Raw genomic sequence first — 57671 nt, forward strand, 5'->3', positions numbered from 1 at the left:
GAGAGCTAATGCCCTCAAAACTAAACAAAGTTTCTCAGTGTGCTTCCGTACCTTGCGGATTCTCTTAGTATCTCTACTCTCCTCCGCTTTGGCTTCCTTAGAAAGGAGGTGATCCAGCCGCAGGTTCTCCTACGGCTACCTTGTTACGACTTCACCCCAGTCATCTGCCCTGCCTTAGACGGCTCCCTCCTTACGGTTAGGCCACCGGCTTTGGGCGTTGCAGACTCCCATGGTGTGACGGGCGGTGTGTACAAGGCCCGGGAACGTATTCACCGCGGCGTGCTGATCCGCGATTACTAGCGATTCCAGCTTCGTGCAGTCGAGTTGCAGACTGCAGTCCGAACTGAGAACAGCTTTCAGAGATTTGCTTGCCTTCGCAGGCTCGCTGCTCGTTGTACTGCCCATTGTAGCACGTGTGTAGCCCAGGTCATAAGGGGCATGATGACTTGACGTCGTCCCCACCTTCCTCCGGTTTGTCACCGGCAGTCTCATTAGAGTGCCCAACTCAATGCTGGCAACTAATGACAAGGGTTGCGCTCGTTGCGGGACTTAACCCAACATCTCACGACACGAGCTGACGACAGCCATGCACCACCTGTCTTAGCGTCCCCGAAGGGAACTCCCAATCTCTTGGGATTGCGCTAGATGTCAAGACCTGGTAAGGTTCTTCGCGTTGCTTCGAATTAAACCACATGCTCCACCGCTTGTGCGGGCCCCCGTCAATTCCTTTGAGTTTCAACCTTGCGGTCGTACTCCCCAGGCGGAGTGCTTAATGCGTTAGCTGCAGCACTGAGAGGCGGAAACCTCCCAACACTTAGCACTCATCGTTTACGGCATGGACTACCAGGGTATCTAATCCTGTTCGCTACCCATGCTTTCGAGCCTCAGCGTCAGTTGCAGACCAGAGAGCCGCTTTCGCCACTGGTGTTCTTCCATATATCTACGCATTCCACCGCTACACATGGAGTTCCACTCTCCTCTTCTGCACTCAAGAAAGACAGTTTCCGATGCAGTTCCTCGGTTGAGCCGAGGGCTTTCACATCAGACTTATCTTTCCGCCTGCGCTCGCTTTACGCCCAATAAATCCGGACAACGCTTGCCACCTACGTATTACCGCGGCTGCTGGCACGTAGTTAGCCGTGACTTTCTGGTTGATTACCGTCAAATAAAGATCAGTTACTCTCTCTATCTTTCTTCACCAACAACAGAGCTTTACGATCCGAAAACCTTCTTCACTCACGCGGCGTTGCTCCATCAGACTTTCGTCCATTGTGGAAGATTCCCTACTGCTGCCTCCCGTAGGAGTTTGGGCCGTGTCTCAGTCCCAATGTGGCCGATCAGTCTCTCAACTCGGCTATGCATCAATGCCTTGGTAGGCCTTTACCCTACCAACTAGCTAATGCACCGCGGGTCCATCCTTTAGCGACAGCTTGCGCCGCCTTTCAAGCTCTAGCCATGCAGCTAGAGTTGTTATCCGGTATTAGCACCTGTTTCCAAATGGTATCCCAGACTTAAGGGCAGGTTACCCACGTGTTACTCACCCATCCGCCGCTAGCTTGTATCTATGTCCGTTCCGAAGAACTTCTATAGGCAAGCTCGCTCGACTTGCATGTATTAGGCACGCCGCCAGCGTTCGTCCTGAGCCAGGATCAAACTCTCATTTTTTATAAAATAATAGTTCTTTAAGATCTTTGTCTCAAAATTTATTGCTTGCGAATTGACTTCGCTTATTTTTTGTTTGGGTTGTTACACCCGCACACTTTTAGCGAAACTTTGTTCAGTTTTCAAAGTACTAGCTCGTCTGCTTTGTAGCAGACCGCTTTTTTATTTTAGCAGATGTCTTCTTGTCTGTCAAGAAGTTTTTTCATCCCGCCGATCGAGCTCTTTGTCTTGCGCCCGACGACAGTTAAATATATTACACACCTTTTCTAAATAAGTCAACACTGCGTCTTTATTCGTGTTTTATTCGATATTTACTTTATATCTTATTTTTAGTTCATTAATTTTTGTAAATTATTGTATTAAAGATGCATTATTTGTATAAATATACGGTTTTAGCGTATTTTTACCCTGAAAACACGCAAAAATTTTTTAAAAAAATTTGCAAATAAATTCTACTCTTTCCATCAAAGCTTGGTCTCATGCGGTTTTGGACAAAAAAATACGAAGCAACTTTTTACGTTTGCTTCGCATATTTACTTTTATTAGATTAAACCTTCTTGTTTTTCGATCTTAGTCATTCCGTGCATGTATGGAACTAATGCTTCTGGAACAGTTACAGAACCATCTTCATTTTGGTAGTTTTCCAAAATAGCAGCTACAGTTCTACCTACAGCAAGACCTGAACCATTCAAAGTGTGAGCTAAGTGCAACTTGCCGTTTTCATCGCGGTAACGAATTTGTGCACGACGAGCTTGGAAGTCAGTACAGTTAGAACAACTTGAAATTTCACGATACTTGTCTTGTGCTGGCATCCAAACTTCCAAGTCATAAGTCTTAGCACTAGTAAAGCTGGCATCCCCAGTTGAAAGTGCAACAACGCGGTATGGTAAGCCAAGTTTTTGCAATAAGTGTTCTGCATTGTGGGTCAATTTTTCTAATTCATCCCAAGATTCTTCTGGCTTACAAATCTTTACCATTTCAACTTTTCTAAATTCGTGCATTCTAATCAAACCACGAGTATCTCTACCAGCTGAACCAGCTTCACTTCTAAAGGCTGGTGACATTGCTGTTACGTTGATTGGCAACTTTTCGCCGTGGATAATTTCATTTCTGAAGTAGTTAACCAAAGGAACTTCAGCAGTTGGAATCAAAGTCAAGTCCAATGGCTTGTCTGGGTCATCGTTATCTACAATAGTGTAGACATCTTCACGGAACTTAGGGAATTGACCAGTTCCTTGCATTGAGTCGTCATTTACCAAGTATGGTGGAATAACTTCAGTGTAGCCTTCCTTAGCATTTTCATCTAAGAAGAAGTTGAAGACTGCACGTTCAAGCAAAGCACCAGCACCAGTGTAGTAAACAAATCTAGCTGCTGAAACCTTTGAAGCACGGTCCCAATCCAAAATTTCCAAATCAGTACCTAAATCCCAGTGAGCCTTTGGTTCAAAGTCGAACTTAGTTGGTTCTTCCCATCTACGAACTTCTTCGTTGTAGCTTTCATCTGGGCCAATTGGATCAGAATCCGCTGGGAAGTTAGGCAAGCGAAGCAAGATGTATTGTTGCTTGTCAGTCAATTCAGCAATCCTGCTATCCAAATCCTTGATTTCAGCACCTACTTCACGCATTCTAGCAATTGCATCTGCAGCATCTTGCTTGTTGCGCTTAGCTTCGGCGATCTTTTTAGATACGTCATTACGTTCAGCCTTAAGTTGTTCACTTTGAACCATAGCCTTACGTCTTTGAGCATCAATTTCAACCAATTCATCAAGTTGCTTTGCTTCAATCCCACGAGTAGCAAGTTTTTCCTTTGCCCAGTCAAGATTTTCACGAATAACTTTGATATCTAACATAAAAACCTCCATATCGAAAAAAAGAGCCGACTCATCCCTAATCTGGGACGAATCGGCTCTATCTGGCTTCGCGGTACCACCCATCTTCAGCGAAAAAACGCTGCACTCATTAATCAGCGATAACGGTGCCAAGCCGTGCAACTATTAATTGCCCACGTGAAAGAAATCTGGAAACGACGTCCGTTTGCTCGCACCACCCGCAAACTCTCTGAAGCTGTCTTAGGATTTCGTGTTTGAATTTATTTTAAGCCATTCTTGACATTTGAGCAAATAATATTTTTCGCTAAAAGAAAATAAATCGCTAACTTGAGCATAGTCAGTCGTATACATGTACTTAAAGCCTAATTTTGTCAGCAATTTTTGCGCAGGCAAATTTTTGACTAAGGTGCCCGCCCAAATCTCTTCTTGCCCTTGATCAACGAATTGATTTTGCAAAATTAACGAGATCGCCTCATACATATAACCATGATGTTCATAATCTTGGTCGAGCAAAAAGCCAATTTCTTTGGTTTTATTAAGCCCGCTTCGGCTATCTACTCCGCGCTCATAAAGCTCAACCAGGCCAATCAAGCGGTCATTTTCTTTCAAGCAGAGGGCATAGCTATTTTTTCTTTTCATGTACTGGCGAATAGCAACTTTGGCTTCCTCGATATTGTTTAATTTTTGTAAGCCCGCTAGCTTATGCAGCCTTTGAGACCGGCCCCATTTAAGCATAGTATCAGCATCTTGATAATTAAAACGGCGCAAATAAACTCTTGCACCTGACAGTATCATTTTCCTAGTAAAGATAATATCCATTTCGATCCATACAACAATGTAAAGCTATAGGCGGCAATCGTCCATGGCTTACATAAAATAATAATCCAAAAATACGTCCAAAATTTCATTTCGGTTAATCCAGCCAGCAAACACAAAACGTCATCTGGCGCCGCTGGAGCCAAAATACACATGGCAAACAGCCAATTGAAGCGTTTTTGATTTTTGGTCCAATCAATATACTTATTCAGCGTTTCTTCAGAAATAATATGATAAATAAAACTCTTGCCATAGTAGCGCGCCAAGAAGAAATTAATCATCGAACCAATACAGATTCCGATGTAATTGTAGATAAATCCATTTATCGGTCCAAAAAATACTACTCCACCTAACAGCGACACACCACCTGGAATAATTGGAATAACAACTTGAACAATTTGAATAAATACAAAAATTACCGGACCAATGATTTGTTTATTGGCCAAATACGCCTTCATTTTTTCTTGATCGGTAAAAATCCCCAAGTTGTACCAGTAAATAACTAGTACAACGATGATGATTCCACAGACAATCGTAGCATAATTCAACAGTTTGCGACTTGTTTTTTCAGAAAGATGCATCCCTATCCCCCTCCGCTATTAGTCATTTGCAACATTTGCTTTTTCGCAGATTTCTATTAAAACAATTTTATCAAAATTCTACTACTGCTACATAATTTGGATTGCTTCTTTAACAAAATTATGTATTCCCAAACTAAGATAGAATTTCAGAAATATGTTTTTTAGAAAAATTTTTACTATAATTGATGGTGAAACGAAAGGTCGTGTTAGTTATGACAATTATCAAAAACAACATCATTTATGATCAACAAAAACAACTTGCAACCGATATTTATTTTCCCAACAATACTGATTCCAATACCAAAATTCTAATTTTCTGGCATGGAGGCGGCTGGTTTAGAGGAAGCAAAGATGCACTAAAATCTATCGGCGTTAGCCTAGCTAATGCTGGCTTTATGACTTTTATTCCAGATTATAGTCTTGCGCCTAAGAACATTTTCCCAGTAGCACATAAGGATGCCGAAAACTTCGTCAATTGGCTTTTAGCATCTGATTATACTGATCCAGATGATCACAAAAATATTGTACAAATCGGTGCTAGCGTTGGTGGAACCTTGGCAATCTATTTAGCAGGTAAGTTTGCCTTTCCAACTGTAACTTGGTCGGCTCCGGTCGAATTTTCTAGCTGGATGGAAAAGCATTATCATGTTAAGCCATCGCCAATTGCCCAAGAAGAATTTGGCCTAACTGATCGCCACGATATCAACGATTCCTTCTATAAGTACTTCACTTTAACTTATACCGGTACGGCAGATCATGAAGTTTTGACCAAATTAGATGCACGCTCTTATGATTTAGATCAGCTGTCTAGCCTGTTGATGATCAATTCAGCTGACGAATTGACTCCGCTTAATTCCGTACTAGATTTCATTGATCATCTAGCAAAAATGGATAAAGAAAGCCAACTCATGGTGATTAAGGGACACCGTCATGCAATGGATTATGGCAAAGAATACCTTGATGAATCGATCGATTTTCTTCACCAAATTATCAAAAGGCAAAAATAAAAAATAAGGATCGGAAAACGCAAATAGTTTTCCGATCCTTTTTAGATGATACGATAGCCCATTACCGGCTTGGCTGGAGTTGAATTGAAGTCGTAGCTAGCAAGCTTTTCGAATTCGGTATTGCCTTCGATAATTGTAGTTACGCCTTGTGCAAGCATCAAATTCATTTCTTTGACTTTATCTGGATCGTTAGTAAAAGGTACTAACACTACTGGCTTATGCAAAGCTCGCATAAAGCCGATTTCAAAGGCTGATCCATCATCAATGTTGTCCATATCGTACAAAAATACGCCACAACTAGCATTGATAATTCCACTGAGGTCATTTTGGTAAGTGCCAACTCGCCAAGTCATTGAACGAATTCCCCCAATTTCTGGGTTAACTTCTTCTGGATCAACGAAATTTTGATCAAATGGAAAATGAACTCTAGCGATAGTTGGGTTTTGTGCAAGCAATTTTTTAGCCTGTACCACTCTGGCTCTTTGATCGTCATTGTAAAAAGGTGAGCCTAAATAAATTGTTGCAGTTGGGATTGATTCAGTCATAGCTTTTTAGTCCTTTCTAGAATTACAACCCTAATTTTATCATGTTTTTCAGACAAAATACTTGCCTAACTTTTTGTAAGCGTTTTATAATTGTAACTGTAATTATAAACAGTTAGATGGAAATCGAGGTTTAAATATGTCAAAATACCAATCTGTTAATCCATATACCAATGAGGTTTTTGCCAGTTACGAAAACTCAACTGACCAACAAATCGATGAGGCCATCAATCTAGCCTATACCCTTTATAAGAAAATGCGCCATGAAAAAATCAGCGATCGTGCTGCTATTTTGCAAAAATTGGCTGATATCTTGCGTGAGCATAAAGAAGAATTTGCTCAATTAATGACCAAAGAAATGGGTAAAGTTATCGGCGAAAGTCGCGGCGAAGTTGACATCTGTATCAACATTTGCGAATACTACGCAAAAAATGGAGAAAAGTTGCTTGAACCAACTCCACTAGAAACTCCTTTAGGATCAGCTTACTACTTAAAACAAGCAACAGGTGTAGTAATGGCTTGCGAACCATGGAACTTCCCACTATACCAAGTAATCAGAGTTTTTGCGCCAAACTTCGTAGTCGGCAACCCAATTTTGCTTAAGCATGCCCACAACGTACCAGGATCAGCTGAATTAATTGCTAAATTAGTCAAACAAGCTGGTGCTCCTGAAGGCAGCTTGATCAACCTCTTCCCAAGCTACGATCAACTAGCAAATATCATTGCTGATCCTCGCATTCAAGGCGTGGCTTTGACTGGATCTGAACGCGGTGGCTCTAGCGTGGCTGAAGAAGCTGGCAAGAACTTGAAGAAGTCAACGATGGAACTAGGCGGCAACGATGCCTTTATTGTTTTAAGCGATGCAGACAAGACTGTACTAAAGAATGTTTTAGCAACTGCTAGAACCTACAACGATGGCCAAGTATGTACTTCTTCTAAGCGAATGATCGTTTTGAAAGACCGCTATGAAGAAGTCTTGGAAGAATTAAAGGCTCACTTTGCTTCATTGAAGGCTGGCAATCCATTAGATGAAACTACTACTTTGCCACCACTTAATTCTGAGCAAGCTAAAGAAAAATTGCAAAAGCAAGTCGATGCTGCCATTGCTGCAGGGGCAAAAGTTTACTACCAATATCCTGAAATTGACCATGAAGGTGCCTTCTTTAGACCATTAATTTTGACCAATGTTACTAAAGACAACCCAATCTTCGATCAAGAATTGTTTGGTCCAGTAGCTGTTGTCTACAGCGTAGAAGATGAAGACGAAGCAATCAGCTTAGCTAATGATTCAAGTTATGGTTTAGGTTCTTCAGTTATTTCTAGCGACATCAAGCACGCCCAAGAAGTTGCTAGTCAAATCGAAACAGGTATGACTGTTATCAACGGCCCATGGATTACTTCTGGAGAATTGCCATTTGGCGGGGTTAAGAAGTCAGGTTACGGCCGCGAATTGAGCGAGTTAGGTTTGATGGCCTTTGTCAACGAACATTTAGTAATTGACGTTACTAAGAATAACCAATAATCTTTAGATAAAAATACGCCTAGAAAAAATCTAGGCGCGTTTTTATTTTTGTTCTTTTTTCACTGCTTCATCCTTGCTCGCTGGCGATTTTTTGAAAACATTCCAAATCGCTAAAATCGAAGTCATCAAGCTGGCCAAAATCAGATAATAAGCCGAAGCTCCAATTGATAAGATGCTATCTGAGAAGTTCTTTACTAAACTAGCCACAAAGCCATTAGCAGCACCAGTCAGATGAGTTGTTCGATAAGCAATATAGATCAAAAAAGCAGTCTCAATTATCGACAAGGCACTAGCATGAAGCTTGGACTTTTCTGTATTTTCGATAGTTGAAAGAATAATCGAAATTGGAAAAACAATCAAAAGTAACCAAACAAAATAGATGAGCAAGGCATCCCCAGCCTTACCAGTCGTCAATAAGCGATTAGCCACTGACAAAATCACCTTAGACAAGGAGACTTTTTCAGGGTTGGCGAATTCAGTAATCGTTGCGCCAGTTCCTGAAAATAGCACTAGCAAACTGATCGCCGCAAGCAAGAGCACTGAAGCTTGGATATAATTGAATCTAGTCTTTTTGGTGATTTTAATCTTAGAAAACTTCTGTTGTAGCTTAGGATGATCATTAATAAAGCCAGTTCGATGTTCCTGAGCCTTTTCTTCATGATCCTCAAAACTGTTGAACAAGTTGGACCCAAACTTATTGATAATCTCAGTTAATCTGCGATCTGCCGTATATTGCTCAATTTCGCCATCTCGCTGACAAATTACATATAGCCAGATCAATAATACTACTAACAATAACCAGCCTAAAACAACGGTAAAACTGGTAATAATCATTAAACCAAGTCCAATCAAAAAGACGATGGTGGCATTTTCTCTCATCCAGCTGATCATTCGCGCAATAACTTCATTTTGCTTGTCAGGATGGATTTCTTTGCGATATGCTGCTCTACTCTTAGGTTGGAATTCAGTTTTTTCAGTCTCTTTATCAGAAGAAGCTTTTTCATCAGCTTCCTTTGCATGTTTGAAAAATACTTCGCGATATTTTTGCAAGTCAAAGCCACAATTAGGGCAGACTCTATCTTCATCGGTTATTTGATGTTGACAATTTGGACAATTAATCATTCTTTGTATCCTTTTGAAAAAACAGTAAAATATCTACAATCTCAATAAACAAAAAATCTGGAACCTAAGTTCCAGATTTTTCTTTCTTAGGATTACTTATATTTTACCCCAAGAACTTTTGTTTTTTCAATTTGTATTATTCCGCATGCTTTTTCTTCTTGCCCCAATGCATGTCAATACCTTCGTAAGTCAACTTGACGCCGGCTGACAAGGTAATTGGCAAGATGAATACCAAGATGATCAAACCGATAATAACTGTCAAGGCAACTTCGATCAAGGTTGGAATGCCCGATGGGATCAAAGCAGCGAAAGTACCACCAAGGATAACTACAGCTGAAATTACGACTGTTCCGATGATACCACTAGCAGTCAAGATTCTTTGACTTGGTGAAGAGAATTCAGATTCTAGATCGCGGTAACGAGTCATCAGGAAGATACTGTAGTCAACACCCAAAGCAATCAACATAATAAAGCTGAAGAATGGAGTGTTCCAAGCAAGCTTGTCTCTGTTCAAGATAGCTTGAACGATCCATTGGTTAACTGACAAGGATACCAAGTAAGCAATTAACAAAGTACCCATGATGTAAACAGGTTGCAAGAGTGAGCGAGTTACAAAGATCAAAGCAATTCCGATACCAACTAACATAATTGCTGCAGTTCTCAAGAAGTCGCCACTAGCAACATTCTTAGTATCTTCGACTCTAGAGCTTTGTCCGCCCATTGCTACCTTAGCGTTTGAAAGTGAAGTGCCACGCAATGACTTTCTAACCATTGCACTCAATTCTTGTGAGCGCTTGGTTGCTTCAGGAGCACTTGGGTCAGAGTTGAAGACTACGATAATTTGCGCAGACTTCTTATCAGGGCTCAAGTAAACCTTGATTGACTTTTGGAATTCTTCATTCTTGATGAATTCCTTTGGAATGTAGAAGGTCTTAGCTGCTGCAGATGATTGCAATCCTTGAAGGTAGCTACCACCTTGAGCCAAGCCGCTATTTGCTTGATCTAAGCCAGTTGTAATCTTTGGCAAGCTAGATGCCAAAGTATCAGCACCCGTGCTCAATTTATTAGCACCTGATTGAGCAGAAGCTAAACCAGTGTTAAGTTGGCCAGCGCCTGCGCTTAACTTGTTTGCACCTGTTTGAAGCTGTTGGGCACCTAAAAGGCCTTGGGAAGTAGCTGATTGAACTTGAGCCAAACCACTACTTAAGTTATTCAAAGCAGTTGCAGCACCTGGCAAGGCTTGGTTAGAAGCTGCTGCCAAAGTCTTAACTGAAGCTTGCAATTGTGCAACTTGAGATGACAAAGCAGAAAGTGAATTGCCTTGACCTGATTGACTAGTAGTTGCAGTAGAACTAGTTGCAGCCTTAGCCATTGCAGTTTGCATTGATGCTTGAGCTGCTTGAGCAATTGCTTGCTTTTGAGCTGCAGTTAAGCCAGAAATATTATTTAATCTACCAGCAAAATCTGACGTGTAAGCACTCTGAATTTGCGTTAATTTAGCTTTTTCTTGCGCTTGAATTGAGCTTTGCAAGTTATTCAATTGACTAGTTAAAGCACTGATATCTAGGCCACTAACTTGCTGATTCAATTGTTGCAAGCCTTGGTTGATCTTTGGCAAAGCTTGTTCTAATTGAGCTAATTGGGTCTTGTTAGCAGAAGACATTTGACTAGCCAATTTAGTATTAAGTTCGTTCAAACCAGAAACTAATTGGCTTGTACCAGTAGCAAGTGAACTTGCACCAGTTTGCAAACTGGATGAACCTGATTGCAAGGCAGTAGTTCCACTAGCTAGACTTGAAGCACCGCTAGCCAATTGACTAGCACCTGCAGAAGCCTTTTGGCTACCCTTACCTAGCTTGTTTAAACCAGTTCTAACTTGATCAACACCATTGTTAACAGTAGAAAGTTGATCATTGACATATAGTTTGCTGATTGGATCACCATATGGCTCAGTTACTGAGGTTGCAAATGAAACGCCCTTAGAAGCTTGCAATTGTTTGGTAATTTGGTCAATTACCTTCAAGTCAGTTTCGTTGTCTAATTTATGATCACTCTTGATGTAAACATATGATGGCTCAGCCATACCCTTAGAGAAGTGCTTTTGAACGATCAATAAACCAGCTTTTGCAGGAGTGGTGTCAGAAATTTCAGCCGTATCATCATAATTAAGGTTACCTGAATACATCAACATGAATGGCGTAACTACTACTGCTAGCACTATCAAGTAAATGATTGGGTGTTTCAAAGTTGACTTGGAAATTCCATGCCAGAGCTTGTCTTCGGTTTCGCCTTCAAACTTCTTAACTGGCCAGAACATCTTTTCACCAAGAACCGCCATAAAGAATGGGTTCAAAGTCAAAAGAACAACTAATAAAACTGCAACCCCAACGGCAACGCCGACAGCTGATTGGTAAATTGAGAATTTAGCAAGGCTAAGTGCGGTAAAACCGATCAAAATAGATGAACCTGAGTAAAGAATGGTCTTACCAGCCTTCTTCAAGGCATCATTCTTAGCCTCGTACTTATTCATCCCTTTACCTAAATTCTCTTTGAATTTATCGTATAACAGGATGTTATAGTCGGTACCAATCCCGAATAAAACGATAACCATGAAAACTTGGGTAAAGTTAGAAAATGGGAAGTTACCGTGTTCAACTAAATTCGTTACGATTGAAAATGATGTTAAAAATGATATCCCAACCGTCAACAAAGAAATCAAAGGTACGATTGGTGATCTAAAGACGATAATCAAAACGATAAAGATAAAGACTACCGTAATTGCTTCAGTCTTCTTGATACCTTCTTGAATTGATTCAGAGAAAGCATTGGTCAAGATATCTGCTCCAGTAACGTAAGTCTTTACGCCCTGGGTTTTAGCAGCCTTAGAAATTTCATCTTCGATCTCGCCAATTTGGCCATGATTCTTTGAGACATTCAATTGCATTACCCAAGTTGTTCCATCCTTGGATTGCAATTTCTTTCTAGTCGCAATATTGTCGTCAGGAGCTAAAACATCTTTGATTCCATACTTTGACTTATGATCTTTCAGATAATCAACTGTCTTGTTGATATTATCCTTATCTGCAGCCGTTAATTTTCCATTCTTTTTGTTGAAAACAATCGCCACTTCATAAGTATTCTTCTTAGTTTTAGTCCATTCAGACTGGATTGTTTGCGCAACTTCGCTTTCAACGTTACTTGGAAGCGAAATTGTGGAGTGTTCACTAGTTAACTTACCAATATTAGGAAAAGTAACTACTGAAACTAGCAAAATTAAAATCCATGCAATTAAAGAAAAGACATGGTTTTTGATAAATTTTTGCACTTTATCCTACCCTCCTGCATAAAATTAAATAGCCACTGGCTGAACCAGTCTTAAGACCATTTCATGATAATTATCATTAGCTTCCTGGTCGCTTTCAAAGTCGAAGGCTGATGCCTTATCCAAAAAGACATAGCCTAAGACTGCACCTACTATGGCATGATTGGACAGGGATGCACAGGTCTTTAGGTTAATTTTTTCTCCCAAAGCAAAGATATTCTCAATTTCTTTGGTGATTGCATCACTAGTTGAATATTCATTCACGTGATATAAAAGTGCCGAAAGTGCTGGATCTTTCAAAACAAAGTCCCGTACAATATCAGCAAATCTTATTACCGCTTCTTGACCCGACAAACCAATTAAATTATCGACCAACTTCTGGTGGAGTGCTCGAATTCGACTAGCTCCTACTAAAGACAATAATTGATTTCGTCCAGAAACATAGTGATACAGTGATTGAGATCTTACTCCTAAAGCCTTAGCCAAATTAGGCATTGTTGCTGCTTCAAGCCCATCGTTATTGATAATTTCAATGGCCTTGGCAATGACTTTATCCAAATCTAGACTACGCTTTTGAACCATTATTCATCCCTCCTTTGCCGTAGCATGTTAATAATATAGCACTACAAATTGAAGAATTCAATCTACAATGTGTAGATTTGTGTAAAAAAATAAAAGAAGGTTTCCCTTCCTTATTTTTGACTGAACCAGTCTTCGACAGTTTTGCCTAAATTGGCAAAATTCTTATCTGTATTTGACCAAACAGAAATCGCATATGAGTGTCCACCAGACTGAACAATCGCTGCTGCGGAATTGTCATCGCCCACAGTATAAACTGTGCCACTAATCATGCTTGTCAGTTTGTTTTTCTTCGTAGCCATAGCTGACAATACGCGATAAGCATAATTTTTCTTCAAAACTCTGGTCTGATAAATGCTGATTAGAGTTTGATTTAGATCTTTAGCTGTCGTTGTGCCAACTGGCGAATGGGAGAAGTTGCCTTTCATGGTAGTTTGGCTAGCGCCAGACCTACTGATTGCTTCTTGAATCTTACTCTTGCCAATAGATCTAACTAAGGCATTGGCGGCAGTTTTACTGCCGCTTATCATTGCTTGGCGCAAGTATGCCAAGCTATATTGAATATTTGGCTGCAAAACAATGCTATCGCTCTTAACCTTGTCGGATTTTTTTACTTTGATCGTCGTTGCTGAACTCCACTTGCCAGTTTGCATTTGGCGGTATAGCGCAATCAAAACAAATACGTGCATCGTTTCATCGACATTCTGCACGCGGCTGCTATTAGCAACGCGAACATAGCGAGACGAATTATTCAAATCCTGAATTGCAACTTGATAGGTGCTATTTTTGCCCATCACCTTTTCAACTTTGCTTAGGAGCTTTTTATTGCTGCCCTTGTCATAACTGACTTTTTTGTCATATTCAGCCGAGCTAATCTTAGGCGCAGTGGGCTCTTGGGGCTGCTTTTTATTTGAACTCTTTTTCTTAGTTACCTTGCTAGTTTTTGGCTCAAGAATCTTGATTTGAGCAGAATTGATCCGCTTTGCATTAGCAGAATACAACATGAAAGCTAGCAAAACCGTTATGATCGATCTTACAAAAAGTTTGTTTTTCATTTAAAACCTCAATTAAAAGAAATGATGTTTCCTCATCAAAATAACCAGCCATACCATCAAGGAAACCATCAAAATAATGATGAAAATCCAGTCAAAGGGGCTCTTGGTGATAGGCAAAGTCACGTTCATCCCGTAGAATCCCGTCAAAATAGTTGGAATAGTTAGCACGATTGACCAAACAGTCAAGAATTTCATCGTATCGTTCAAGTTGTTGTTCATCATGTTATTCGAAGTTGCTGACAGAGTCTTAGTTACTTGATGGGAAATCTGCACCATTTCTGAAGACTGATTTGATTCAATCAAAACATCATCTAACCTTTCGCGTGCAGCCTTAGTGAAGTTCAATTGTGAGTGATCCAAACTGTGAAGCATCATCAGATCAGTCTGAATAGAACTTGAAAGATAAACCAAACTCTTTTCGATATTTGATAATTCAACCAAGTCCTTATTGTCGATATCATCGGATAATTTCTGATCAAGGCCATTGCGCTCAACATCTAATTGAGTGATCGCTCTTTGGAAATATTGAGAAGAATAAAGCAAAAAGATCATCAATAATTCCGTTACATCATTTGCCTCTGCAAGTCTTGCCCGCATGTGCTTGTCATTGAACTCATCAAAAATATAGCTAGTCGACTCGGTATGGAAAGTAAATACATTATCCCCAACCACCAAAAAAGTAATTGGGTGTGAGGTAAAGTGCTTAATTGAGTTGGTCGGCCAAATTGGGACATCATAAACAAGCAAGTGACTATGGGTATGAATATCATAGTCGTAGTGCGGACGTTCATGCCGGTCGGAGATATACGAAATTATATCTGGCGTAAAGTTAAATTCTGTCTGTAGCTTGGCACTATCTTGTTCGCTTAAATTGCTGATGTTGTACCAGTTGTAATTTGTTTCTTTTGGAAAAGTTTGTTGCTTGATCAACTCATTCACCTCTACCTTTTAACTAAATTTTTCTATTCACCTTGAATATCTTATCACATTACGAGCAAAAAAAAGTTGAGAATTAAATCTCAACTTTTTTATTATCTTGCTATTTAGTTTTATTGCTTCCAAGCTGCGTCAAACTTAGCCTTGCCATTAGTAATTTGAGTATTTACGTTTTGGTTCTTTTGAGCGGCAGCAAGAATAGTTTGCATAATAGTATTCAATTGGCTGTAAGCTGCGTTTGAGTTCTTTTCAACAGGAACACTGTAAAGGTTCTTCATAGCTGAAGAAAGCTTTGCAGGCAACTTAATGCTGCTATTGCTCTTGTATTCTGATGAGTTGATTGCAGCGGTGTTAACAGGAATGTAACCAGTTGCGTTAGCCCAAGTAATTTGGCTGTCCTTTGATACTAAGAACTTCATGTACTTGAAGGCAGCAGCCTTTTGCATAGCTGAAGCTTTCTTGAACATGTAAATGTCAGTACCTTGTTGCATAGTGTACTTGCCTGGACGAGCAGCAACGTCGTAAGTAAACTTGCTGCCAACACCCTTCTTAACGAAGCCTTCACCAGCTGAAGTACCGATAAACATTGCTACCTTTTGGTTAGCAAAAGGTCCTGAAAGGTACATATCTGAACCAGCAACTCTGAAGTAACCAGCCTTTACGCCATCTGCGTAGTAGTTGATAACCTTCTTTGAAGTTGAACCAGCAAAGTCGATCTTCTTGCTGAAGTCAACACCTTCGTTCTTCATACCTAAAACGTAGTAGTTTGAAAGTGAGTCAAAACCGGCACCTACAACCTTGTGGTTACTCTTTTCGTAGATAGTCTTAGCGGCTTCCTTAAGTTCTTCCATGGTAGTAGGAACTTTCTTGATGCCGTATTTCTTGAACATGTCTTTATTGTAAGTCAAAGTTTCAACTGACTTGTTGAAAGGCATACCATATTGAGTACCTTGAATTTGAGCACCGTCAAGCAATTCGGTTCTGATGTCTGAACCTTCTACACTACCCCAACCAACACTCTTGTTGGTAAAGTAAGGCTTAAGGTCAACTAACATCTTGTTTTGTGCAGCGTTCCATAACCAACCTGGATAAGCTTGAGTAATAGTTGGCAATGAATTTGGTGATTGCAAGGTAGAATTAATCTTAGCTTGCAAATCTGGGTATGCACCTTGATTTTCGAGCTTGATTGTAATGTTAGGGTTCTTCTTTTCAAATTCCTTGGTCAACTTTTGCAAGGTACTTTGTTGAACACCTGTCATACCATGCCAGAAAACAACAGTAGTCTTCTTGGTAATCTTTGATGGAATCTTTTCAGAATCACTTGATGAATTGCTACTGTTCTTATTAGAACATGCTGCCAATCCCATCAATGCCATACCAGCTACTGCAGTAATAGCAAGCTTTTTACTAAACTTCATTTGGATATCCTCCCAAAAATAAAACTAAACAACAATTTTTTGATTCACTAGAGCGTGATTGTTTGGCCACGTTCAGGTAAAATCCGTTCACCAAATGGGTTCTCTTCCAGCTCCGGATGCAATGTGTGCACCGGTACTAATATAGCTGGTTGAACCTCAGCAATAATTTGTTTTAATTCTTCCTCGTCTGCGTGGCCAGAACAACGCAAAGCGAGATATTCAACACCATATTTAGCAAAATTATCAACAAATGGGCGGTATGCTGGATCAAAATCTCCTAATGGTTCAGCATTAGAGTGGATGTACAAACCACCTTTTTGCAAATCTTGATAATTTGCCACTGCTTGCCAGAGGTACTTGTGATCATCGCCTAGCAAGTCTGCATAAGAAACTTCTAGTTCTGGCTTCAGATCAACAAATCTCTCCTCCCCTGGCAAGTAGTAGTAAGGATAATCCTGGTCAAAACTGCTCTTAAGCAAATGGGCTCTTTGAGCATGCAAAACTACTTCTCTTGGAGAATCGCTAATGATTCTTAACAAGCGTTCAACGTTAGTTGGATAAGTATTAAAAGTGATCTGACGCTTAGGATTTTCTACTTGCAAGCGAACAATTTCTTGAGTTAATTCCGACTCATTCTTTGGGCCAGTAAACTCTTCGCTATTTTCTTCAGTCTGTCTTTCAGGCCATGAAACACCTGTTCCTTCGACAATCAGAACGTCGGCTTTATTAGCAGCCTGCAAAAATTCATGAACCCAATCAGGGTGGTAGCCATGCAAACGAATGTCGCCAGTATAAGCGATCATCTTGTCTGGAGTTCTCACAATTAATCCTGTTGCACCATAAGCATCATGGTCGCTTTCCCAGACTTCCATTTCGATGTCGCCCACCTGAACCTGCTGACGCAACTTAGCTGGAATAATTGGTCTGGTATAAGTCTTATCATGACCAGCTGCTGGCAAAAGGAAGTCGCCTTTTTCATTTAATGCAGGTAGCATATGGGCAGTTATTGGCCCAGCGTAAAGTGGAATTTCTGGAGCAAGCAAATTCAAAGCCTTGCTGTGATCTAGGTGCAAGTGCGAAATATAAGCTGCCGCATGTTCAAACTTTTCATGGTCGATTTCTTTGCCAGTTATCTTTGGATCATAGAAATTAGGTACATCCCCAATTAGCTGATACTTGATTAAAGTATCATAGTCTTCATCTTCTAAGCTCAAAGCCAATTCTGGTCGATATACTTCGCCCAAATCAAACAAAATGTGTGACTTATTGTAGGCCACTTCAATCATTGGCCCACCAATTGTAGTGAGTCCATTATAAAAAGTAATCGTTGTTTTATCCTTTAAGGTCATTGCGCACAACTCCTCGAATAATTTGCTTTCTAAAGATGAAGTACAAGATTAAGATTGGCAAAACAGTCAAAGTAGCCGCAGCTAATTGCAATTGCGTTTCACTACCAGCATCAGAAGCAAAGGCAGTCAAACCATTGTTCAATAAGCGCATACTGTCTTCATTGGTTACCAATAATGGCCACAAGAATGAATTCCAACCAGAAATAAAGCTCAATAAGCCCACAGTAAATAGCCCACCGCGAGACATTGGCACCAAAATCTTCCAAATATATTCCCAATCGCTAGCTCCATCGATCATTGAAGCCTTGTAAATTGTTGGTGAAATTGAACCAAAATAGCTCTGCAAGTAATACATGTAGAAAATTGAAGTCAAAAATGGCAACACTAAACCAACATAAGTGTTAAGCAAGCCCATTTGAGCAATGGTGTTATAGTTAGTAAAGATAATTGCTTCTCCTGGCACCATCAACAATGAAAGCAAGATTACTTGAACAACGCCTTTTCCCTTAAAACGCAAGTTAACCATAGCAAAAGCGCCCAAAAGTGAGTTAAACAAACTGATAATGGTTGTTACGCTAGCAGTAATCAAAGTGTTTAAAAAGTATCTAGCAAATGGCGCTTGAGCAAAGACCTTAGCATAGTTAGACCATTGAGGACTCTTTGGCCAAAGCGTTGGCGGAATCTTAGTCGTTTCTTGGAAAGTCATCAAACCGCCAAGAATCATATAAATAAATGGATAGACGGTGATAATCGCAAAGATTGCCAGAATCAAATATGCAAAAATCACTCCGACTTTAACCTTTTTCATTCTATTGTCCTCCAATCTTCTTCATCATCTTGCGTTGCAAGAAGGTTACAAACAAGATAATCAAGAACAATACTACAGTCGCAGCCATGGCTACACCTGGAGTGCCGACAATTTGGAACTTGTTGTAGATGTAGAACACTGCAGTTGAAGCAGAGTTACCAACTCCGGCTTGTCCATTAAAGAGGGCATAGACTGAAGTATAGATCTTGAAGGCTGCAATGATATTCATCGTTAGCAAGAAGGCTAAAGTTGGAACTAGTTGTGGCATCGTAATGCGCCAGAACTTTTGCGTCCCACTAGCACCATACATATCAGCGATAGTGTAGTAATTTGGATCAATATTTCTCAAAGCACCCATCAAAATAACGATATTAAAGGCCAAAGATGTCCAAATACCAAAAATAATGATGGTAGCAAGCGACATAGAAGGGTCATCAATCCAGTTTGGTGCTGGCAAGTGGAAAATGCGCAAAATAAAGTTCAACATACCATAGTCACCGTTAAAGATATAGCGGAAAACAATACCAATAGCGATAGTTGAAGTAACGTATGGCATAAAGAAAGTTGTTTCAAAAAATGATTGATGCTTTACCTTGCTGAAGATTAGCCAAGCAAGCATGATTGAGATTGCTAAGGCAATTGGAACAGAGATCAAAGCATAGAGAATCGTATTTTTGATTGATAACCAGAACTCTGGATCATGGAAAATATATTGATAGTTGCTAAAACCGGTCCACTGCAAAGAGATCAAAGAACCACTTTGAAGACTCATTAAAAATGCACGCAAAATCGGATAGATACTAAACAAAGTAACTAAGATTAAGGTTGGCAACAAAAATAGCCAAGCCTTGGTTTGATTCTGTTTCATTAGTAAACACGCTCACCTTCTGGGGTAAAGATAAAGGCACGATCAAGTCTCAATTGCAATTCAACTTGGTCTTCGGCCTTAATTGGCTGTTCTAAGTCTACTAAACAACGATGTTGCATGTTGTCATGTTCAAACTTCAAGATTCTTTCTCGACCGATCAACTCAACATCTTCAATTTTGACGCTTAAGTGGCCGTGTTCAACTGGCTTAAGGTTTTCAGGTCTAATTGATAAAGTGTACTTGCCTTCATCAAGATTCTTCTTGAATCTATCTTGATCAAAATCAGCGAGATCAATGGCAAAGTCTGAACCAACTAGCTTGCCATCCTTAAGCTCTACTTCAAAGTTATCAATTACTGGATTACCAACAAAGTTAGCAACAAAATAATTATTTGGTTCAAGGTAGAAGTTTTGACCCATATCATCTTGTTGAATTACTCCATCGTTGAACAGAATAATCTTGTCCCCGATTGATAAAGCTTCTTCTTGGTCGTGAGTAACAAATAAAGTCGTAATGCCAACTTTCTTAACCAAGGCTCTAATTTCTTCTCTAATCTTCAAACGCAAACGTGCATCCAAGTTACTCAACGGTTCGTCCATCAAAAGAATTTTTGGTTCTTGAACCAAAGCACGAGTGATTGCAACACGCTGCTGTTGACCACCAGAAAGGCTGCCTGGACGTTGGTTAGCAAAATCAGTAATTTGCGTCAATTCCATGTACTTTCTAGCAATCTTTTCTGCTTCATCCTTGGCAATCTTGTTCTTGCCAACAGTCAATGGGAACATAACGTTTTGCAAAACTGTCATATGAGGATATAAAGCATAGTTCTGGAACACGTAACCAATTTGACGGTCCTTTGGTTCAGTCTTTACAACTGACTTGCCATCAAACAAAATGTCCCCGCTTGTTGGAAAAAGTAGTCCAGCAAGCATATTGAGAATGGTCGTCTTACCGCAACCAGATGGTCCAAGCAAGCAAACCAAATCGCCTTTCTTTACAGAAAAGCTAACATCTTTAATGGCTTCGTAGCCATTATCATATACCTTGCGAAGATTTTTCACTTCGACAAATTTTTCATTACTCATAAGTCATACACCACAATATCTTGATATTTATATCATTTTTTCTCTTACTTATTCTATGATATTATCCCAAAAATCACAAACAATAACGCAATAAAATTCGGTCTATATCGATATTTGTAAAAAATACTTGTGAAATTTTGCTCATATTCAGGATAAAACACGTATTATTATTTACTCTATATAAATATAGTTCGCTATTTCCAGATGTTGTGATAGTAGCTATTTGAGCGCATACAAAAACGGCTAATCGTTGATCAGCCGTTTCCGAACTATTATTAATATTTATGTGAACAATTTTGCTTTTATTCCAATACCTTCATGCCTCTATCAACCTTAGCCCTGCCATTAGCGTAGTTAAACTGGTATCCAGGCTGAACGTTATAAAGATAAACATTGAAATCTAGCGATCCATCAGTTGAAATTGCCTGCAAGTTGATTCCTCGAGCCATCAACTCATCGCCTTTAAAAATTGGCGTTGCTTGATAGATAACTTTTTTATTTTGTCTCAAAGCAGATCGAACCTTGCTTTCGAAAATCGTTTGAATTTTTTGATTTGAAAAAGCCGATTGAGTAAATAGGTTCTTGGGATTGTTTTGATCGCCCGACTTATTGCTAGGATTGTAATGGCCATTTTGGTCGATGCCTGCTGAAACAGAGTAAGCAATCAAGTGTCCACGATTATAGATTTGTTCGCCATTTCTGCGGTTATAGTGCCAGGCAGTTGGCTCAACAAATTGGCGAACGCGCAAGCTATCATTTGCGACATTTCTTTTTTCTAAAAATGCCGTATTAGAACTAGAAGTTCGATTTAAATCATCAAGATCGGCATAAATTACCCGGTTACTTTTCCAAGCATTCTTAATCAAGGTCGAATGATTGTGGTTAACCGTTACATATGCTTTTTCTCCACTCTTAAATTCTAAGTTTGCTAGTTTTTGATAATCGCTTTTGGATAATCCGCCGTAGCCGCTTTTGGCTACTTTAGCAGTCGTTACTGCGGTATTTGCACTATTTCCAGTTAGTTCGCTAGTTAAGCTGTTAAGCGTAGTCGAAACATCGCCACCTGATTTAAACCAAACAGCAGCTACAGCAACAACTACAGCAATTGCTGAATAAACTCCACCTTGCTTTTTGCTACGTCCTTTTTTTGCCATTAATAGTCCTTCCCAGTTAACTTCTTGCCCAATCATCCAGCATCCCCAAGAAGAAGCTTTCAGTTAGCTTCTTGACTTTGCTGCCGGATTTTTGCAAGTCAAAGATCTGCTGATTCAAGTCATTCTTGCTAAAGTATTGGCGATCGCCAACAATTACATAATCCGTATCAAAACTTAGCTCAGTTTGAACTTGGCCAGCCAGGTTGCTAATCATCAATTGACCATCTGCCAAATTCAAGGCCAAACTATCAGCTAGCATGATCTTCTTGCCGCTAACTGGATTAAAGCGCCCTAATTGCCAGAATTCTAGTGGCTTCCCCGTTAGGTCGAAGTTTTTGATACTTTCTTGTGCCTTTTGCAAAAGATCTGCCGAGAAATAATTAGCAAAATCTTGATAAACCTTAATCGTATCAAGCGAATCGTCTAAGCCGCGGTGTTGTTCAACTTCCGCAATGCCTGAGCGCTTCATTACATCTAACAAGCGATTGTGCTTGCCAGGATAATAGGTTCTAGCTAGGCGCAAGACATCGATATAATCATTACTCAATTTGGCTTCGTGATATTTTTGAGCTAGATCATAAGTAAAGTTCAAATCAAAATTAACATTATAGCCAGCAATCAAATCATCGCCAATAAACTCACGAAATTCATGAATGGCTTGGTCTGCCGGAATTCCTTGATTTAAAATTTTTTCTTCAGTAATTCCGTTTAACTTGGTGATAAAGACTGGAACTTTGTTAGTTTTGGGATTGATAACTAAATTGCTATAAGTATCAACTACCTGGCCATTTCTAACCTTGACTGCGCCAAGCTCGGTGATCCGATCGCGGTATGGGCTAAGCCCAGTTGTTTCAATATCAATCATTGTATAATCATCAAAAAAGCCGACTTGTTCTCGGCCTTTTTGCCGAAGCTTGTCTTGGGCACCTGGCACCTGCAAGACTCCGTTTGTAATTACGATACTCATAATTTTCCCTTACATCAATTTTGCTAAAAGCGTTTTTGGATCTGAACTTTCAGTGTAAACACGATCTTGCATAGCGTATGGCAATGAACCATTTGGCAAATCGCAACTGATGAAACGCCAATTAGGGAATTGACCAACTAGTTCAATCACTGGCGCTGCTAGCTGCGGACTAGATAGATCGACTCCAAGCTGCAAGACAACTAACTTAGCATCTTCGTTATTGGTAATAAACCAGCGGAAATCATGGTTAGCATCAGTATCTGGATAAAAATGTGGAGTCATTGGCATATGTAATTCTAGCTCCTTGCCACAAGTCTTGCAGACTGGAACTTGGCCACTGCCCCCTTTAAATTGCTCAACTACGGCTAAATCATCAGTATGGCCATGGTTGATTCCACTTGAACATTGAGTCTTGGTCCAATCGCCGAAAATATTGAAAATTTTCTTTGGATCAAAGCCCGCTTTTTCAAATAAATGCGCAAAACTGCTGCTAGCAATGAAATATGGCTTATCAGCTAGCAAAGACTTCAATTGCTTCATCTGCTCGCTAGCTTGATAATTCACAGTATAGCGATCAATCAAGTCTGACCAGAGTTGCCATTTTTCTTGCCAAGATGAGGGTACATCAAGGGCGTTTGCGATATTATTAGCCTCAGTCTTTTCTGCCCAATCAGGAAATTCCTGCATAAAGTTCTCACTAAAAATATCTAGTCCTTCGTTAATCGCCATCCGGTTTCCCGCAGTTACGATTACTGCATCTGCATCTTTTAGCCAAGTTTTAGCTTCTTGAATTTTTGTCATCTATGATCTATTTTCTCCTTTTTGTAACCTGTCAAAATAACTTTTCCGTGAAAATATTCACCGAGATAAATCTCACCAACTGTTTCAAATCCAGCAGACTTAATCTGCTCAAAAAGCCATCCTTCATCATGATTAATCAATTCCAAGACATCATAATTGATTTGGCCATCACTAATCAATGGAAAACGGATATTATTTTGATCATTCTCAATAATAGTCAACTGACCGTTTTTTTCAAAAATACAGTTTTTGACTTGTGTAACAGAATATATCCCGCTGCTACGCAATTTAAACATCAATTCATTAGCAGAGATTCCCGCTCGCATGCAATTATCGACCAAGAGGTGACCATTTTTAATTACTTGAATTGGTTTGCCATCGATTACATTTCGGATAATCTGACTATGATCGCGTGCAAATTTTAGGATAAATACGACTAAAGTCCATACGATTAAGACCAGCATAAACTGCAAGGTTGTAATATTGGGATTGTATAATACTCCTCCAATAATGCCACCTAGAACATAGTTCTGCAATTGATCTAGCGCCGAACTTGGTGCTAGATTATTTTTGCCGAAAAGATTGATCTGGAAAATAAAAGTCAAAATTCCCAGAGTTAACTTGATAAACAGTTGCAAGTAATCTAATTGAATCAATTTTTCACCTCAACTCGATGATCAATCACATGGGCCTGCGTCAATGTATAAGTGTTGTTATCACTATTCAAATTCAGTTGATAATCGATGTCTTTTGAATTAATTCGAACAATCAGCCCATCTTTCAAGATCTCAGAATTAACCCAGACATCAGAAGGTGGAACTCCTTCATCTTGAGCCACTGATTTGATAAATGGAATTATCTGAACCGTTTGCGATTTTTGACTGTTGACTTTTAAATATTTTTGATATTGCGCACCTGACAATAAGAACAAAAACAGCAAAGCAATAATGCCTAAATCACGATATTTGGTTGCAAATCGATCACGCAAATACAAAATTGTAAAAAAGATCAACGTGGCTAAAGCAATAAACATCAACGCCATTAAAAGCAATTGATTTTCATTTTGATGAGCCTCAATATAATGCAAAGTAAAAAAAGTCATATCTATCTCTTTAACGGTGTTTTATCACGATGATTATTTAATTCTACATGAGTTTGCGCAATTGTAGTTAAAGTTTTTGCAAGCAAGACCATATTTTCTACGCTAACATATTCATAACGGCCATGGAAATTAGCTCCACCGTTAAACAAGTTTGGCGTTGGGATTCCCTTTTGGCTGATAAAATCGCCATCCGTTCCTCCTCTAAAGGCAATATGGTGGACCGGCAAGCCCATCTTTTCATAGGCGTGATGAACCAAGTTAACCACATAAGGATGGGCCTTGATAATATCTGCAGGTGAGATGTATTGGTCGTGCATTTCCAATTTCACTCTGCCTTCACCATATTTTTGATTAAAGTCTGCTACCATTTTTTCGATCAAAGCCTTATTTTCTTTAAAGCCATCTGTCTCGAAATTACGGATAATCAATTCTACCCTAGCATGATCGACATCGCCAGTATTACTCAAAAGCATAATGTAGCCCTGATAGCCGCGACTTTTTTCAGGAACGAAATCTTCCGGCAACTGACTAACGAACTTGCTGGCCATTAAGCTGGCATTGACCATCAAGCCATAAGCTTCGCCTGGGTGAACGACCGTTCCGTAAAAATCAATCGTCGCAGCTGCTGCGTTGAAAGTTTCGTAAGTAATATCGCCTGGGTCGCCATTGTCTAGCGTATAAGCAAATTCGACTGGGAAGCGACTTACGTCGAATCTTTTAGCTCCTTGGCCGATTTCTTCATCTGGTCCAAAGGCTAGCCAAATTTCGCCGTGCTCAAGTTCAGGATTTTCGTGTAAATATTTGGCCATGCCAAGCAAACCTGCAATTCCCGCCTTGTCATCTGCTCCAAGCAAAGTGTCGCCTGAAGTAGAGATCAAAGTATGGCCAATAACCTTCTTCAATGATGGAAATTCCTCACTTGAAAGCCGATAACCATGGCCTAATTCAATCACTTTACCATCATAATTAGGATGAACTTGAGGCTGGATATTTTCCGCATTAAAGTCTGCCGTGTCAACATGTGCGACAAAGCCAATTGGACTAACTTCTTTGCTGGTAGTAGCTGGAATCTTGCCTACTACATATGCATCTTGGTCAGAATATGAAACTTCTTCTAACCCCAATCTTTCGAGCTCATGCAAGATTTCTTTTAATAAAACTACCTGTCCTGGCGTAGTTGGGACAGCTTTACTATGTTCATCTGCACGAGTGTTCATCTTAGCATATTCAACGAACTTGTCTTTAATGTAATCAAAATCGTATTCTGTCATAAACCTGCCTCGTTTTCATTTTAAAACTCGAATTTCCAATTACATCAAATTATAAATTAAAATTACTTAAGAAAAAAGCCCCTAGTCTTAACAAAAACTAAATTGGATGTTTGCTAGTCAAAACTTTAACTTGCTGTCTAGCTTTTTCCATTACCTCGCTATCTTCTGGATGAGTTAATACATCAATGATGAGTTTGGCAACTAATTGCACATCTTCTTCCTTAAATCCTCGACTTGTCACAGCTGGAGTACCAATTCTAAGGCCACTAGTGATGAATGGACTGCGCGGATCATTTGGAATTGCTTCTTTATTGGTTGTAATGTTGACTTCATCAAGCAGCTGCTGTGCCTGTTTGCCAGTAACTTCAGTTTTGGTCAAATCTAGAATCAATAGATGATTGTCTGTTCCGCCTGAAATTAAGTCAATCGCACCAGATTGGGCAAAAACTTCTTCCATGGCCTTGGCATTTTTGACCACTTGAGCAATGTAGTCTTTGAACTCTGGTTGCAAATCTTCATAAAAAGCTTGAGCCTTAGCAGCAATTACATGTTCAAGCGGTCCACCTTGAATGCCTGGGAAAAGGGCTGAATTAATCTTCTTAGCAATCTCTGCATTATTGGTCAAAACCATTCCCCCTCTTGGACCTCTTAAAGTCTTATGAGTCGTGGTGGTGACTACATCTGCATATGGCAAAGGACTAGGGTGAGCGCCTGTTGCAACTAAGCCGGCAATGTGGGCCATATCGACTAATAAGTATGCCCCAACTTCATCGGCAATTTGGCGGAACTTTTGCCAATCGATAATTCGACTGTAAGCAGAAGCTCCAGCAATAATCAATTTTGGCTTAACTGCTAAAGCTTGCTGACGGATTTGGTCAAAATTAAGCAACTGACTGTCAGGATCTAATTCATAGCTGTATGATTGATATATTTTTCCGCTAAAGTTGACCTTGGAACCGTGAGTTAAATGGCCACCAGCATCCATGCCCATCCCTAAGATAACATCGCCAGGTTTAAGCAAGGCTTGGTAGACTGTCATATTAGCTTGAGAGCCAGAGTGAGGTTGAACATTGGCAAACTTGGCATCGAATAGCTTTTTGGCATAATCAATGGCCAATTGTTCGACTTGATCAATGTATTGGCATCCCCCGTAGTAGCGCTTGCCAGGGTATCCTTCGGCATATTTGTTGGTCAAAACAGAGCCTTGAGCCTGTCTAACAGCATCAGAAACAATATTTTCTGAGGCAATCAATTCGATTGTGTCTTCTTGGCGCAATTCTTCCTTTTCAATTGCTGCCCATAATTCTGGTGATTTTTCTGCGTATTTCATTTCCTGCACCTACCATTTCCAAGTTAATTACTATAAAACCATTGTACTAAATTTTGGCAAAAAAAATCCAAGACTAACTCTTGTTAGTCTCGGATTAGTCAATTAATTATTCATGGTGTGACGCACCAGTACTTGCGTCTTCTTCTTCAACCTTTGGTTCTTCCTTTTCAGGTTCCATGTCGGCCTTTCTTGAAGCACCAGTTTGAGCATCTGGATCTGAGTTGCGACGGTAAGTTGCACCAGAAGTTGCATCTTCATCGATCACTAACTTTTGACCAGTTACTTCACAGAAGTACTTAACAAATGGATAAAGATCGCCAACCCATTCGTAGATACCTACGTAGTTACCTTCTTCATCTTCTACACGGTGGTAGTAGTGCAAGATAAGTTCCTTAAGGTTACCAGTTGGAACTGGCATCCAAACGTCGTCATGTCCGCCTTCCTTAGTACGAAGTGCGCGAACAACCTTCTTAGCGTTAGGAATAACGTCACGAACATCTGGGTGAATTGCACCCATAGTGTCACCAACTTGGGCTGGAACACGCTTAGCAAGCATCTTGTAGTTAGGGTCCTTTGGACGGTTGTACCATAAGAATTGGTTGTTGTCGTCAACAAAAGTCAATTCACCGAAAGTGTTCTTAAGCATCCAGTCGATTTGGTTAACAGTCATCAAACCACAGTCAAGCTTAACGTAGTCGTTACCTTCAGCAGCGTTTACCTTCTTAGCTGCCTTGTCAAGCCATTCTGGGTCGTTCTTGTCGATACCTTCAACAGTAGTACCGGCAACTGACTTACCAGTTGCTTCAAAATCTTCCTTGATGTATTCTTCACGATTCATATCTTGTAACCATTTTGGTTCTGCCATAATTACTGTTCTCCTTTTGTGAAAAATCTATACGTTGATTTTAGCATGTTATAAAATCGCTTTCAACAGTATTATTGCTACTTTTTTTATTTCTAGTATCGTTATTTATTTTTGGTAATTTTTTCACAAATTGCACAAACTTAAAAATCAACTACGATTTTCTAAGAAACAATTGCTTTCATCCATTTTATTCAAATAAAGAAAAATTTGTTTTTTATCAAAAGATTTACGACGATTGTAATTTAATTAACAAGTATGTACGTACACATAAAAATAGACTAGAAACCAAAATCTAAGTTTCTAGTCTATTTTGAATATCAGTATGCTTAGGCACGTGACTTGTAAGTACCTTCAGCAGTGTTGATAACTAACTTTTCGCCTTCGTTGATGAAGTCTGGAACTTGTACAACCAAACCAGTTTCCATAGTTGCAGGCTTACCACTACCAGTTACAGTAGCTCCCTTGATACCAGGTTGAGTTTCAGCCACAGTCATTTCAACAGTTGCTGGCAATTCGATTCCAATCAATTCGTTGTCGTCAACGAATTCCAAGCTTACTTCGATGTTTGGAATCAAGTAAAGACGGTCATCACCAATTTGTTCAGCTGAAATTTCATATTGTTCATATGTTTCAGTATCCATAAAAGTATAAGTTTGACCTTCGCTGTAAAGGTATTGAGCAGTCTTCTTGTTTAATTCAACCAAGTCAACCTTTTCAGTTGGACGCATAGTCTTGTGTACAACTGCACCACTCTTAACATCGCGCAAGTCCATTTGCATAACAGTGTTACCCTTACCAGGCTTGTGGTGGTTAGCTTTCAAAACTTGAATCAACTTACCATTTTGACTAAAAATCATACCTTTTTTAAGGTTAATTGCTTGTACCATAAAATAAAATTTCTCTCCTTCAAAATTTTCAACTATCATTATAACAAATCAAAATCGTCTAAGATATATTCTATCAATTAAATGGCCAGTAGTTTTATGCAAAATAAGACTCGCTCTTTCCTTAGTTGGAGCAATATATTCGCGTAAATTGACCAGATTAACCATCTGCCAAGTTTCTTCAGCTAATTTAATCGCTGCTTCTTTTGGCCCATTGGCTAACTCATAATAATAGTTTTCCGGCTTATTCTTATTGATTGCCATAATTTTATTGAAACGTTGCATATACCAACTCTCAATTATATCCTCATCTGCATCAATGTAAATGGAAAAATCAAAGAAGTCGCTAGTTACTACTTGTCCACTTTCTGGTAACTGCAAAGTGTTAATGCCTTCCATGATTAAAATATCCGGCTTGCGAACATGACCATATTCTCCAGGAACGATGTCGCTTAATTCCTGCGAATAGAGCGGATAAACAATGTCTTCCTTGCCACTGACCACATCGTTCAAAAAGTCCTTGAGCATGGTCATATTGTAGCTCTCTGGGAATCCCTTGCGTGAAAAAATGCCCCGACGCTTCAATTCGTGATTTGGATAAATAAAGCCATCCGTAGTCATTAAGTGCACCTTTAGCTCAGGGAAAGTTCTACTTAGCAAAATCTGCAACAATCTAGCTGTGGTAGACTTGCCCACGGCCACTGACCCAGAAATTCCAATAATAAATGGAGTTGGGTCTAACTCATGCTCCAAGAATTTATTCTGAGCTAGCTGCAAACTTCTTTTGCCTTGATAAGCTAAATGCAAATAATTGACTAAAGTTAAATAGATTTCATCAACATCGGTTAAGTCGACTACGTCTCCAACACTCTTGATTTGGGCTAATTCTTCTTGGCTGATATTTGCTTGATGAGTGCGCGCAAGTTTTGCCCACGATTCTCTTTCAAAACAGGTATAATTTTTCATAGAAATAAAATCCTTCGTACGTATTATTGTACATTATACCTTGAAAGCGTGTAATCTATGAAAAAAATAACATTATTTGGCGACTCAATTTTCAATGCTTATCAAAATGGCTGTGACACCACCGTGATCACCGATGGCCTTATCAAGGCCTTAAATTGTCCCGTTGAAAATCTCTCAATCAGTGGAGCTACCACAGTTGAAGCAATGGATCGGCTGAATCGTATTGATCCAAATAGCGAACTGGTTATTTTAGAATTTGGAACAAATGATGCAGCTAGCGCCTGGGGTATTGAGCTAGAAAAGTACCAAACTAACCTTGAAAAAATCATTGCTTCAATTGGAGCAGAGCGCATGATTATTACTGGATTATCTTATCCTGATCCAAACAACGAAGAAATCAATCGCTATTATGGTGCTAAGCGTATTCGACAATACAATCAAGCAGCTAAAAAAGCTGCCACTAGTAAAAACATTCCTTTTGTTAATCTAGTTGCAGCTTTTGCTAACTTGAAAGATATTTCTTCATATTATCTTGAAGATGGACAACACTTGACAGATAAGGGCAACCAACTATTAATTTCTATCTTGCTCAAAGCTATCAAAGAAAAATTACAATAAGCGCTTGGTCATTTGAATGTGGCTTACCCCACCCTCATCAAATTCTGGGCCAGCAACTTCATAGCCTAAACTTTCATAAAAAGGCTTAGCCTGCATTTGGGCATGGCAAGTGACGCTAGTAGCGCCTTGGTCTTTCAAAAATTCGTGCACTTCTTCCATCATTTGTCTGCCTAAGCCCTGATGACGATATTCACCAGCTACAGCAACTCTGCCAAAGGTCCACTGACCATTTTGCTTAAATACCCGACAAGCGGCTACTGCATTAGTTGCTTCTTGATTCAATAAAAAGACCTGCGTTGCAATTAAATCTTCATCATCAAGTTCTGGCAAGGTTATCTTTTGTTCAGTCACAAAAGTGTCCGTTCTTAATCGTTCAACGCAAAACATTTCTCGACCAGTCATCTGGTCGATTTTTTTAAACTCAAATTTATTCATTTGCTTGTACTTGTCCTAAATAATTACTGCTAGTTCCAAACCATTTTTGATTTAGTTTAGCTAATTCGCCATTTTTTTGCAATTTTACTAAAGCTTGATTGATCTTCTTAGTCAAAGTCTTATCGCCCTTGCGCATCCCCACGGCAAATAGATCCGCTGGGACTCGTTTATTGACAATGATGCGATAATTTTTCTCTTTCAAGTGTGCTAAGTAATATTGAGCATAGATCTTATCCAGCAAAATTCCCTGAATTCTGCCAGCTCTTAGATCCAAGAATGCATTTGGAATTTGATCATATAAGACTGTCTGCTTAGCTTTGAGCAATTTTTGCTTGCTGTCATACCATTGCTGGGCAGTTGAGCCAGTCTGCAGGCCCAATTGATAATTTTTCATTTGGCTAAAACTAGTAATTGGACTATTCTTTTTGACGACTAGCACCTGGTCATTTTTTAGATAAGGCCGGCTGAAGGCAACCTTTTCTGCCCTTTCTTTGGTAATACTAAAGCCATTCCAGATCAGATCAATCGTTCCATTGCGCAGTTCAGTCACATTCATGGACCAGTCGATTATTTGAAAATCGACCTTGATTTTATAAATAGCAAAAACTTTTTTAGCCAAATCGATATCGTAGCCAGTAAGCTGGCCATTTTTCTTTTCAAAACCCATGGGTACGAATGAATCGTCTAAACCAACGACGATTTTTTTCTGCTTTTGGATTTTATTCCAAGTATCTTGATGATTAGCCCGTTCTTCAATTGTGCTGCAAGCTGACAAGGTTAGGGAAAATAGTAGCAACACTAGCAATCTCAACTTTTTCATCCTAGTCACCTATTGCTTTCAATTCTAAGATCTGATCAGCGACATTTTGGGCAAAGGTTAAATCGTGCGTAATGATAAATTGGGTTTGGCCGGACTGCTTCAAGGCTAAGATCAACTTTTCAACTTCTTGGCGCAAGTTCGGATCTAGCGCACTAGTTGGCTCGTCATAGCACAAGATCTCTGGCTTCATTGCCAATGCTCTAGCAATTGCCACTCGCTGCTTTTGTCCACCTGAGAGTTGATATGGATATTGGTTTTGATACGGCAGCATTTGCAACTTTTCAAGCAAATCTTCGGCTTCTTTTTTAGCTTCTAAATCTGATTGTTTCAAGACTAATTTTGGCGCTAAGGTAATATTTTCCAAAACTGTCAAATTTGGAAATAAGTTGAAATCCTGGAAGACCACGCTGATTTTTTCAGGATTATAGGCCTGACCAGCTACTAAAATTTCGCCGGCATCTTTTGCTTCTAAACCAGCAATAATTCTCAAAAGGGTCGTCTTGCCGGCGCCAGATGGCCCAACTACAGTCATTGTTTGACCATCAGCTAAGTTAAAGGACAAGTCCTTGATGATTTGCCGTCCAGCAAAGCTTTTAGATAATTTCTTGACTTCTAACATTTTCCCAATCCCCTATCTATAATAGCTAAAGTGGTGCTCTAGACGCTTTTGCACAATGGTGCAGGCGCTAATTAAGGCTAAGTAAATAATTGCTACTAGTACTAGCGGAAGCAAGGTTACATCCCTTGACATCGCCACATTTCCAGCCCGAAGCAAATCACCCAGTCCAATGACATAAACTAGCGATGAATCCTTAACCAAGTTGATGACTTCGTTAGCAATTGATGGCAAAACGATCTTCAATACTTGTGGCAAGACGATCTTTTGCATGGTTTGAAATTTAGTCAAATTCAAAACTTGAGCTGCTTCAAATTGTCCCTTGTCAATTGATTGCAATCCGCCCCGGAAAATTTCCGCAAAATAAGCCGCATAATTGAGCACAAAGGCAAACAAGGCAGCTTCGTAGCGAGGAAAAACTAAGTTGATCAAAGGAAAACCATAGAAAACAAAGATCAGTTGAAGCAAAAGAGGCGTTCCCCGCATAATCCACACATAAAACTCAACCAAGTACTTAACCGGCTTAAACTTGCTCATTTCTCCTAAAGCTACCAAAACGCCCAATGGCAAAGATAGCAAGATAGTTGAGAAAAAAATCTTCAACGTCATCAAAGTTCCAGCCAAAAGTGCTGGCAAAATTTCCATTACATAATTCATCAAATCGCCCCTTTAAAAAGAAAAATCCTCTTGAAGCAATGCTCCAAGAGGACGAGTAATCGTGGTTCCACCTCAGTTTACAAACTTGCTCACGCAAATTTGCCTTAGCAGGTTTGACTCTAGAAAAACAAAAAACGCCTCCTAAGGCCATAGCCTTAAGAGGGCGTCTTCAACGCGATTCCACCTCATCTTCACAACCGGCTCACACCAAGCTGCCTCAATAAGTTTATCATCAAACCTGTTGCTGTAACGGGCTACCCGGATTACTCTACTGAATTCAAGCAATCAACTCACAGATGTGTGTTCGCTTAAAGAATTGTCGCATTTCCACCATCAACGACTCTCTAAAAATCGGCTTTAAACTACTTGTTCTGTTCCAAGTCTTTATAAATTTGATTTAAATCATAAATGATCGAATTAATTTTGTCAAATCTTAATGTTGATCAAAAATCTTAGGATCATCTGGGAGCAATTTGCTCTTTGGACCAACCGAGATCAAGTCTAGCTTGTACATGGCTCTTGACGTGATCGTATAAACTAATTGAGTTTCATCGACTGCATGATAAGTCTCTTCAGATGCATCCCATATTACTACCGCATCAAATTCCAATCCCTTGGCTAGATACGATGGCAAAATCAAATCACCCTTGACCAAACGCTGGTTTGGCAACTTGATTAAGCTGGCTTTAACTTTGGAAGCAACTTGCTCACTTAACTTAGTTGCACTTGCTAAATCCTTAGTAATAACTGCTGTCGTTAAGCCCTTTTGATCATTTTCTTTCAAAATTTCTACCAAGGCATCTACTGCTTGATCTTCTTGGTCTCTTTGCCATAAAACTGGCTTTGGTCCTTGACGATTGAAGGCTTCGATCTTTTCGCCCTGACGCAAAATTTGCTTGGTAAAATCAGTAATTTGCTTAGTTGAACGGTAAGATTTAGTTAATTGAACTACGCTAGTCTTGTCTGGATCAAATAAAGCTGAAATTTGCTTAATCAAGCTTCTGCTTTCATCCTTGGTAAAGATAGCCTGGTTCAAATCGCCTAGCATCGTAAATTTGGCTCTTGGAAAGTTGTACTTCAAATAAGCCAATTGGAATGGCGTATAATCTTGAATTTCATCAATAAAAGCATAGCGCATTTCATAATTGGTTCTACGCCCAACAATCAAGTCCCAGAGGTATAGATAGGCTGAGGCATCTTGCAACTTCATTTCGCGCTCTTTAAAGCGATTCTTAACGGCTTCGATTTCCTTTTGCCAATCTTCCGGACTAATTTTCCACTTGTTCAAATCAACTAGCTTTGGAATAGCACGCAAGAATTGTAAATATTGTGCCCGCGTGTTGATGAAGTTATTGTGATTAATTCGCTTGAAAACTGGCGCCAATTCCTTGATTACGATCTTGCGACCCAAGAAGCGCTCTTCTTCTTTTTCAGAAGAAAATTCTTGGTCAGGTCGATCATATAGTGCCGTCAATTCAGACTTGGTCAAGCCTTCAATTGTCTGCATAACCCAGTTCTTTTTTACTTCAGGGCCAATTTTGTGGTTGAGCATTTTGACCAATTCTTCTCTAGTTGCATCGATTCGGTTGGCCAAATTGTAGTTTTCGTTGAAGGAATAGTAGATCTCTTTGATCTTTTCCTTAGCAAAATATGGCTTTTCTTTGTCTTTGAAGTAAATATTTTTGAAAATAACGCCCTTATTGTTCAAGTGCTTGGCATATCTTTGCATTGCCTTGAAGAAGGCAAGAGAATTTTTAAAGTTGTTGATTTGAGAGCTAGTTTGATCTTCTTCAAATAATTCAAACAGATTTTCGACTTTCATCCCTGGCAGACGGCGGGAAATGAATTGATGGTAAGTCATCTGAACCATGTTCTGTTCGCCCATTTCTGGCAAAACATTCTTGACATAATCATTGAACAATTGGTTGGGACTAAACATAATTACATCGCTAGAAGTCAAATTTCCCCGGTAGCGGTAAAGCAAGAAGGCAATTCTTTGCAAAATTGCACTCGTCTTACCTGAACCAGCTGCCCCTTGCACAAACAGAAGTTCGCTTCTAGTATCACGAATAATCTTGTTTTGTTCTTGTTGAATCGTGGTTACGATCGACTTCATTTGGGTGCTGGATTTTTCTGATAAAACTTCCAAAAGCATTTGATCGCCGATTGATTCATCGGTATCAAACATGTTGACGATTTTGCCATTTTTGATCATAAATTGACGCTTCTTGGTCATATCAACCGTAATTTCGCCCTCAGGAGAATTGTAGGAAACCTTGCCTAGTTTTCCATCATAGTAAATTGATGAAATCGGCGCACGCCAGTCATAAACCAAAAAGTGGTCATCCTTGTCCGCAAAAGAGCCTAAACCAATATAAATTGTTTCTTCACCGCTAGAATTATCTTCTTTGAAATCAACTCTAGCAAAGTATGGGCTTTTTTCTAAGCGTTGAACCGTAGCTAGTTGCTGAGCTGAATGCTGCCAGTTGTGTTCGCGCTCGCTTAGCAACTGTTGCTGCTGGTGAATTGAAAGAGCAGTTTCCATTGAAGTGGAATAACCATCATAATCCAATCTAACATCATCAAAGAAGTGAGAGTTGAGATCTCTAGCTTCTTTTTCGACTTTCTTGATTGACTTAGTTAATTCTTGTTCTTTTTGTTTAATTAGGTCCATCACCTGATCAAGGTGGTCTTGTTCATAACGACGTTCATCTTGATTTTCAGTCATTTTGTCACCCATTTCTAAAAAACTTGCATTCCATTCTAACACGAATCGGCAAAACTTTCATCATTGAGACCTTTAGGCGATCAAAGCAAAAACTCAAACAAAAATTCACGCTTTCTTTATATTTTTTGCTTAGAATACTCCTTGGAGGTAGATACATGAGACGATTTTTCCGCTTTATCCGCAATCTTCTCCTTATCGGATTGATTGCGTCAGGAATCTGGACTTATCAACATGATAAGAATATACGCCTGGCAACTAATGATTCAATTACTACTTTAGTCAAACGAATCAATCAATTGATCAATACAGGTACTCTTTCCACCATTACCACTACTAGTTCAACCAACAAACAAGCTGATACATCTTCTGATCAAGATAAAAATATTGACCACCAACTGTGGAAGGAGCCACAAGCTACTGTTTATTTGAAACTTGATAATTATCCTAAATTAAAACAAGCTGCACTTAATGCCATCAACATTTGGAATCAAACAGGCGCCTTTACTTTTGAACTAGCGCAAACTAAAAAGAAGGCAGACATTGTCATCTCAGCAATGAATGATTCAGACACTTCAGCTGCTGGTCAAACTTCAACCACCTATAATCCAATTACCGACCACCTAATTTCTGCCAAAATTCAGCTGAATCTGTTTTATTTAGACAATAAAGATTATAGCTACAATCAGGCCAGAATTACCAACACAGTTGAACATGAATTAGGCCATGCAATTGGGCTTAACCATACTGACAAGGTGTCGGTAATGTATCCTAAAGGATCATACTACACCATCCAACCTCGAGATATTGCAGCAGTCAAAAAGCTCTATCAGAAAAAATAATACTTTAAAAGTAAAAGAATTTTCACTAAAATAGAAAGTGTGAAAATTCTTTTTTGTTAGAGGTAGAAAATGAAAACAATTTACTTAGTTCGTCATGGACAAACCTATATCAATCGTTACAACAAAATGCAAGGCTGGTGTGATACTCCCCTAACTCAAGACGGAATCAAGGGCGCTGAAGAAGCTGGTGAAAAATTGAAAAATATCGACTTCGATATTGCTATTTCCAGTGACTTGAAGAGAGCTAGCGACACCTGCGATTTGATTATTCAGCGCAATTGCAACCACGATATCTTGCAGCATATCGCAACGCCATTTTTCAGAGAACAACTATATGGCTACTTCGAAGGAATGGATACCGAAATGTCCTGGCGTATGATTGGCGGCCCTCATGGATATCCTGATCGTCATGAATTGTTAAGAAAAGAGCGTATCGATACTATCAAGGATTGGATCAAAGAAGCTGATCCATACCACGATGCGGAAAATGCACAAGAATACTGGGCTAGAGTCAACAAGGGCTTTGAAATGATCAAGCAAATGGATGGAGCAGAAAAAATTCTATTAGTTTCGCATGGCTTCACTATCCGTAGCATTGTCGATCATTATGGCAAAGACATCGACATTAGCGACGGTCCAAGAAATGCCTCAATCACTACCTTAATCATGACTGATGATGGAGAAATAAAGGTTACTAGCTACAACAAGATGTCTGTATAAAAAAATCCCAAAAGCTGCTATAATGCGGACTTTTGGGATTATTTTTATTCTAAAGCCTTATCTATGTAGAATTTGTCATCTTTTAGGCGAATCAAGACGTGTGCTTGATCTAGCTTGACTACTTTAGTCTTTTTCTTTGATTTATACTTGTAGCTTATCTGATAAGTCAGGTCTGAATAATTATTGCCAGCTGGCAGCAATTGAATAATCTTAACGCCAACTTGGCGCTTTTTGATTTTGGTAAACTTTTTCAACTTGTGCTTTAGCTGTTGATAAGTTTCATTATCTTTGCCTGAGATAAAATCATCTGCTTCTGGCTTTAGATAAGTTCTTCTTAACAAGGTATATGCGCTAGCACGATCAATCAGTCCTGGCCAAAGCGGGTTAACTACATAATCTCCCTCGACATCTTGGTAGACAGCATTTTTTTGATTGCCTTCAAAGTAATCCACATCTCCATAGTCGCTAGCAGTGTCATCGCTTTTGCTAAAGTCGCTTTCGATTTTTTTGGCTAAATCGCGCACTAAGAGCGAATTGATCTTTTCGCCGCCATACTCTGCTCTAACATATAGTTCCATCCCCCTGGTCAGTGGATAATTCTTAAATGAGGCTTGGCCATCTTTATTCAATTGCTTGACGTATTTGTCGTTGATATAAACTTTAGCCAAAGGAACGCTGCGGACAATGAAGGTGCCCGTTTTAATCTTCAAGTTGATCGTTTTGCCTGACCAAATGTTGGCTACAGAATCTGCCTTTAATTTTCGACCTGAGACTTTAGTTTCCACTAGCAAATGATATCGACCTGGGAAAACTAGCCCCAAATCTTGATAGTAATTTTGATCTCCGCCAAGCATTTGTCCATAGTCTTTGCCGTTGACCGTCAAATTTGAATTGGCATGATTGGTTTCAACTTGCGGGCGATAAACTTTTATCCACAATTGATACTTGGGGAAAAGCAGAAAATGATTGCCATTTTCGACCAATTTGATTTGAGTTTGACTTTTTCCGTAATGCAAGTCATCTTTTAGTTGTGCAAAAGCCCGTGGATTATGCTTGAAATAGCTCTGCAAAGCCTGCAGACTCTTGGCATTAACCGTAATATCTGGATTTGATGGAGTCACATATGGGGATAAATCCTTAGCTGGATTGTCGACTGCCTCCAAAATTCGATTTATTTGGAAAGATTTTTGATAATAAATGCTCCCCCAAATGTAAAAACCTGCAAAAGCCAGCAATATACACAGGATTGTCCACAGGCCGCGATGAGGCTTGCGGGGCTTCTTAACTTTTTTGTCTTTCTTTTCCATTATCCTATCCTACTAATAAAAATGACGAACCAAACTTGGTTCATCATCCCATTATTTTTGCTTTTTTTGTCCTTCTTGTTCGAGTTTTTTGCCCAAATTGATGATGTATTGACGCAATTCGTCTCTAGTTTCTGGGTGCTGTAATCCATACTCAATTGAAGTTTCCAAATAGCCTTCCTTGTTACCGACGTCATGACGTTGACCAGTAAAGACATGGGCGAAAACTCGTTGAGTCTTGTTCAAGGAGTCAATGGCATCAGTCAATTGAATCTCGCCGCCACGGCCAGGCTTTTGATGTTCAAGAATATCAAAAATTTCTGGCGTGAGCAAATATCGCCCGATGATCGCTAAATCACTAGGTGCTTCTTCAACAGCTGGCTTTTCCACAAATGAGCGAACATTGTAAAGCTGATCATTGATCTTGCCTTCTGGCTCAATGATTCCGTATTTTGAAACGTCCTCATGAGCAACTTTCATAACCGCAATGGCAGAAGCGTGAATTTCATTGTAGTCATCAATCAATTGCTTGGTTAGCGGAACCTTGTCGTCCATCAAGTCATCACCAAGCATAACGACAAATGGTTCACCTGCCACGAAGCTGCGGGCACGATAGATCGCATCCCCCAATCCCTTAGGATGTGGTTGACGAGTGTAGTACAAGTTAACCCCTAAATTAGTAATATCTTGCGTCAATTTCAATAATTCAAGCTTGCCGGTTGCTTTCAAATCCTGTTCAAGTTCTGGATTTGAGTCGAAATGATCTTCGATTGAGCGCTTAGCTTTACCGGTGACGATTAAGATATCCTCAATCCCAGAAGCCTTAGCCTCTTCAACGATAAATTGAATAGTTGGCTTATCGACGATTGGTACCATTTCCTTTGGCATGGCCTTAGTTGCTGGCAAAAATCTTGTTCCCAAACCAGCAGCTGGAATAATAGCTTTTCTTACTTTCATACAAATTCTCCGTTATCTAAGAAAAATGTCTACATCTACTATACTACATAATTGCAAGCTAATGCTTGAAAACGTTTTACAAAGCAAAATTTATTCCAAACTGATTTAAATCTATTATTTTTTATAAAATTGTCAAGATGTAATACAATATATATTAAGAGAGGAAGTGTTGCTATGATTGATAATAAACCTAAAGCAATTAAAGCCTTTATTGCAGGAGTCAACTTGGATGATCCCAATTTTGACTACTATATGAATGAACTGGCTAACTTAGTCGAGGCTAACAATATGGAAGTCGTCGGCCAAGCTAGACAAAATCTTCAAACAATCGTTGCCGGAACTTATTTTGGCGTCGGCAAGATCAACGAAATCAAAAATATGGCCCATGGCCTTAAGGCAAAAGTTTTGGTGCTCAATGATGAATTAACTCCCGTGCAAATTCGCAACCTTGAAAAATTGACCAAGCTGCGCGTAATTGATCGCACCGAATTAATTTTGGAAATTTTTGCTAGTCGGGCTAGAACTAAGCAAGCCAAATTGCAAGTTCAACTGGCTAGATTGCAATATGAATTGCCTCGCCTTCATCCATCTGAGAATAACCTGGACCAGCAAAGGGGCAGTGGCGGTTCAAGTAGCGGTGGTTTTGCCAACCGCGGGGCTGGTGAATCCAAGCTTGAATTAAATCGCCGGACCATTGGCAAGCAAATTTCAGCTATCAAAAAGGAATTAAAAGCCGTCGCGGGTCAAGAAGAAATCAAGGCTAGCCGGCGCAATCAAAGTCTCTTGCCAAAAGTGGCACTAGTTGGTTACACCAACGCCGGCAAGTCAACCACGATGAATGGCCTGCTTAAGGCTTTCAGCGATCTTGATGATGACAAGCAAGTATTTGTCAAAAATATGCTTTTTGCCACACTAGACACTAGCGTAAGACGAATCGATATTGGCAATAACTTCAGCTTTATTCTATCTGATACAGTCGGCTTTATTTCCAAGCTTCCACACAACTTAGTTGAATCCTTCAAGGCTACCTTGCAGGAAGCTAGGGATGCGGATCTATTAGTCAATGTTGTCGACAGTTCCGATCCAAATATGTTGCAGATGATTCGCACCACGCAACAAGTTTTGGAAGAAATCGGCGCCGGCAACATTCCAATGATCACCGCCTATAATAAGGCAGATTTGACTGATCGCAGTTATCCACAAATCGAAGGAAAAGATATCTTATATTCAGCCAACGACAAAAAATCCATCAAGATGCTAGCTGATTTAATTAGTAAACAAGTTTTCAACAATTATGAAAAATTCAAGCTCAAGCTTCCACTAACTGATGGAAAGACCTTGGCCTATTTACATGAACATGCCCATGTCATTGAGGAAAATTATCAAGATGATGGCATCTACCTAGTTGCACAAATTGCTCCTAGCGATCAAGCTAACTTCCAGAAATTTATCCTCAACTAATCCACAAAGGAAGAAACGATGAAACTCAAATATTGCTTGATAGTTGCAAGCAGCCTCATCTTTTGCGCTTTGCCAAACAATCAAGTTCAAGCCGCAAAATACAGTCCTAGTGAAGCCAAACAAGTAAAGCAATTCCAGAAAGATTACGTAATGCTAGATCGAAGCATGATTTACGATCAAAGCAATCTTTATGAAATTAAGCCAAATTTTGCCAGTCCCTTCAATCCGGGCAGATTAAAAGACGCCTATGTTAAGACATCTATTGCCTATGTGAACTATTACCGGTCCTTATTTGGACTCAAGGCAGAAAATAATTTTGACGCTGATAATCTTGATGCCCAATTAGCAGCTAGCGCCTTAGCTAGCGTCAATGCCGAAGCTAATTTCAATGCACACGGCCTCACTAATTATCACCGGCCAAAATATTTCCCCAAAAATGAATGGAGCAAGGCTCAAACTGCCAGTCTAGGCAATATCAATTTCCTCGACTCGCCTTCAGGAGCTACGGCCGGAGAAATTGTGACTGACTTATTGCAAGATCGCAACAATATTTCCGGTACTGGCGACACTGGTCACCGCGCCTTGATCCTATCATCTAGAGCTACGCGCATCGGAATTGGTGCAAGCTATGGCCAAAACGGGCGACTTTATTCCGTGCAAAATGGCATCTTTGCCGATGATATTTTGCGTAAAGCCACTAAAGACGTGGTAACATATCCAGCCAAGACGCTTTTTGCCTATGAACTGCTTGATAAAACAACCCCTTGGTCGGCTTATTTTGCCAAGAAAACCATCTCATGCAAACCTTCAGTCTATATTACCGACTTGACTACTGGCAAAAAGACCAAAGCAAAATATGTCAAAAACTACGGTCGCAGTTACTATGCTAGTGGCTACATCTCAGCTATTACTTTCAGCCCAAGCAGCAAACTAAAGCTAGTCAATACGCACAAATATCGCGTGCAAATTGGCAAAAGCTACAGCTACAGCTTCCGTTTGTTTAGACAGAATAATTATCAACACTAAAAAGGCATTCCAGATCACAATGATTTGGAATGCCTTATTTTTATAAAATTCTTTTAGCAATAGTTGGGTAATAATATGAACTTAGCGTTTGCAAAACAACGCCTTGTTCTGGAGTTGCGGCATTTACATATTGATTGTTGCCAATATACAGAGCGACGTGATATGGAGCATTAGTTGAACCCCAGAAGATCAAATCGCCTGGCTGCAACTCATTAATTGAAACTGTTTGGCCAACCTTGACTTGATCATAAGTCGTTCTAGGCAAGTTGATGCCGGCTGCTTTTTGGTAGACATATTGCACCAAGCTTGAGCAGTCAAAGGTATCTGGACCGTTTGCCCCCCAGGCATAGCTCTTGCCAACTTGTTCTTTAGCTAAATTGATGATGCCTTGGACTGAATCAACCGATTGACTGACATTTTTGCTTTCTTTACTTTCTTTATTTAAAGTACTTGTGGCCACAGTCGCTACTTCCGCAGTCTTTTTTGTACTTGCCTTAGCAGTTTTGCTAGTCTTGGTTTCTTCTTTTTTATCAGTCTTGTCTGCTTTATCTGGAAGTTTGATTGTGACAGCTTCTTTAGCCTTGGTCAAAAGTGACTTAGACTTCTTTTCAGCTTTCAAATCACTAGCAGTCGATGCAATGTCGACAGTATAACGAGCTTGAATCCATTCGTTGTCACCGACCATGTACCAAAGATTGCCGCTCTTATCTACGGCAGTCTTAACTACATTCCATTCGGTGCCATCTTTTGCCCGAAAGCCCATGAATCGACCATTTTGATAATTAGTCCAAATTCTAACGCCATTACCTGGCAGATAGCTGATTTTGACGCGTTTGATCGCAGATTTATAAGTAGTGGCAGCCACCGGCTTTAAATTCGAGATTACGCTGGCTCCCGAAACTGTTAAAGCCGCTGCTGCACCAAGTTTGAATAACTTAAAGTTCATTTTCTTATTCCCCTTTGGTAGCAAAAAAGCAAAACTATTGTAGCACTTTTTTATCTTCTATGTGATCAATATTATATTAACCCGGTCATATCTCAATTGTATTACATATTTGTAAATTTGTATTAAGAAATGTCTGCCAAAGAAAAAACAGACTAGAAAAATGTTCTAACCTGCTTCTTTTTTATTTCTATTGATCGATGTAAGTTTAAAGTACACGCTTAGCTACTGATGGGTAGAAGTATGAGCTAAGTGATTGAATAACTACCCCTTGACCTGGAGTAGCTGCGTGGATGTACTTGCCACCACCTAAGTAAATACCTACGTGGTAAGGAGCGCTTGCTGAGCCCCAGAACAACAAGTCACCAGCTTGCAAGTTGTTCATTGATACGCTAGTACCTGACTTAACTTGTTGGTAAGTAGTTCTACCTAAGCTAATGCCAGCAGCATTCTTATATACGTATTGAACTAAACCTGAGCAGTCAAAGCCACCAGGGTTGGTTCCGCCCCAAACATAAGCTGAACCAAGTTGAGCCTTAGCTAAAGCAACAATACCCGCAGCTTCATCAGCAGCTTGAACAGACTTCTTAGACTTAACCTTCTTGTCAGGACTTACAGTATATTGGGCAAGAATCCATTGATTTTCGCCAATCTTGTACCAAGTTCTACCCTTGTCATCAACTTGGGTATCCATGACATTTTGAAGGCTGCCATGTTGAACGCGAATGCCAGTAAAATGACCGTGGTTGTAATTGTCCCAAACGTTAATTCCATAACCAGGAACATAGTTAATCTTTACTTGAGTAGTAGCTGCTTGTACATGTGAAGTAGTACTTGGCTTAACAGCATTGATTGCTGAAATTCCAGTGATCGTTAGAGCCGCAGCAGCAGTGGCCTTTACTAAATTGCTCTTAATATTCAAAATTAATTTCTCCCTAAAAACTTAAGTTCATACGGTAGCAAAAACTAATAGTTTGGCTACAAATGATCAATATTTAGAATTTCTTAAATAACTTTACGAAATCTATATTACTAGGGACATATTACAATCGTGTTACAAAAATGATACCAGTAAGTAAAAAAGTATAGTCCAATCTGAAAAAGCCAGGCCTAGAACTTCTAAACCTGACTTTTCTTGTATGAGCTAATTAATTTTGAAAATCGATATTAAAGCACGCGCTTAGCAGCTGATGGGTAGAAGTAGCCGCTCAAGCTTTGCTTAATTACGCCTTGGCCTGGAGTAGCAGCGTGAACATACTTGCCGCCGCCAACGTAAATACCTACGTGGTAAGGAGCTGATGGAGCACCCCAGAATAACAAGTCACCCTTCTTAAGGTTCTTCAATGAAACAGACTTGCCTTGGTAAACTTGTTGGTAAGTAGTTCTAGCTAAGTTAACGCCAGCAGCCTTACGGAAAACATATTGAACTAATCCTGAGCAGTCAAATGCGTAAGGACCAGTTGCACCATAAACATAAGGCTTGCCCACTTGAGCAGTTGCTAATTTAACCACATCATCTGCATCGTTATCGCTAGCAGCTTGAACAGTTTGGTTAGTTGAAGTAGGGTTAATAGCTTGGGTAGCGACAGCACCTACAAATAAGAATGATACAGCTGCAACAAGTTTAACTAAAGTATGTCTAAAATTCAAAATTAATTCTCTCCTTTATCAAAGTCGTTTTTGACTTTTTACTTTCTCAAATCTTTCAACGGTTTATATAATACCCATTAAATGTTACACGTATGTTTCAAAGTAACTACTAACTGATTAAGAAAGGTTTCAATAAAGCGAGAATTATGCAATTTTTTATTTTTTTGTCAAAGTTTGAACCATTTGATCTAGCCAATTAGTAGTTGTCTGCCAATCATCGTTGACTAATATATGAGCAAATGGCTCTAGCTCCTTAGGCAAGGCATTTAGTTCCTTGCCACTGAGTCTTTGGTTGATTGTTTCAGGCTTGTCGCCACGCTCTAATAATCTTTCACGCAACTCTTCAATGGTTGAAGTTTTAACGTAAAGAAAATAGACCTGGTCTTTCAAGCGGTTAATGTAAGATTTAACTCCCTCAATATCAACAATTAAGGAAACCAAATCATGCTCAAGCCAAGCCTTATCTAAAGATTCTTGGCTTGATCCATATTGATAGGCCCCATAATGTACATGTTCAAAGAAATGGAGCTGAGCAAAAGTTTCATCATTTTCAAAATAGTAGCTATTTTCATCTTCGCCTGCTCGCTTTGGCCTAGTAGTGTGCGTGAGCACCCTAGGAATCGCAAAATTCTTGGTTAAATATTCTGAAATAGTTGTCTTTCCTGCACCACTTGGACCAGCAATTAAAATTATTTTCTTCATATTGAGCTTCTTCCCTTGTAAACTTGGTTACTTTATAATAACATTCTACTATTGAAGAACAAAGTTTAAGAAAGGAAGAACCTTCCATATGAAAAAAGCAGATGTTAAAGTTGGCGCCATTCTTACTGGTAAATCAGAAGAAGAACTTAAGAAGCCTTTCCAAGGTAAAGTAGAAAAGATTTATGAAAATTCTGCTCTTCTATCTATCACTTCATATGATCCAATCGATGAAGCTTCAATCAGCGATTTAAATCATAAGATCGTGGTTAATTTCAAGAATTTGAAGGTTGGTCGCGTTGCTAAAAACAGCAAGGTAGCCTCAACTAACGAAGTTAAAGTTGAAAAAGTTAAGCCAACTATGCCAAAGACCGAAGAAGAAAAATAAAGAATTTACGCCAGGAATTGCATTCCTGGTGTTTTTTTGCCTACAATTATAGGGATAGATTTTAGGAGAAGAATTATGAATGCAAAAATCAAAAATATAATTTTTTATTTTATTCTACTGCAGCCATTCCTAGACTTTTATTGGTTCTACAATGGCAAGCTGGCTGATATTTTGCCCTTTACTTTGCCAACTATTTTTAGAATTTTGGCTTGTGGCGTCATATTCTTGATGTTCTACAGTCAAAAAAGCAATTGGCAAAAATTAGGCAAAAACAAATGGCTAATTGTTTATCTATGCTTATTGATCGCCTATTGTTTAGCTCACTTGATTCATGTCAAAACTTTTACTAGCGTTAACCCAAATGATTACAATTACTCTACTACTAGCGAAATATTTTACCTAATTAGAATGTTTCTGCCGTTATTTGTGCTTTATTTGACCAAAGAACTTAGTTTCACTAAAGAAAGCTTCAAGGGGTTGATTCAGCTTTTGTCGCTGATTTTTTCAGCTACGATTGTGCTAAGCAATTTATTTGTAATCTCCCTTCGCTCATATGGCGACGGTTTTATTTCGGCCAACATTTTTAGCTGGTTTTCTGGAAAAATTGGTTACTCTCACCTAGCTTCTAAAGGCTTTTTCAATTTTTCCAATATGATTTCAGCCGTTTTATTCATGCTCTTGCCGCTAATTATTTACTACTTGCTCAGTGAGTTTGACTGGAAAATTTTGCTCACAACAACCATTCAGGCGCTGGCCATGGTTGAAATAGGCACCAAAGTCGCTTTAGCCGGATTGATTGGCGGAATCATCATCTGCTTGATCGTCTACTTGCTTCATGTCTTTTTATTTAAAGATGCTAAATTAAACAAAAAAGCCATCCTAGCCCTTGTAGCAATCGAAGTTGGAGGATTAGCCATAACGCCTTTTACGCCAGCTATTCAGCGCTACCGCTATGAAAATTATCTAGCCCAGTTATCCGATCATAATCTAAAAGCCGAAAATGCTCAGCTAGAAAAAGGCCTAGCCAAGGCTTCAACTAAAAAGGAAAAAGATGAATTCTTGAAGGGATTTATTCGCAAAAATTACAAAGCTTATGCCTTAAATCCCAAATTTGTCTTTAAATCCTATTCTTATCAATATGATCCAGAATTTTGGCTCGGCATCATGAAAGAGCCAGGCGATTTGCGCTTGCAAAACCGGCATCTAGAAATCGCCATGCTCAATCAAGTACGAGCAACTAACAATAATCGCTTAGATAAAGTGCTAGGAATTTCTTACACTCGAGAAAGCAATATTTTCAATCTTGAGCGTGACTTTTTGTCTCAGGTCTATTCCTTAGGGTGGCTCGGAATGCTGCTTTTTGTAGGGCCTTATTTGGCTATTCTGCTTTATGCTATTATCAACTGGCTGGCTAGAAAAGAGAACCGCAACTTCTTGACTAGCAGCTTGCTGGTGGCAATTAGCTTTATGCTAGCTGCAGCCTTCTTCTCTGGCAACGTGATGGACTTCTTGACGTCTAGCTTCATCTTAGCCTTTGTCAGTGGCTATTTGCTTAGCTTATTTAAGAAAAATAAATTTACTGCCTAAACAAAAATTGAGGTTCGAAATTGAACCTCAATTTTTTTATTTATATTTGATAAAGCTGCCATCTGGAATTCGAATCAAGTAATACTTGGTCGCAACTCTGCCAGAATGAAAGCCTAGGCCATTTTGCTAATTTTTCTTGTAAACAGCTGTATAGATAGCCACATAAGCCTTTTGGTATTGTTGGTCTTTTTTGGCTAAGACTTTATCATTATATGGAATCTTTTCTGCACTAACGTCCAAAACCTTGGGACCAAAAGCAACTGAGGCTTGCGTACCTGGAACTTTATATTTTTGTCCATCAATATAGAAGGTATATTCTTGTGAGCCCACCTTCTTCTTAGCTGAGTCAATTGTCACATAGCTAGAATTGCCACTGCCACCTGTTTCAAGAACTAGTGGCTTATATTCAACGCTAGAAGTGATACGGCTACTATCCTCAAGGTCTGGATTATCCAAAAAGACATTGTTGAACATCCAAACACTGGCCACAAGAAAAGCAACTACTTCCACAAGCGACAATAGCGTATTCTTCCAAGTAAAGCGCTTGTGCTCTTTGATAATCATCTTAATTCGGCGCTGGCGAATATTTTGCACGATAAACACCAAGTACAAGATAATCGCTACTACTAGCAGAATTCCCAAGAAATTCCAACCTGTTTTTTGACTTCCACCAGTTACAACTAAAAAATCTAACATTCTTTTTCTCCCTATCTAGGAGTTACCCCGCTCCTATTTGTCAGAACTACTTTCCTTTTCGTCTTCCTTAGCTTCTTTAGGCTCATTTTCGTAGTTGCGGATGGTCTGCAACTTTTCAAATATTTGCTCAGTTAAAAGTTCAACATACTTGTCTGGGTCGGCTAACAATTCTGCCTCACTAGCTAATAAATCGATTCTGAAAGCTGATGCGTTCAAAAAGTCTGAACTAGTTTCAAAGTAAAGATTTACATCATTTTCGCTTCCTTCATCAAAGAAATTATAGATCTTTTTATAGTTTGCATATGGCAAATTGATAATATTATTTTCCAAACTAAAAGTTGCTGGGCGCTGGCCTTCAACTTCTAAACTAGTTCGAATCAAAGAGTCATGCTTATAAGCTGCTACAACCTCATTGACCATCTTCTCTGCATAAGATTTAAGCTTGGTCTTGGACTTGCTGATGGTAGCGTATTTAACAGTTTCCAAGTCCTGAATATAATCTTCGTTTTCAATTTTATTAACTAAGTCATTTAACTTTATCTTCAAAACAAATTTTCCTCTACCCAAAATTCTAATTCAATATTATATTTATAAATTTGCCACAAAAACCTGCAATTAGCAAATCATAATCGCAAACAGAAAAAGGCAGGTCTTATTAAAAAGGCCTGCCTCTTTCAATCAGGGCACAAAATGTGTGATTACTACCTGTTCACATCAGGGCAATCAACGTCGGCACTTCCCGTGCTTGCTATCAAAAGCAGACGTCCCCTATCTCAAAAATATCCGCATCTCGCGTTCTTTTTTCGACTCGTCGCTAATATTATATCCTTTTGCGCTTGTTTTTGTAAACTTTTCGCGTTCGGTTTAACATTTCAGTAAACATAGTTGAAAGCAAAATTCCCAAGGCAATCGAACAAGTAACTACGGCCACTCGCAAAATTGCCGCTTCGCCTGCATCGACATCCCCATTAACTAGCGACCTAACCGCCTGATAAGCTGGCACGCCCGGTACTAATGGAACTAAAGCTGGAATGTTGAACACTGTCACTGGAGCCTTTTTTATTCTGGCAAAAATTAGTCCCATAATTCCAATTATAAAAGCCCCCATTAAATTAGACAGCATTCTACCAGATCCAGCCTTAGCCAAAAGCCAATAAGTCATCCAGCCGATAATTCCGCTCACCCCGGCCAAATTCAAAACTCGGTGGGGAACATTGATCGTTAAAGCAAAGCCGACTGATGCAACATATGAAAAGATAATATTGATTAAAATCTCCAACCAAAATGGCATTCTTACGCTCCCAAAAATTTAATCATAATTGCCACTCCGCCTCCTAGGGCCAAAGCCGTCAAAGTAGCTTCAAACATCCTAACAACTCCTGATAACAGATCGCCCATGAACAAGTCTCTTAAAGCGTTGGTTAAAGCTAATCCTGGAACCAACGTCATCAAAGCACCGATCAAAATATTGTCGACGATTGTCTGCGGAAACATAAAATGAATGCCAATTGCCGCCATCCCCATCAGCATAGCAGAGACTAATTCAGATAAAAACCGAACCTTAGTATAGCGCTTGAAATAAACATAGAAGACATAACCCAAAACGCCAACTACTGCAGCAGCTGGAAAATCGACCCAGTCATAGTCATCCATGAATAAAACCATTAAGGTCGCACTTAAAGTAGCAGCTCCAACTGCTTGCAGCCACAGCGGAAAAGCTGGGGTATTAGTTGCTACATCCAAGATCGCTTGTCTTAATTGAGTTAGATTGATTTTTTTGGTCGCAAATTGGCGCGACAAGTCATTAACTCGGTCAACTAACTCTAGATTAATATTGCGGTCGCGGATCTGCTTCATCTGCATCATATCCCCGCCATCCAAACTCATAAAAATACCAGTTGGCGTTGCAAAAACTCTGGGATCATCAATTCCTGCATTTCGCGCAATTCTGAGCATTGTATCCTCAACCCGGTACATTTCGCTGCCGCCTTCGATCATTAGTCGTCCAGCTGTTAGGCAGATGTCGAGGATTTCTTGATAAAATTTTTCACTTTCTTTATTTGTCATAGTTATTCCACGCTAGTTATGGCATTTGATGAATCTTAAGCCAATTTTTCTAAATCAATAGTCTTGTCAATCCAGTCTCCTCTGAAGAAGTCTCGTTCGTGACTAACGATAATTACCCCTCCTGGGAAATTGATAATTGCTTTTCTTAATGCATCCTTAGTATCATTGTCCAAGTGGTTGGTTGGTTCGTCCAAAAACAGCAAATTAGCTGGTTCAAACTGCATCTTGGCTAATTTCACCTTTTCTTGTTCCCCACCAGACAATTCCTTTAACGGACTCATTGCCTGCTGAGCAGTTAGCCCCATCTTAGCTAAAGCTTGTCGCAATTCTTTGGGCTTTTTGCGCTCAAACTCTTCTTGCAAGTACTGCAAGGCAGTCATATTGCCATTTGGCCAGGTCAAATCCTGCTTGAAGTAAGCTAGTTTAGCTGTAATTGAGAGATCAAAGCTGCCGTAAATTGGCTTGATCTGCCCTAGCAAAGTCTTCAATAAAGTGGTTTTGCCGATTCCGTTAAAGCCGGTGATGGCTACTTTTTCGCTGCCGCCAACTGAGAAATTGAAGGCAGTCTTAACCAAAGCTTGGTCATAGCCAATCACCAAATCTTGCGTTTGCAAAAGCAAATTAGAAGCCGTTGCCACATATGGAAAATCAAATTTAGCCTTTTTGTTGTTTTTTGGCGGATTCAAAATATCCATTCTCGCTAATTGCTTTTCCCGAGATTTGGCACTTTTAGCCCGCGTACCTGCCTTGTTCTTTCGAATATATTCTTCAGTCTTAGCAATCTTGCGTTGCTGGTTGGCATAGGCCTTTAGGTAGGTTTCGCGGTTAGCTGCTTTTTGTCCAGTAGCTTGCTTGAGCGTGCCGGTATAGCGGGTAATCGTGCCAAAGTCGATATCAATAATGCAATTGGCAATTCGTCCCAAAAAGTCATAGTCGTGACTAACAACGATAAAAGCTCCAGCAAAGTTATTCAAATATTCAACTAGCCAATCAATATGAGAAACATCTAAATAATTGGTTGGTTCGTCCAAAACTAAGACATTTGGACTTTCTAAAAGTAGCTTAGCCAAAATAATCTTAGATCTTTGTCCACCAGACAATTTTGACACATCATGGTCAAACCCGAGTTCTGCTAGACCAAGTCCAGAAGCAACTTGCTCAATTTCTGTATCGATGTTGTAGAAATTATTTTCTTCAAGAAAAGTTTGCACTTTGCCAGCTTTTTCTAGCAAAGTATCATCCCCACTTTCGCCATAACGCGTATAAAGCTCTGTCAGCTCTTTTTCTTTGGCATATAAATTATCATAAGCCGTCCGTAAAAAACCCCTAATCGTTACGCCAGGGCTTAATTTTGCATACTGATCAAGATAGCCCACGCTGACTTTATTTTGCCATTTGACTGATCCTTCATCTGGAATAATTTCCCCAGTCAAAATCTTGATCAAGGTCGATTTTCCCACTCCATTTTGACCAGTAACTCCCATATGGTCTTCTTTGTTCAAAACGAAGTTGGCATTTTCGTATAAAGTTTTATCAATAAAGCTTTGACTTAAATTCTTTACCTCTAATAAGCTCATTCATTCCCAGTCCTAACTACTGTTTATTTTTTTGTTCTTGTTCGTATTTTTGCAAAATATCTAGGATTCTAGGCCAGTATCTTTTAGGCAAAATCAATTGCAAGCGATCGTGATAGATAGGAAAATCGCTAACCTTTAACCCAGTCATCTTGGCAAGTTCCTGGTCAGTCAAATGATATTCTTGCACAATGCGCTTGATTTCGCTGCTGGCATGTCCGCGGAAATAAGAAAAAATATAAAACAAAATAGATGAAATTCCTGCCAAAGCAATAGAAACTGGCAGGCTCAATCTAAAGTTGCCATGTGCAATAAAAAATACAGCAATAAAGGCAATCAAAGCTGAAATTAGCCCGTAGACGATCGGAAAGGTTAATTTAGGTTTTGCTTTCATGTTGATTCCTCTCTTGAAAAAACATCAAAAAAATAAGTGGCCCGCACCAAATCATTTTAGTACTTGTCACCTATTTTATACTGTTTTTCTTATTTTGAAAATTTTAGTGGTATAAGTCAAAACGACCTACGCCAAATACTTGCTTCATACCGCCGATTTCAAGAAGAGACTTGTTGATAATCATCTTCTTCAAAGCAGATGCAAGATAGCCCTTGTATGGCTTACCCATTGCCATACCTACAGCCTTGTCTTCACCGATTGAACATACTTCACCTAATGACTTGTAAGTGTAAGCTGCTGGTCGACTAGTGCCGCCAATTCTAGCTGCAAGGTCCTTAGCTGCATAAGTACCCATAGTTAAAGCCATTTGGGCAGTTGGTGGGTATGGGAATTTCTTGCCAGGCATCATTACCGCAGCATCTTCACCCAAGATGTAAACATCGTCGCTTTCTGGTGCAGTTAAGTGTTCTGAAACCATTACACGGTAGCGGTTTTGCTTGAAGCCAGACTTTTCAGTAATTGGGTGTCCACTGAAGGCCATCATCCAGATCATAGTACCAGCCTTAATTACAGTTAGTTCAGTTCCTTCAGGAGCCTTAGCCATCTTGTATGAAACAGAGTCTTCAGTTACCTTTTGAACGTAAGCTGGATTGATCAATTCAATGTCGCGCTTCTTCATGATGTCTAAAGCATAAGCTAAAAGCTTGTCGTTAAACATTGGCAAAACTCTTGGCGAACCATCTAACATAGTGATCTTAATATCTTCAGGGTTGCAGCCAGCCATCTTGGCATATCTAGGACGCGATTCTGCAATTGCACCAGCTAATTCAACTGCTTGGAAACCTGCCCCGCAAATTACGATTTGCAAGTGCTTAGCATCGCGATCTTGACGGTAAGCTTGCATTTGTTCGTAAATACGGTCGCGAATTGCTTCAGCTGATTTTACATCGTGCATTGGCAAAGTGTATTCATCTGCGCCTTCAATTCCGCGCGTACCCAAAGTAAAGCCTAAACCAATTACACAGTAGTCGTATGATACTGGTTCATGATCAGTCAAAATTACTTGCTTGTTTTCGTAGTCAACCTTTTCAACATTTGCGACAACTAATTCAGTCATTGATGGACGAATTACGTCAGACAATTCAAATGACATCTTAGTGTATGGGTAGTTACCTGAAGCTACTTCATACAAACGCATAGTTTCATAGTGATATGGTACATTGTTGATTAAAACGATCTTAGCTTGATCACGGAATTTTTTCTGTAAATCAACCACAGTCTTCAAACCAGCGTAACCAGCACCCAAGACAACAATCTTTTTCATAACTTTTCCTCCGTTGTTCAATTAAAGTAGAATTCCAATCAAAAAAGTAACGATATAAATCAGTGACCCCATCAAAAGAGTCTTAACTGCGGTAATGAAGGTCTCTGTTTTGACTTGCTTAGCCACCAATATCTTATTTTGCTGATAAACGAAAGGTACTAGAAAAATTGTCAGCCAAACTGATTTTGGCGCTACTTGCAAAAGCGGCAATAGCATAAGTACGATAAATATCACAATATTCTTTATTGTGTAGGCAGCAAGGCCTGCCTTTTTACCAATAAAATGAATAATCGTTTTGCGATGGTTATCCTCATCTTCTTGTGCATCGCAGATATTATTTGCTAAAAGCAAATTAGAAATCCACAACTCTAGCGGCAAGGCTAGCAAAAAGATATTTAAGACACTTGCCCAGTTCCAAACAAATACTTGGTAGCTATTCAAGTACACGCTCAAAAATACAATCACAAAGCCCATAGTAAAGCCTGAGAAGAACTCTCCTAAAGGCAGATTGGAAATTGGCAAAGGACCTGATGAGTATAAGTAACCGATTGCAAAACAGAATAACCCTAACCATAATACCGCTAATCCTGCCTGATTCACAAGCCATAAGCCTAGCAAAGCAGAAATAATGGTAAAAGCCCACATCAAATTCCGAACTAGCTTAGGATCAATATGTTCGCGTCCGATAATATTAGTATTTTGTTGATAAGACTTACTATCCGCGCGATAATAATCACTGTAGTTGTCGAGCATATCAACGACCATGTTGTACAAAAACATCGCAATAAAAAATACAATTGCTAGTAGCGGATTAGTATGATGATAAGCAAAAATACTGTAAAATAAACCTAAAAGAAAAGGCGCTACGCTGGCAACTTTAGCTTTAATTTCAACTAGTTCCAGAAAAACGCTAATTTTCAATAAAAAACACATCCCTTCAACTACATAAAGTTTCAACTATATTATAAGGAAAGATCCAATGAATATTACTAAACAATGGCTCCAATACCCAATAATTTCTAAACAATTGACTTCAGTCAATCAATTTATCAATGAGAACATCCAAACCCATCATCAAGATCTGCAAAAAGCCCTTTTGACAATGGCTGATAACGGTGGCAAATACTTACGTCCAGCCCTGCTATTTTTGAGTGCAGAAGCTGCTGGCGAAAAAGACAAAATTGATAACGACCAACTCATTCAGCTGGCTGCTTCAATCGAAATCTTGCATATGGCAACTCTAATTCACGACGATATCATCGATGAAGCTGATGAGCGCCGCGGACAAGCGAGCATTCAGACTCATTTTGGCAAAGATGTTGCCGTCTATGCCGGCGATTTGCTGTTTACGCACTTTTTCGATTTGATTTTGCGCGCTGGGGCTGATCGAATCTATCTTTCTAAAAACGCCCACACCATGCATCATATCCTCGACGGCGAATTGTCGCAAATGGGAGCACGCTTCAACCAAGCCCAAACAATCGAGCAATATATTGCTAACGTCAAAGGTAAGACCGCTGCTTTATTAAAATTGGCAGCTGAAGAAGGTGCCTATTTTGCTGGGGCTGATGCCAAGAAAACCCAATTGATGGCTGAATTTGGCGAAAAGATCGGCATTGCCTTCCAAATCGTCGACGACATCTTGGATTACACTGGCAGCAAGAACTTCAACAAGCCAACCCTAGAAGATCTAAAAACTGGCGTTTACTCCTTGCCAATTCTTTTGGCCTTGCAAAATAACGACTTAAAGCTGGCCTTAAAGAAGCTATTAGACAAAAAGGATCAAATGACTTCAGCTGATATCAGTGAAGTGCAGAGCCTTTTGTTAAACAGCTCAATCATTGATGAAAGCCGGGCTTTTGCCAAGAAGTATACTGACGAAGCAGTTCAAATCTTGAATCAACTTCCACATAGCAGTGCTCAAAAGACACTTTTGAAGATCACCAATAAACTATTGACTCGAACTTTATAATCCTAAGGCTGACCAAGCTATAAACCCTGGTCGGCCTTTTTTAGTTGACGGAAGCGCTCTTGACTGTCCCAAAGCTCCTTAGGACTGCCTTGCATCGTCAATTCCCCATCTTCTAAGAAGATAACTCGATCCATGAGATCGATTCCTTGCAAGTGGTGGGTAATCCAAATCAAGCTTTTATCTGCTAACTGCCCCATAATCGTGTTGATGACAGCTTGTTCAGTGATTGGGTCTAGGCCAACCGTTGGCTCATCTAACAAGACAATTGGTGAATTCTTTAAAAGCACCCTCGCTAAAGCCAAGCGGTGACGCTCACCACCAGAAAAGCGCAGTCCAGCTTCTTGAACCATGGTTTCTAACTTGTTTGGCAATTTTTCGATCATTTGTTTTAGCCCAACTCGCTCTAGCGCATCCCACAATTGTTCATCGCTAGCTTCTTCATTGCCAAGACGCAAATTATTGGCAATCGTGGTATTGAACAAGTATGGCGTTTGGTTGATGACGGCAATATAATCAGGCATCTGATCGCCAAATTCACTAGTCGAGATCCCATTTAACTTGATTGAACCAGCTGTAGGAATCCGGTCTCCTCTTAATAAGCTAGCCAAAGTACTCTTACCTGATCCACTTTTACCCAGGATGGCTAATTTTTCGCCTTGGTCAATTTCCAAGCTGATTCCTTGCAAAATCTCTTTACTTTGACCTGGGTAAGTATAGCGAACTTGGTCAAGCTCCAATTTATAAGGAGCAGCAAGTTCAATTTTTTGGCTTTGGCTTTTCTTAGTTTCTGGCAAATTATTCAATCTAACCAAAGAATCCTGGTAAACATTGGTTTCTTGAGCTGCACCAGGAAGTTGAGCCAAGGCATCAACCACTGGAAAAACAGCTAGGACAAAGGCTGCAATCCAATTAGTGGCAGCGCTAGGATGTCCGCCAAAAGTAGCTGCACCCCAGACGATCAAGCTAATAATCCCTAATAGGTAAAGCAGCTGCAAGCACAAGTCGCGCAAGCGCTCAAATTTGGCCATCTTCAAATGAACCTTGAGCAACTTTTCTTGGTTGTTAACGTGCAAGTCTAAATATTCATTTCCTCGACCTGACAAAACCCAGTCAGAAACGCCCATTACATTGTCAGTCAAGTCAACGTAAAGTTCATCCTGCAATTGCTTGCGGTAGACTTGTCTTGCTCCATTTACCAAGACTGACCAGATTGGAATTGCAAAAATGATCAAGCCAAAGACCAAAAGCATCCATAAACCCATCAAAGGTGAGATGACGCCAAGACCAATCACAATAATTGCATATAGTCCCCAAGACACAAGCATTGGGAAGATTGATCTCAAGTAGAGGTTTTGAATATGACTCACATCATCTGATAGCAGTCCCAAGATGTCGCCTAGTTGATATTTGCTATTGAAAAAAACTGCATCTTGTTCCAAAGAGTCATACAAACGCTTGCGCAATTTTGAGGTCATCTTCAAAACCCAGTTGTGACTAACCAGTCGCTCTAAATAACGAAAAGTTGGCCGAGCAATCCCAAAAGCTCTAGTCAAAACAATTGGCACATAGATCAACAAAATATTTTCTGGCTTAGTCGCAGCCTTAGAAATCAAGTAGCCTGAGGTAAACATTAAGCCAGCTCCGGCCACATAAGTCATAATTCCAAGGAAAATTGCGACAATTAAGCTCTTTTTATATTGACGCAAAAATGGACGAACCCAGCGATCATGTTCAAGCGCCTTAAAGATCGGTAGATTTTTAATCAACTTTGCCACCTCGCATTTCTTGCATCAATTCATTAAAGTAGCCGCCCTTAGCAGCCAATTCTTCATAAGTTCCTTGCTCAACTAATTTGCCCTGGTTCATTACCAAGATGTAATCCATATCCTTGACCCAGTGCATCCGGTGCGTTGCAAATAAAACTAGTTTATTTTCCATCAACGGAAGCATGCGGCTTTTGATATCAATTTCAGTTTCAATATCCAAATGGGCCGTTGGTTCATCAAGCACCATAATGTGGCGCTTTTTGTCTAATAAAGCTCTAGCTAAAGCGATTCTTTGCGCCTGTCCACCAGACAAGGCACGCTTTCCTTGACCAATAATCGTATCTAAGCCCTCAGGTAGTTCTGCCAGCAATTCATCTAATCCCATAACATGAATAGCTTGCATGATTTCCTCATCGCTAGCATCTGGGGTGTAAAAGGCAATATTGTCGCGCAAGCTGCTAGTAAAGACATAAGGATGCTGAGGGATATAGATCATCTGCTTGTGCCAGGCTGGAATATTCATCGTTTCGGCTGATTGGCCTTGCAACTTGATTTGACCACTAGCAGGCGTTAAAAATCCGCCCAGCAA

The 57671-nt window shown here is 39.6% G+C and carries 54 protein-coding genes, 1 rRNA gene, 1 pseudogene and 1 other annotated feature (1 of these 57 running past the window's edge); of the genes and pseudogenes, 10 read left to right on the forward strand and 46 right to left on the reverse strand.

The genetic code is table 11. The annotated features are described in order from the left end of the window. Window positions 1-101: 101 nt before the first annotated feature. From BN53_RS00005 to BN53_RS00020, 4 genes are all read right to left on the reverse strand, one after another. Window positions 102-1665 (reverse strand): 16S ribosomal RNA (locus BN53_RS00005). A 539-nt stretch (window positions 1666-2204) separates the two neighbouring features. Further along, window positions 2205-3512, reverse strand: coding sequence for a serine--tRNA ligase (gene serS, locus BN53_RS00010; RefSeq protein WP_009558799.1), 1308 nt, complete (start codon window positions 3510-3512; stop codon window positions 2205-2207). A gap of 219 nt (window positions 3513-3731) precedes the next feature. Further along, window positions 3732-4283, reverse strand: coding sequence for a GNAT family N-acetyltransferase (locus BN53_RS00015; protein WP_040537218.1), 552 nt, complete (start codon window positions 4281-4283; stop codon window positions 3732-3734). Continuing rightward, on the reverse strand, window positions 4283-4888 hold the full coding sequence (locus BN53_RS00020; RefSeq protein ID WP_009558801.1) for a TVP38/TMEM64 family protein: 606 nt from the start codon (window positions 4886-4888) through the stop codon (window positions 4283-4285). Before BN53_RS00020 ends, BN53_RS00015 begins: the two co-directional genes overlap by 1 nt. 212 nt (window positions 4889-5100) lie before the next feature. Here BN53_RS00020 and BN53_RS00025 point away from each other — a divergent pair, with 212 nt between their 5' ends. Further along, a complete protein-coding gene (locus tag BN53_RS00025; RefSeq protein WP_009558802.1) occupies window positions 5101-5895 on the forward strand; it encodes an alpha/beta hydrolase fold domain-containing protein in 795 nt (264 codons plus the stop codon). A 41-nt stretch (window positions 5896-5936) separates the two neighbouring features. Here the strand turns inward: BN53_RS00025 and BN53_RS00030 are convergent, their stop codons facing one another. Further along, complete coding sequence (locus tag BN53_RS00030; protein WP_009558803.1) at window positions 5937-6440, reverse strand: nucleoside 2-deoxyribosyltransferase; 504 nt, start codon at window positions 6438-6440, stop codon at window positions 5937-5939. 136 nt (window positions 6441-6576) lie between these two features. Here BN53_RS00030 and BN53_RS00035 point away from each other — a divergent pair, with 136 nt between their 5' ends. Further along, window positions 6577-7959 carry an NAD-dependent succinate-semialdehyde dehydrogenase gene (locus tag BN53_RS00035; protein WP_009558804.1) on the forward strand — a complete coding sequence of 461 codons (1383 nt, stop codon included), beginning with the start codon at window positions 6577-6579 and terminating at the stop codon, window positions 7957-7959. A gap of 42 nt (window positions 7960-8001) precedes the next feature. Here the strand turns inward: BN53_RS00035 and BN53_RS00040 are convergent, their stop codons facing one another. The 20 genes from BN53_RS00040 to coaA form a co-directional block, all read right to left on the reverse strand. Next, the gene (locus BN53_RS00040) at window positions 8002-9081 is read right to left on the reverse strand and encodes a zinc ribbon domain-containing protein (RefSeq protein WP_009558805.1); all 1080 of its coding nucleotides are present in this window, start codon (window positions 9079-9081) and stop codon (window positions 8002-8004) included. Window positions 9082-9217: 136 nt separating this feature from the next. Continuing rightward, the gene (locus BN53_RS00045) at window positions 9218-12406 is read right to left on the reverse strand and encodes an MMPL family transporter (RefSeq protein ID WP_009558806.1); all 3189 of its coding nucleotides are present in this window, start codon (window positions 12404-12406) and stop codon (window positions 9218-9220) included. 24 nt (window positions 12407-12430) lie between these two features. Further along, window positions 12431-12985: a TetR/AcrR family transcriptional regulator gene (locus BN53_RS00050; RefSeq protein ID WP_009558807.1), complete on the reverse strand. Its 555-nt coding sequence runs from the start codon at window positions 12983-12985 to the stop codon at window positions 12431-12433. A gap of 110 nt (window positions 12986-13095) precedes the next feature. Continuing rightward, on the reverse strand, window positions 13096-14037 hold the full coding sequence (locus BN53_RS00055) for a serine hydrolase (RefSeq protein WP_009558808.1): 942 nt from the start codon (window positions 14035-14037) through the stop codon (window positions 13096-13098). A 12-nt stretch (window positions 14038-14049) separates the two neighbouring features. Next, on the reverse strand, window positions 14050-14967 hold the full coding sequence (locus tag BN53_RS00060; protein WP_009558809.1) for a magnesium transporter CorA family protein: 918 nt from the start codon (window positions 14965-14967) through the stop codon (window positions 14050-14052). Between the two features lie 119 nt (window positions 14968-15086). Next, on the reverse strand, window positions 15087-16391 hold the full coding sequence (locus tag BN53_RS00065) for an extracellular solute-binding protein (protein ID WP_009558810.1): 1305 nt from the start codon (window positions 16389-16391) through the stop codon (window positions 15087-15089). A gap of 47 nt (window positions 16392-16438) precedes the next feature. Beyond that, the gene (locus BN53_RS00070) at window positions 16439-17740 is read right to left on the reverse strand and encodes an MBL fold metallo-hydrolase (RefSeq protein WP_009558811.1); all 1302 of its coding nucleotides are present in this window, start codon (window positions 17738-17740) and stop codon (window positions 16439-16441) included. Beyond that, a complete protein-coding gene (locus BN53_RS00075; RefSeq protein ID WP_009558812.1) occupies window positions 17724-18548 on the reverse strand; it encodes a carbohydrate ABC transporter permease in 825 nt (274 codons plus the stop codon). Before BN53_RS00075 ends, BN53_RS00070 begins: the two co-directional genes overlap by 17 nt. 1 nt (window position 18549) lies before the next feature. Further along, window positions 18550-19416 carry a carbohydrate ABC transporter permease gene (locus tag BN53_RS00080; RefSeq protein WP_009558813.1) on the reverse strand — a complete coding sequence of 289 codons (867 nt, stop codon included), beginning with the start codon at window positions 19414-19416 and terminating at the stop codon, window positions 18550-18552. Further along, window positions 19416-20501, reverse strand: coding sequence for an ABC transporter ATP-binding protein (locus BN53_RS00085; protein ID WP_009558814.1), 1086 nt, complete (start codon window positions 20499-20501; stop codon window positions 19416-19418). Before BN53_RS00085 ends, BN53_RS00080 begins: the two co-directional genes overlap by 1 nt. 302 nt (window positions 20502-20803) lie before the next feature. Beyond that, a complete protein-coding gene (locus BN53_RS00090; RefSeq protein ID WP_040537220.1) occupies window positions 20804-21655 on the reverse strand; it encodes a DNA/RNA non-specific endonuclease in 852 nt (283 codons plus the stop codon). A 16-nt stretch (window positions 21656-21671) separates the two neighbouring features. Then, the gene (locus tag BN53_RS00095; protein ID WP_009558816.1) at window positions 21672-22622 is read right to left on the reverse strand and encodes an exonuclease domain-containing protein; all 951 of its coding nucleotides are present in this window, start codon (window positions 22620-22622) and stop codon (window positions 21672-21674) included. 9 nt (window positions 22623-22631) lie between these two features. After that, window positions 22632-23423 (reverse strand): hypothetical protein, encoded by a 792-nt coding sequence (locus BN53_RS00100; RefSeq protein ID WP_009558817.1) that lies wholly within the window; start codon window positions 23421-23423, stop codon window positions 22632-22634. Then, the gene (locus BN53_RS00105) at window positions 23420-24076 is read right to left on the reverse strand and encodes a DUF421 domain-containing protein (RefSeq protein ID WP_040537221.1); all 657 of its coding nucleotides are present in this window, start codon (window positions 24074-24076) and stop codon (window positions 23420-23422) included. Before BN53_RS00105 ends, BN53_RS00100 begins: the two co-directional genes overlap by 4 nt. Beyond that, a complete protein-coding gene (locus tag BN53_RS00110; protein WP_009558819.1) occupies window positions 24076-24525 on the reverse strand; it encodes a DUF3290 domain-containing protein in 450 nt (149 codons plus the stop codon). Before BN53_RS00110 ends, BN53_RS00105 begins: the two co-directional genes overlap by 1 nt. Window positions 24526-24527: 2 nt before the next feature. Continuing rightward, window positions 24528-25796, reverse strand: a complete 1269-nt coding sequence (gene pepT / locus BN53_RS00115; protein WP_009558820.1) for a peptidase T — start codon at window positions 25794-25796, stop codon at window positions 24528-24530. Window positions 25797-25893: 97 nt separating this feature from the next. Further along, a complete protein-coding gene (gene glyA, locus BN53_RS00120) occupies window positions 25894-27126 on the reverse strand; it encodes a serine hydroxymethyltransferase (protein ID WP_009558821.1) in 1233 nt (410 codons plus the stop codon). A gap of 106 nt (window positions 27127-27232) precedes the next feature. Beyond that, complete coding sequence (locus BN53_RS00125; protein ID WP_009558822.1) at window positions 27233-27991, reverse strand: PAS domain-containing protein; 759 nt, start codon at window positions 27989-27991, stop codon at window positions 27233-27235. A gap of 326 nt (window positions 27992-28317) precedes the next feature. Beyond that, window positions 28318-28878 (reverse strand): elongation factor P, encoded by a 561-nt coding sequence (gene efp, locus BN53_RS00130; RefSeq protein WP_009558823.1) that lies wholly within the window; start codon window positions 28876-28878, stop codon window positions 28318-28320. Window positions 28879-28926: 48 nt separating this feature from the next. Then, a complete protein-coding gene (coaA, locus tag BN53_RS00135; protein ID WP_009558824.1) occupies window positions 28927-29841 on the reverse strand; it encodes a type I pantothenate kinase in 915 nt (304 codons plus the stop codon). 57 nt (window positions 29842-29898) lie between these two features. On the opposite strand from coaA, the gene BN53_RS00140 reads away from it, so the two are divergent. Then, window positions 29899-30459 carry an SGNH/GDSL hydrolase family protein gene (locus BN53_RS00140; RefSeq protein ID WP_009558825.1) on the forward strand — a complete coding sequence of 187 codons (561 nt, stop codon included), beginning with the start codon at window positions 29899-29901 and terminating at the stop codon, window positions 30457-30459. Here BN53_RS00140 and BN53_RS00145 read toward each other — a convergent pair. From BN53_RS00145 to helD, 5 genes are all read right to left on the reverse strand, one after another. Next, entirely contained in the window at window positions 30451-30894 is a 444-nt protein-coding gene (locus BN53_RS00145; RefSeq protein WP_009558827.1) for a GNAT family N-acetyltransferase, read from the reverse strand. The genes BN53_RS00140 and BN53_RS00145 overlap by 9 nt on opposite strands. Next, a complete protein-coding gene (locus BN53_RS00150) occupies window positions 30887-31714 on the reverse strand; it encodes an amino acid ABC transporter substrate-binding protein (RefSeq protein WP_009558828.1) in 828 nt (275 codons plus the stop codon). Before BN53_RS00150 ends, BN53_RS00145 begins: the two co-directional genes overlap by 8 nt. A 1-nt stretch (window position 31715) precedes the next feature. Then, window positions 31716-32333, reverse strand: a complete 618-nt coding sequence (locus BN53_RS00155) for an amino acid ABC transporter ATP-binding protein (protein ID WP_009558829.1) — start codon at window positions 32331-32333, stop codon at window positions 31716-31718. 12 nt (window positions 32334-32345) lie between these two features. Then, window positions 32346-32987, reverse strand: coding sequence for an amino acid ABC transporter permease (locus tag BN53_RS00160; RefSeq protein ID WP_009558830.1), 642 nt, complete (start codon window positions 32985-32987; stop codon window positions 32346-32348). A gap of 156 nt (window positions 32988-33143) precedes the next feature. After that, window positions 33144-33375 (reverse strand) — a binding site (T-box leader). A 45-nt stretch (window positions 33376-33420) separates the two neighbouring features. Beyond that, window positions 33421-35727: an RNA polymerase recycling motor HelD gene (gene helD / locus BN53_RS00165; RefSeq protein WP_040537222.1), complete on the reverse strand. Its 2307-nt coding sequence runs from the start codon at window positions 35725-35727 to the stop codon at window positions 33421-33423. Window positions 35728-35870: 143 nt separating this feature from the next. Between helD and BN53_RS00170 the strand changes: the two genes are divergently transcribed. Together BN53_RS00170 and BN53_RS00175 are read left to right on the forward strand one after the other, a co-directional pair. Further along, window positions 35871-36554: a M57 family metalloprotease gene (locus tag BN53_RS00170; RefSeq protein WP_009558832.1), complete on the forward strand. Its 684-nt coding sequence runs from the start codon at window positions 35871-35873 to the stop codon at window positions 36552-36554. A gap of 69 nt (window positions 36555-36623) precedes the next feature. After that, a complete protein-coding gene (locus tag BN53_RS00175; protein ID WP_009558833.1) occupies window positions 36624-37274 on the forward strand; it encodes a histidine phosphatase family protein in 651 nt (216 codons plus the stop codon). Window positions 37275-37318: 44 nt separating this feature from the next. Here BN53_RS00175 and BN53_RS00180 read toward each other — a convergent pair whose 3' ends face one another. Together BN53_RS00180 and galU are read right to left on the reverse strand one after the other, a co-directional pair. Beyond that, entirely contained in the window at window positions 37319-38581 is a 1263-nt protein-coding gene (locus BN53_RS00180) for a TcaA 3rd/4th domain-containing protein (protein WP_009558834.1), read from the reverse strand. A gap of 51 nt (window positions 38582-38632) precedes the next feature. Further along, on the reverse strand, window positions 38633-39535 hold the full coding sequence (gene galU, locus BN53_RS00185; RefSeq protein ID WP_009558835.1) for a UTP--glucose-1-phosphate uridylyltransferase GalU: 903 nt from the start codon (window positions 39533-39535) through the stop codon (window positions 38633-38635). Between the two features lie 174 nt (window positions 39536-39709). Here galU and hflX point away from each other — a divergent pair, with 174 nt between their 5' ends. Continuing rightward, the gene (gene hflX, locus BN53_RS00190) at window positions 39710-40996 is read left to right on the forward strand and encodes a GTPase HflX (protein ID WP_009558836.1); all 1287 of its coding nucleotides are present in this window, start codon (window positions 39710-39712) and stop codon (window positions 40994-40996) included. Between the two features lie 18 nt (window positions 40997-41014). Beyond that, window positions 41015-42022 carry a CAP domain-containing protein gene (locus tag BN53_RS00195; RefSeq protein ID WP_009558837.1) on the forward strand — a complete coding sequence of 336 codons (1008 nt, stop codon included), beginning with the start codon at window positions 41015-41017 and terminating at the stop codon, window positions 42020-42022. Between the two features lie 40 nt (window positions 42023-42062). Here the strand turns inward: BN53_RS00195 and BN53_RS00200 are convergent, their stop codons facing one another. The 4 genes from BN53_RS00200 to BN53_RS00215 form a co-directional block, all read right to left on the reverse strand. Further along, window positions 42063-42968, reverse strand: a complete 906-nt coding sequence (locus tag BN53_RS00200; protein WP_009558838.1) for a C40 family peptidase — start codon at window positions 42966-42968, stop codon at window positions 42063-42065. Window positions 42969-43173: 205 nt separating this feature from the next. Then, window positions 43174-43887: a C40 family peptidase gene (locus BN53_RS00205; RefSeq protein WP_009558839.1), complete on the reverse strand. Its 714-nt coding sequence runs from the start codon at window positions 43885-43887 to the stop codon at window positions 43174-43176. A gap of 245 nt (window positions 43888-44132) precedes the next feature. Continuing rightward, window positions 44133-44615, reverse strand: coding sequence for a C40 family peptidase (locus BN53_RS00210; protein WP_009558840.1), 483 nt, complete (start codon window positions 44613-44615; stop codon window positions 44133-44135). A 156-nt stretch (window positions 44616-44771) separates the two neighbouring features. Further along, on the reverse strand, window positions 44772-45317 hold the full coding sequence (locus BN53_RS00215) for an AAA family ATPase (RefSeq protein WP_009558841.1): 546 nt from the start codon (window positions 45315-45317) through the stop codon (window positions 44772-44774). An 88-nt stretch (window positions 45318-45405) separates the two neighbouring features. On the opposite strand from BN53_RS00215, the gene BN53_RS00220 reads away from it, so the two are divergent. Together BN53_RS00220 and BN53_RS00225 are read left to right on the forward strand one after the other, a co-directional pair. After that, on the forward strand, window positions 45406-45702 hold the full coding sequence (locus BN53_RS00220) for a DUF2187 family protein (RefSeq protein WP_009558842.1): 297 nt from the start codon (window positions 45406-45408) through the stop codon (window positions 45700-45702). Between the two features lie 75 nt (window positions 45703-45777). Further along, window positions 45778-47289, forward strand: a complete 1512-nt coding sequence (locus tag BN53_RS00225; RefSeq protein ID WP_009558843.1) for an O-antigen ligase family protein — start codon at window positions 45778-45780, stop codon at window positions 47287-47289. 36 nt (window positions 47290-47325) lie between these two features. Here the strand turns inward: BN53_RS00225 and BN53_RS00230 are convergent. From BN53_RS00230 to BN53_RS00265, 8 genes and pseudogenes are all read right to left on the reverse strand, one after another. Continuing rightward, window positions 47326-47985: pseudogene (locus tag BN53_RS00230) on the reverse strand (LVIS_2131 family protein). Window positions 47986-48018: 33 nt separating this feature from the next. Beyond that, window positions 48019-48531: a hypothetical protein gene (locus BN53_RS00235; protein ID WP_009558846.1), complete on the reverse strand. Its 513-nt coding sequence runs from the start codon at window positions 48529-48531 to the stop codon at window positions 48019-48021. A gap of 274 nt (window positions 48532-48805) precedes the next feature. Continuing rightward, on the reverse strand, window positions 48806-49276 hold the full coding sequence (locus BN53_RS00240) for a threonine/serine exporter family protein (protein WP_009558847.1): 471 nt from the start codon (window positions 49274-49276) through the stop codon (window positions 48806-48808). A 2-nt stretch (window positions 49277-49278) separates the two neighbouring features. Next, complete coding sequence (locus BN53_RS00245) at window positions 49279-50052, reverse strand: threonine/serine exporter family protein (protein WP_009558848.1); 774 nt, start codon at window positions 50050-50052, stop codon at window positions 49279-49281. Between the two features lie 35 nt (window positions 50053-50087). Further along, window positions 50088-51629 carry an ABC-F family ATP-binding cassette domain-containing protein gene (locus BN53_RS00250; RefSeq protein WP_009558849.1) on the reverse strand — a complete coding sequence of 514 codons (1542 nt, stop codon included), beginning with the start codon at window positions 51627-51629 and terminating at the stop codon, window positions 50088-50090. Between the two features lie 16 nt (window positions 51630-51645). Next, entirely contained in the window at window positions 51646-52020 is a 375-nt protein-coding gene (locus BN53_RS00255; protein ID WP_009558850.1) for a hypothetical protein, read from the reverse strand. A 103-nt stretch (window positions 52021-52123) separates the two neighbouring features. Then, the gene (locus tag BN53_RS00260; RefSeq protein ID WP_009558851.1) at window positions 52124-53344 is read right to left on the reverse strand and encodes an NAD(P)/FAD-dependent oxidoreductase; all 1221 of its coding nucleotides are present in this window, start codon (window positions 53342-53344) and stop codon (window positions 52124-52126) included. A gap of 21 nt (window positions 53345-53365) precedes the next feature. After that, complete coding sequence (locus BN53_RS00265) at window positions 53366-54265, reverse strand: prenyltransferase (RefSeq protein WP_009558852.1); 900 nt, start codon at window positions 54263-54265, stop codon at window positions 53366-53368. Window positions 54266-54323: 58 nt separating this feature from the next. On the opposite strand from BN53_RS00265, the gene BN53_RS00270 reads away from it, so the two are divergent. Beyond that, entirely contained in the window at window positions 54324-55316 is a 993-nt protein-coding gene (locus BN53_RS00270) for a polyprenyl synthetase family protein (protein ID WP_009558853.1), read from the forward strand. Window positions 55317-55333: 17 nt separating this feature from the next. Here the strand turns inward: BN53_RS00270 and cydC are convergent, their stop codons facing one another. Both cydC and cydD read right to left on the reverse strand, forming a co-directional pair. Next, window positions 55334-57082, reverse strand: coding sequence for a thiol reductant ABC exporter subunit CydC (cydC, locus tag BN53_RS00275; protein WP_009558854.1), 1749 nt, complete (start codon window positions 57080-57082; stop codon window positions 55334-55336). Further along, window positions 57075-57671, reverse strand: the end of a protein-coding gene (gene cydD, locus BN53_RS00280) for a thiol reductant ABC exporter subunit CydD (RefSeq protein WP_009558855.1). The gene runs 1119 nt beyond the window's last position; the window shows 597 of its 1716 coding nt (coding positions 1120-1716); its start codon lies beyond the right edge, outside the window; it ends in the stop codon at window positions 57075-57077. The genes cydC and cydD overlap by 8 nt, the downstream gene beginning before the upstream one ends.

This window comes from Lactobacillus pasteurii DSM 23907 = CRBIP 24.76, assembly GCF_000297025.1.
In the GTDB taxonomy this organism is placed as follows: Bacteria; Bacillota; Bacilli; order Lactobacillales; family Lactobacillaceae; genus Lactobacillus; species Lactobacillus pasteurii.

What these genes read in the sequence shown, in the direction of transcription:
- BN53_RS00140 (WP_009558825.1), top strand. Translation starts at nt 29,899, where the DNA reads ATGAAAAAAATAACATTATTTGGCGACTCAATTTTCAATGCTTATCAA.
- BN53_RS00180 (WP_009558834.1), bottom strand. Translation starts at nt 38,581, where the DNA reads ATGGAAAAGAAAGACAAAAAAGTTAAGAAGCCCCGCAAGCCTCATCGC.
- BN53_RS00125 (WP_009558822.1), bottom strand. Translation starts at nt 27,991, where the DNA reads ATGGCAGAACCAAAATGGTTACAAGATATGAATCGTGAAGAATACATC.
- BN53_RS00095 (WP_009558816.1), bottom strand. Translation starts at nt 22,622, where the DNA reads ATGAGTATCGTAATTACAAACGGAGTCTTGCAGGTGCCAGGTGCCCAA.
- BN53_RS00195 (WP_009558837.1), top strand. Translation starts at nt 41,015, where the DNA reads ATGAAACTCAAATATTGCTTGATAGTTGCAAGCAGCCTCATCTTTTGC.
- BN53_RS00200 (WP_009558838.1), bottom strand. Translation starts at nt 42,968, where the DNA reads ATGAACTTTAAGTTATTCAAACTTGGTGCAGCAGCGGCTTTAACAGTT.
- BN53_RS00175 (WP_009558833.1), top strand. Translation starts at nt 36,624, where the DNA reads ATGAAAACAATTTACTTAGTTCGTCATGGACAAACCTATATCAATCGT.
- BN53_RS00055 (WP_009558808.1), bottom strand. Translation starts at nt 14,037, where the DNA reads ATGAAAAACAAACTTTTTGTAAGATCGATCATAACGGTTTTGCTAGCT.
- BN53_RS00245 (WP_009558848.1), bottom strand. Translation starts at nt 50,052, where the DNA reads ATGACAAATAAAGAAAGTGAAAAATTTTATCAAGAAATCCTCGACATC.
- BN53_RS00075 (WP_009558812.1), bottom strand. Translation starts at nt 18,548, where the DNA reads ATGAAAAAGGTTAAAGTCGGAGTGATTTTTGCATATTTGATTCTGGCA.
- BN53_RS00240 (WP_009558847.1), bottom strand. Translation starts at nt 49,276, where the DNA reads ATGCCATTTTGGTTGGAGATTTTAATCAATATTATCTTTTCATATGTT.
- BN53_RS00110 (WP_009558819.1), bottom strand. Translation starts at nt 24,525, where the DNA reads ATGACTTTTTTTACTTTGCATTATATTGAGGCTCATCAAAATGAAAAT.
- BN53_RS00170 (WP_009558832.1), top strand. Translation starts at nt 35,871, where the DNA reads ATGAGACGATTTTTCCGCTTTATCCGCAATCTTCTCCTTATCGGATTG.
- coaA (WP_009558824.1), bottom strand. Translation starts at nt 29,841, where the DNA reads ATGAAAAATTATACCTGTTTTGAAAGAGAATCGTGGGCAAAACTTGCG.
- BN53_RS00085 (WP_009558814.1), bottom strand. Translation starts at nt 20,501, where the DNA reads ATGAGTAATGAAAAATTTGTCGAAGTGAAAAATCTTCGCAAGGTATAT.
- BN53_RS00160 (WP_009558830.1), bottom strand. Translation starts at nt 32,987, where the DNA reads ATGAATTATGTAATGGAAATTTTGCCAGCACTTTTGGCTGGAACTTTG.
- hflX (WP_009558836.1), top strand. Translation starts at nt 39,710, where the DNA reads ATGATTGATAATAAACCTAAAGCAATTAAAGCCTTTATTGCAGGAGTC.
- BN53_RS00215 (WP_009558841.1), bottom strand. Translation starts at nt 45,317, where the DNA reads ATGAAGAAAATAATTTTAATTGCTGGTCCAAGTGGTGCAGGAAAGACA.
- BN53_RS00220 (WP_009558842.1), top strand. Translation starts at nt 45,406, where the DNA reads ATGAAAAAAGCAGATGTTAAAGTTGGCGCCATTCTTACTGGTAAATCA.
- helD (WP_040537222.1), bottom strand. Translation starts at nt 35,727, where the DNA reads ATGGGTGACAAAATGACTGAAAATCAAGATGAACGTCGTTATGAACAA.
- BN53_RS00065 (WP_009558810.1), bottom strand. Translation starts at nt 16,391, where the DNA reads ATGAAGTTTAGTAAAAAGCTTGCTATTACTGCAGTAGCTGGTATGGCA.
- BN53_RS00250 (WP_009558849.1), bottom strand. Translation starts at nt 51,629, where the DNA reads ATGAGCTTATTAGAGGTAAAGAATTTAAGTCAAAGCTTTATTGATAAA.
- serS (WP_009558799.1), bottom strand. Translation starts at nt 3,512, where the DNA reads ATGTTAGATATCAAAGTTATTCGTGAAAATCTTGACTGGGCAAAGGAA.
- BN53_RS00080 (WP_009558813.1), bottom strand. Translation starts at nt 19,416, where the DNA reads ATGAAACAGAATCAAACCAAGGCTTGGCTATTTTTGTTGCCAACCTTA.
- glyA (WP_009558821.1), bottom strand. Translation starts at nt 27,126, where the DNA reads ATGAAATACGCAGAAAAATCACCAGAATTATGGGCAGCAATTGAAAAG.
- BN53_RS00030 (WP_009558803.1), bottom strand. Translation starts at nt 6,440, where the DNA reads ATGACTGAATCAATCCCAACTGCAACAATTTATTTAGGCTCACCTTTT.
- BN53_RS00050 (WP_009558807.1), bottom strand. Translation starts at nt 12,985, where the DNA reads ATGGTTCAAAAGCGTAGTCTAGATTTGGATAAAGTCATTGCCAAGGCC.
- BN53_RS00070 (WP_009558811.1), bottom strand. Translation starts at nt 17,740, where the DNA reads ATGACCTTAAAGGATAAAACAACGATTACTTTTTATAATGGACTCACT.
- BN53_RS00150 (WP_009558828.1), bottom strand. Translation starts at nt 31,714, where the DNA reads ATGAAAAAGTTGAGATTGCTAGTGTTGCTACTATTTTCCCTAACCTTG.
- galU (WP_009558835.1), bottom strand. Translation starts at nt 39,535, where the DNA reads ATGAAAGTAAGAAAAGCTATTATTCCAGCTGCTGGTTTGGGAACAAGA.
- efp (WP_009558823.1), bottom strand. Translation starts at nt 28,878, where the DNA reads ATGGTACAAGCAATTAACCTTAAAAAAGGTATGATTTTTAGTCAAAAT.
- pepT (WP_009558820.1), bottom strand. Translation starts at nt 25,796, where the DNA reads ATGACAGAATACGATTTTGATTACATTAAAGACAAGTTCGTTGAATAT.
- BN53_RS00040 (WP_009558805.1), bottom strand. Translation starts at nt 9,081, where the DNA reads ATGATTAATTGTCCAAATTGTCAACATCAAATAACCGATGAAGATAGA.
- BN53_RS00225 (WP_009558843.1), top strand. Translation starts at nt 45,778, where the DNA reads ATGAATGCAAAAATCAAAAATATAATTTTTTATTTTATTCTACTGCAG.
- BN53_RS00035 (WP_009558804.1), top strand. Translation starts at nt 6,577, where the DNA reads ATGTCAAAATACCAATCTGTTAATCCATATACCAATGAGGTTTTTGCC.
- BN53_RS00020 (WP_009558801.1), bottom strand. Translation starts at nt 4,888, where the DNA reads ATGCATCTTTCTGAAAAAACAAGTCGCAAACTGTTGAATTATGCTACG.
- BN53_RS00025 (WP_009558802.1), top strand. Translation starts at nt 5,101, where the DNA reads ATGACAATTATCAAAAACAACATCATTTATGATCAACAAAAACAACTT.
- BN53_RS00155 (WP_009558829.1), bottom strand. Translation starts at nt 32,333, where the DNA reads ATGTTAGAAGTCAAGAAATTATCTAAAAGCTTTGCTGGACGGCAAATC.
- BN53_RS00270 (WP_009558853.1), top strand. Translation starts at nt 54,324, where the DNA reads ATGAATATTACTAAACAATGGCTCCAATACCCAATAATTTCTAAACAA.
- BN53_RS00090 (WP_040537220.1), bottom strand. Translation starts at nt 21,655, where the DNA reads ATGGCAAAAAAAGGACGTAGCAAAAAGCAAGGTGGAGTTTATTCAGCA.
- BN53_RS00255 (WP_009558850.1), bottom strand. Translation starts at nt 52,020, where the DNA reads ATGAAAGCAAAACCTAAATTAACCTTTCCGATCGTCTACGGGCTAATT.
- BN53_RS00145 (WP_009558827.1), bottom strand. Translation starts at nt 30,894, where the DNA reads ATGAATAAATTTGAGTTTAAAAAAATCGACCAGATGACTGGTCGAGAA.
- BN53_RS00100 (WP_009558817.1), bottom strand. Translation starts at nt 23,423, where the DNA reads ATGACAAAAATTCAAGAAGCTAAAACTTGGCTAAAAGATGCAGATGCA.
- BN53_RS00260 (WP_009558851.1), bottom strand. Translation starts at nt 53,344, where the DNA reads ATGAAAAAGATTGTTGTCTTGGGTGCTGGTTACGCTGGTTTGAAGACT.